The 55,419-nt window shown below is 71.4% G+C and carries 55 protein-coding genes and 1 pseudogene (2 of these 56 running past the window's edge); 20 read left to right on the top strand and 36 right to left on the bottom strand.

From position 1 onward, the window contains the following. On the bottom strand, positions 1-2,712 hold the 5' portion of the coding sequence (locus tag AB0M46_RS14450) for an SUMF1/EgtB/PvdO family nonheme iron enzyme (RefSeq protein WP_363335957.1). 315 nt of this gene lie to the left of the window's left edge; 2,712 of the gene's 3,027 nt are visible here — the first part of the coding sequence; the start codon lies at positions 2,710-2,712; its stop codon lies off the left edge, out of view. 743 nt (positions 2,713-3,455) lie between these two features. On the opposite strand from AB0M46_RS14450, the gene AB0M46_RS14445 reads away from it, so the two are divergent. The 6 genes from AB0M46_RS14445 (at position 3,456) to AB0M46_RS14420 (ending at position 9,521) form a co-directional block, all read left to right on the top strand. Continuing rightward, positions 3,456-4,505: a LacI family DNA-binding transcriptional regulator gene (locus tag AB0M46_RS14445; protein WP_363335955.1), complete on the top strand. Its 1,050-nt coding sequence runs from the start codon at positions 3,456-3,458 to the stop codon at positions 4,503-4,505. Then, complete coding sequence (locus AB0M46_RS14440; RefSeq protein ID WP_363335953.1) at positions 4,498-5,481, top strand: ribokinase; 984 nt, start codon at positions 4,498-4,500, stop codon at positions 5,479-5,481. The genes AB0M46_RS14445 and AB0M46_RS14440 overlap by 8 nt, the downstream gene beginning before the upstream one ends. Further along, positions 5,474-5,863 (top strand): D-ribose pyranase, encoded by a 390-nt coding sequence (gene rbsD / locus AB0M46_RS14435; RefSeq protein WP_363335951.1) that lies wholly within the window; start codon positions 5,474-5,476, stop codon positions 5,861-5,863. The genes AB0M46_RS14440 and rbsD overlap by 8 nt, the downstream gene beginning before the upstream one ends. An 83-nt stretch (positions 5,864-5,946) precedes the next feature. Next, positions 5,947-6,906, top strand: a complete 960-nt coding sequence (locus AB0M46_RS14430) for a sugar ABC transporter substrate-binding protein (protein ID WP_363335950.1) — start codon at positions 5,947-5,949, stop codon at positions 6,904-6,906. Positions 6,907-7,002: 96 nt separating this feature from the next. Continuing rightward, entirely contained in the window at positions 7,003-8,526 is a 1,524-nt protein-coding gene (locus AB0M46_RS14425) for a sugar ABC transporter ATP-binding protein (protein WP_363335948.1), read from the top strand. Further along, complete coding sequence (locus AB0M46_RS14420) at positions 8,523-9,521, top strand: ABC transporter permease (RefSeq protein WP_363335946.1); 999 nt, start codon at positions 8,523-8,525, stop codon at positions 9,519-9,521. The genes AB0M46_RS14425 and AB0M46_RS14420 overlap by 4 nt, the downstream gene beginning before the upstream one ends. Positions 9,522-9,598: 77 nt before the next feature. Here AB0M46_RS14420 and AB0M46_RS14415 read toward each other — a convergent pair whose 3' ends face one another. From AB0M46_RS14415 to AB0M46_RS14405, 3 genes are all read right to left on the bottom strand, one after another. Beyond that, the gene (locus tag AB0M46_RS14415) at positions 9,599-10,774 is read right to left on the bottom strand and encodes a chitosanase (protein WP_363335944.1); all 1,176 of its coding nucleotides are present in this window, start codon (positions 10,772-10,774) and stop codon (positions 9,599-9,601) included. Between the two features lie 294 nt (positions 10,775-11,068). Next, positions 11,069-11,749, bottom strand: a complete 681-nt coding sequence (locus AB0M46_RS14410) for a hypothetical protein (RefSeq protein WP_363335942.1) — start codon at positions 11,747-11,749, stop codon at positions 11,069-11,071. A 35-nt stretch (positions 11,750-11,784) separates the two neighbouring features. Then, the gene (locus AB0M46_RS14405) at positions 11,785-12,150 is read right to left on the bottom strand and encodes a hypothetical protein (protein WP_363335940.1); all 366 of its coding nucleotides are present in this window, start codon (positions 12,148-12,150) and stop codon (positions 11,785-11,787) included. A 110-nt stretch (positions 12,151-12,260) separates the two neighbouring features. Here AB0M46_RS14405 and AB0M46_RS14400 point away from each other — a divergent pair, with 110 nt between their 5' ends. Together AB0M46_RS14400 and AB0M46_RS14395 are read left to right on the top strand one after the other, a co-directional pair. Then, positions 12,261-14,252 carry a histidine kinase gene (locus AB0M46_RS14400; protein WP_363335938.1) on the top strand — a complete coding sequence of 664 codons (1,992 nt, stop codon included), beginning with the start codon at positions 12,261-12,263 and terminating at the stop codon, positions 14,250-14,252. After that, positions 14,249-14,902 (top strand): response regulator transcription factor, encoded by a 654-nt coding sequence (locus AB0M46_RS14395; protein WP_363335936.1) that lies wholly within the window; start codon positions 14,249-14,251, stop codon positions 14,900-14,902. The genes AB0M46_RS14400 and AB0M46_RS14395 overlap by 4 nt, the downstream gene beginning before the upstream one ends. On the opposite strand, the gene AB0M46_RS14390 is transcribed toward AB0M46_RS14395, so the two are convergent. The 6 genes from AB0M46_RS14390 to AB0M46_RS14365 form a co-directional block, all read right to left on the bottom strand. After that, positions 14,868-15,503, bottom strand: coding sequence for a hypothetical protein (locus AB0M46_RS14390; RefSeq protein WP_363335934.1), 636 nt, complete (start codon positions 15,501-15,503; stop codon positions 14,868-14,870). The two genes, AB0M46_RS14395 and AB0M46_RS14390, sit on opposite strands and share 35 nt — an antisense overlap. Beyond that, positions 15,500-16,819, bottom strand: coding sequence for a hypothetical protein (locus AB0M46_RS14385; RefSeq protein WP_363335932.1), 1,320 nt, complete (start codon positions 16,817-16,819; stop codon positions 15,500-15,502). The genes AB0M46_RS14390 and AB0M46_RS14385 overlap by 4 nt, the downstream gene beginning before the upstream one ends. Then, on the bottom strand, positions 16,816-17,616 hold the full coding sequence (locus tag AB0M46_RS14380) for an ABC transporter ATP-binding protein (protein WP_363335930.1): 801 nt from the start codon (positions 17,614-17,616) through the stop codon (positions 16,816-16,818). Before AB0M46_RS14380 ends, AB0M46_RS14385 begins: the two co-directional genes overlap by 4 nt. A 34-nt stretch (positions 17,617-17,650) precedes the next feature. Then, positions 17,651-18,454 (bottom strand): hypothetical protein, encoded by an 804-nt coding sequence (locus AB0M46_RS14375; RefSeq protein WP_363335928.1) that lies wholly within the window; start codon positions 18,452-18,454, stop codon positions 17,651-17,653. Next, on the bottom strand, positions 18,451-19,020 hold the full coding sequence (locus AB0M46_RS14370; protein WP_363335926.1) for a sigma-70 family RNA polymerase sigma factor: 570 nt from the start codon (positions 19,018-19,020) through the stop codon (positions 18,451-18,453). Before AB0M46_RS14370 ends, AB0M46_RS14375 begins: the two co-directional genes overlap by 4 nt. Before the next feature lie 74 nt (positions 19,021-19,094). Then, complete coding sequence (locus AB0M46_RS14365) at positions 19,095-19,439, bottom strand: helix-turn-helix domain-containing protein (protein ID WP_363335924.1); 345 nt, start codon at positions 19,437-19,439, stop codon at positions 19,095-19,097. Positions 19,440-19,564: 125 nt separating this feature from the next. On the opposite strand from AB0M46_RS14365, the gene AB0M46_RS14360 reads away from it, so the two are divergent. After that, positions 19,565-20,152, top strand: a complete 588-nt coding sequence (locus tag AB0M46_RS14360; protein WP_363335922.1) for an NAD(P)-binding domain-containing protein — start codon at positions 19,565-19,567, stop codon at positions 20,150-20,152. A gap of 78 nt (positions 20,153-20,230) precedes the next feature. Here AB0M46_RS14360 and AB0M46_RS14355 read toward each other — a convergent pair whose 3' ends face one another. The 4 genes from AB0M46_RS14355 to AB0M46_RS14340 are packed head-to-tail and all read right to left on the bottom strand — an operon-like array spanning position 20,231 to position 23,698. Then, positions 20,231-21,418: an ABC transporter permease gene (locus tag AB0M46_RS14355; RefSeq protein WP_363335920.1), complete on the bottom strand. Its 1,188-nt coding sequence runs from the start codon at positions 21,416-21,418 to the stop codon at positions 20,231-20,233. Next, a complete protein-coding gene (locus tag AB0M46_RS14350) occupies positions 21,415-22,119 on the bottom strand; it encodes an ABC transporter ATP-binding protein (RefSeq protein WP_363335919.1) in 705 nt (234 codons plus the stop codon). The genes AB0M46_RS14355 and AB0M46_RS14350 overlap by 4 nt, the downstream gene beginning before the upstream one ends. Then, positions 22,116-23,207, bottom strand: a complete 1,092-nt coding sequence (locus AB0M46_RS14345) for a peptidoglycan-binding protein (protein WP_363335917.1) — start codon at positions 23,205-23,207, stop codon at positions 22,116-22,118. The genes AB0M46_RS14350 and AB0M46_RS14345 overlap by 4 nt, the downstream gene beginning before the upstream one ends. Beyond that, entirely contained in the window at positions 23,204-23,698 is a 495-nt protein-coding gene (locus AB0M46_RS14340) for a hypothetical protein (protein WP_363335915.1), read from the bottom strand. The genes AB0M46_RS14345 and AB0M46_RS14340 overlap by 4 nt, the downstream gene beginning before the upstream one ends. 182 nt (positions 23,699-23,880) lie before the next feature. Here AB0M46_RS14340 and AB0M46_RS14335 point away from each other — a divergent pair, with 182 nt between their 5' ends. Both AB0M46_RS14335 and AB0M46_RS14330 read left to right on the top strand, forming a co-directional pair. Continuing rightward, positions 23,881-24,540 carry a response regulator transcription factor gene (locus tag AB0M46_RS14335; protein WP_363335913.1) on the top strand — a complete coding sequence of 220 codons (660 nt, stop codon included), beginning with the start codon at positions 23,881-23,883 and terminating at the stop codon, positions 24,538-24,540. Then, on the top strand, positions 24,537-25,727 hold the full coding sequence (locus tag AB0M46_RS14330) for a HAMP domain-containing sensor histidine kinase (protein ID WP_363335911.1): 1,191 nt from the start codon (positions 24,537-24,539) through the stop codon (positions 25,725-25,727). The genes AB0M46_RS14335 and AB0M46_RS14330 overlap by 4 nt, the downstream gene beginning before the upstream one ends. A 30-nt stretch (positions 25,728-25,757) precedes the next feature. On the opposite strand, the gene AB0M46_RS14325 is transcribed toward AB0M46_RS14330, so the two are convergent. The 8 genes and pseudogenes from AB0M46_RS14325 to AB0M46_RS14290 all read right to left on the bottom strand — a co-directional run bounded on the left by AB0M46_RS14325 (position 25,758) and on the right by AB0M46_RS14290 (position 31,516). Then, positions 25,758-25,925, bottom strand: coding sequence for a helix-turn-helix transcriptional regulator (locus AB0M46_RS14325; protein WP_363335996.1), 168 nt, complete (start codon positions 25,923-25,925; stop codon positions 25,758-25,760). A gap of 69 nt (positions 25,926-25,994) precedes the next feature. Beyond that, entirely contained in the window at positions 25,995-26,810 is an 816-nt protein-coding gene (locus AB0M46_RS14320; RefSeq protein WP_363335909.1) for a hypothetical protein, read from the bottom strand. A 50-nt stretch (positions 26,811-26,860) separates the two neighbouring features. Then, positions 26,861-27,274, bottom strand: coding sequence for a twin-arginine translocase TatA/TatE family subunit (locus tag AB0M46_RS14315; protein ID WP_363335907.1), 414 nt, complete (start codon positions 27,272-27,274; stop codon positions 26,861-26,863). A 332-nt stretch (positions 27,275-27,606) separates the two neighbouring features. After that, positions 27,607-28,446 carry an alpha/beta hydrolase gene (locus AB0M46_RS14310; protein ID WP_363335994.1) on the bottom strand — a complete coding sequence of 280 codons (840 nt, stop codon included), beginning with the start codon at positions 28,444-28,446 and terminating at the stop codon, positions 27,607-27,609. A gap of 210 nt (positions 28,447-28,656) precedes the next feature. Further along, positions 28,657-28,821, bottom strand: a pseudogene (locus AB0M46_RS14305) (IS5/IS1182 family transposase); the annotation flags it as partial. A gap of 164 nt (positions 28,822-28,985) precedes the next feature. Further along, the gene (locus tag AB0M46_RS14300) at positions 28,986-29,462 is read right to left on the bottom strand and encodes a MarR family transcriptional regulator (protein ID WP_363335905.1); all 477 of its coding nucleotides are present in this window, start codon (positions 29,460-29,462) and stop codon (positions 28,986-28,988) included. An 11-nt stretch (positions 29,463-29,473) separates the two neighbouring features. Next, positions 29,474-30,433 (bottom strand): hypothetical protein, encoded by a 960-nt coding sequence (locus AB0M46_RS14295; RefSeq protein ID WP_363335903.1) that lies wholly within the window; start codon positions 30,431-30,433, stop codon positions 29,474-29,476. A gap of 195 nt (positions 30,434-30,628) precedes the next feature. Then, entirely contained in the window at positions 30,629-31,516 is an 888-nt protein-coding gene (locus AB0M46_RS14290; RefSeq protein ID WP_363335901.1) for a lysylphosphatidylglycerol synthase domain-containing protein, read from the bottom strand. Positions 31,517-31,898: 382 nt separating this feature from the next. Between AB0M46_RS14290 and AB0M46_RS14285 the strand changes: the two genes are divergently transcribed. Genes AB0M46_RS14285 through AB0M46_RS14275 form a run of 3 tightly spaced genes read left to right on the top strand, consistent with a single transcriptional unit; the run spans position 31,899 to position 35,994 of the window. Continuing rightward, on the top strand, positions 31,899-33,980 hold the full coding sequence (locus AB0M46_RS14285) for a hypothetical protein (protein WP_363335899.1): 2,082 nt from the start codon (positions 31,899-31,901) through the stop codon (positions 33,978-33,980). After that, a complete protein-coding gene (locus tag AB0M46_RS14280) occupies positions 33,977-35,203 on the top strand; it encodes a glycosyltransferase (protein ID WP_363335897.1) in 1,227 nt (408 codons plus the stop codon). The genes AB0M46_RS14285 and AB0M46_RS14280 overlap by 4 nt, the downstream gene beginning before the upstream one ends. Then, positions 35,203-35,994 (top strand): class I SAM-dependent methyltransferase, encoded by a 792-nt coding sequence (locus tag AB0M46_RS14275; protein ID WP_363335992.1) that lies wholly within the window; start codon positions 35,203-35,205, stop codon positions 35,992-35,994. Before AB0M46_RS14280 ends, AB0M46_RS14275 begins: the two co-directional genes overlap by 1 nt. On the opposite strand, the gene AB0M46_RS14270 is transcribed toward AB0M46_RS14275, so the two are convergent. The 8 genes from AB0M46_RS14270 to AB0M46_RS14235 form a co-directional block, all read right to left on the bottom strand. Further along, the gene (locus AB0M46_RS14270; protein WP_363335895.1) at positions 35,966-36,844 is read right to left on the bottom strand and encodes a glycosyltransferase family 2 protein; all 879 of its coding nucleotides are present in this window, start codon (positions 36,842-36,844) and stop codon (positions 35,966-35,968) included. The genes AB0M46_RS14275 and AB0M46_RS14270 overlap by 29 nt on opposite strands. Positions 36,845-37,338: 494 nt before the next feature. Beyond that, positions 37,339-37,944, bottom strand: a complete 606-nt coding sequence (locus AB0M46_RS14265) for an ATP/GTP-binding protein (protein WP_363335893.1) — start codon at positions 37,942-37,944, stop codon at positions 37,339-37,341. Beyond that, positions 37,925-38,314, bottom strand: coding sequence for a DUF742 domain-containing protein (locus AB0M46_RS14260; RefSeq protein WP_363335891.1), 390 nt, complete (start codon positions 38,312-38,314; stop codon positions 37,925-37,927). Before AB0M46_RS14260 ends, AB0M46_RS14265 begins: the two co-directional genes overlap by 20 nt. 9 nt (positions 38,315-38,323) lie before the next feature. Further along, positions 38,324-38,704, bottom strand: a complete 381-nt coding sequence (locus AB0M46_RS14255; RefSeq protein WP_363335990.1) for a roadblock/LC7 domain-containing protein — start codon at positions 38,702-38,704, stop codon at positions 38,324-38,326. A gap of 77 nt (positions 38,705-38,781) precedes the next feature. Beyond that, the gene (locus AB0M46_RS14250) at positions 38,782-41,037 is read right to left on the bottom strand and encodes a nitrate- and nitrite sensing domain-containing protein (RefSeq protein ID WP_363335889.1); all 2,256 of its coding nucleotides are present in this window, start codon (positions 41,035-41,037) and stop codon (positions 38,782-38,784) included. 237 nt (positions 41,038-41,274) lie between these two features. Beyond that, on the bottom strand, positions 41,275-42,909 hold the full coding sequence (locus tag AB0M46_RS14245) for a prenyltransferase/squalene oxidase repeat-containing protein (RefSeq protein ID WP_363335887.1): 1,635 nt from the start codon (positions 42,907-42,909) through the stop codon (positions 41,275-41,277). Then, positions 42,906-43,802 carry a terpene synthase family protein gene (locus AB0M46_RS14240; RefSeq protein ID WP_363335886.1) on the bottom strand — a complete coding sequence of 299 codons (897 nt, stop codon included), beginning with the start codon at positions 43,800-43,802 and terminating at the stop codon, positions 42,906-42,908. Before AB0M46_RS14240 ends, AB0M46_RS14245 begins: the two co-directional genes overlap by 4 nt. Positions 43,803-43,811: 9 nt before the next feature. Beyond that, a complete protein-coding gene (locus AB0M46_RS14235; RefSeq protein WP_363335884.1) occupies positions 43,812-45,137 on the bottom strand; it encodes a cytochrome P450 in 1,326 nt (441 codons plus the stop codon). A 396-nt stretch (positions 45,138-45,533) separates the two neighbouring features. On the opposite strand from AB0M46_RS14235, the gene AB0M46_RS14230 reads away from it, so the two are divergent. After that, positions 45,534-45,767 (top strand): DUF4259 domain-containing protein, encoded by a 234-nt coding sequence (locus tag AB0M46_RS14230; RefSeq protein ID WP_363335882.1) that lies wholly within the window; start codon positions 45,534-45,536, stop codon positions 45,765-45,767. Positions 45,768-45,887: 120 nt separating this feature from the next. On the opposite strand, the gene AB0M46_RS14225 is transcribed toward AB0M46_RS14230, so the two are convergent. Further along, on the bottom strand, positions 45,888-46,943 hold the full coding sequence (locus AB0M46_RS14225; RefSeq protein ID WP_363335880.1) for a hypothetical protein: 1,056 nt from the start codon (positions 46,941-46,943) through the stop codon (positions 45,888-45,890). After that, positions 46,940-47,440 carry a SigE family RNA polymerase sigma factor gene (locus AB0M46_RS14220; RefSeq protein WP_363335879.1) on the bottom strand — a complete coding sequence of 167 codons (501 nt, stop codon included), beginning with the start codon at positions 47,438-47,440 and terminating at the stop codon, positions 46,940-46,942. Before AB0M46_RS14220 ends, AB0M46_RS14225 begins: the two co-directional genes overlap by 4 nt. Positions 47,441-47,800: 360 nt before the next feature. Here AB0M46_RS14220 and AB0M46_RS14215 point away from each other — a divergent pair, with 360 nt between their 5' ends. Further along, entirely contained in the window at positions 47,801-48,838 is a 1,038-nt protein-coding gene (locus AB0M46_RS14215) for a hypothetical protein (protein ID WP_363335877.1), read from the top strand. A gap of 212 nt (positions 48,839-49,050) precedes the next feature. Here the strand turns inward: AB0M46_RS14215 and AB0M46_RS14210 are convergent, their stop codons facing one another. After that, complete coding sequence (locus AB0M46_RS14210) at positions 49,051-49,608, bottom strand: methyltransferase domain-containing protein (RefSeq protein WP_363335875.1); 558 nt, start codon at positions 49,606-49,608, stop codon at positions 49,051-49,053. A gap of 187 nt (positions 49,609-49,795) precedes the next feature. After that, positions 49,796-50,290, bottom strand: coding sequence for a hypothetical protein (locus AB0M46_RS14205; protein WP_363335874.1), 495 nt, complete (start codon positions 50,288-50,290; stop codon positions 49,796-49,798). A 186-nt stretch (positions 50,291-50,476) separates the two neighbouring features. Here AB0M46_RS14205 and AB0M46_RS14200 point away from each other — a divergent pair, with 186 nt between their 5' ends. Next, entirely contained in the window at positions 50,477-51,760 is a 1,284-nt protein-coding gene (locus AB0M46_RS14200; protein ID WP_363335872.1) for a histidine kinase, read from the top strand. Next, a complete protein-coding gene (locus AB0M46_RS14195; protein ID WP_214408707.1) occupies positions 51,748-52,404 on the top strand; it encodes a response regulator transcription factor in 657 nt (218 codons plus the stop codon). The genes AB0M46_RS14200 and AB0M46_RS14195 overlap by 13 nt, the downstream gene beginning before the upstream one ends. A 220-nt stretch (positions 52,405-52,624) precedes the next feature. Here AB0M46_RS14195 and AB0M46_RS14190 read toward each other — a convergent pair whose 3' ends face one another. Continuing rightward, entirely contained in the window at positions 52,625-53,374 is a 750-nt protein-coding gene (locus AB0M46_RS14190; protein ID WP_363335870.1) for an SDR family NAD(P)-dependent oxidoreductase, read from the bottom strand. Then, complete coding sequence (locus AB0M46_RS14185) at positions 53,371-54,324, bottom strand: helix-turn-helix transcriptional regulator (RefSeq protein ID WP_363335868.1); 954 nt, start codon at positions 54,322-54,324, stop codon at positions 53,371-53,373. The genes AB0M46_RS14190 and AB0M46_RS14185 overlap by 4 nt, the downstream gene beginning before the upstream one ends. Positions 54,325-54,379: 55 nt before the next feature. Here AB0M46_RS14185 and AB0M46_RS14180 point away from each other — a divergent pair, with 55 nt between their 5' ends. Next, positions 54,380-55,006 carry a hypothetical protein gene (locus tag AB0M46_RS14180; protein ID WP_363335866.1) on the top strand — a complete coding sequence of 209 codons (627 nt, stop codon included), beginning with the start codon at positions 54,380-54,382 and terminating at the stop codon, positions 55,004-55,006. Positions 55,007-55,097: 91 nt separating this feature from the next. Beyond that, positions 55,098-55,419: the 5' end (the start) of an AMP-binding protein gene (locus AB0M46_RS14175; RefSeq protein WP_363335865.1), read on the top strand. The gene runs 2,330 nt beyond the window's last position; only the first 322 of its 2,652 coding nucleotides appear in the window; the start codon lies at positions 55,098-55,100; the stop codon falls past the right edge of the window.

Here is a 55,419-nt window from a genome sequence, read left to right as displayed (position 1 = left end):
CGGCTGCGTGTCGTGCGAGGTGTAGACGCGCAGGTAGTCGACCCGGTTCACCGCGGCGGCCGGGCTGGACGCGTCGGCTTCGATCCGCAGCGTGTGCGTGCCGTCGGCGAGACCGCCGGCGCGGACGAGCAGCTCGTTGTAGATGGCCGTGGCACGCGACAGCGAGATCGGGCCGCCCTGCACGACGCCGTCGACGAGCACGCGCAGCACGCCGCCGTTCGGCCCGCGCCAGCCGTACACGTCGACGCCGGTACCGGTGAACGTGTACTCGGCCCAGTTGCCCGTGCCGGCACCGCCGTGGTAAGCACCGTTGTAGTTGTCGACGTCGTTGGCGGCGTTCCAGCCGTTGAACCGCCAGCCGGGCGCGTTGTCGTCGACGATGGTGCCGTTGTCGACGGCCGTCGGGGCCGGCTGCGCGGCGTCGACCACGGTGCGGAAGCCGATGGTCGCGGCGCGGTCGCGTCCGGGAGCCATCAGCAGGTACTTGCTCTGGTGGTCGAGCCGGTAGGCGGTCTCGTTCGAGGGGAAGTACCACGTCGAGCCCAGCGCGCGGTAGTAGCTGCCGCCGCGCAGGACGGCGGTGCGGGTGTGCTCGTCGGTGAACTCGTCCGTCCACTGCCACACGTTGCCGACCAGGTCCAGCACGCCGAACGGGCTCGCGCCGCTCGGGTGCGCGTCGACGTCGTCCGGCGGGCGCAGCTCGTCGCGACCGCTGAACGTCGCCGGCACGCGGGTGGCGTCGAACGTGCGGCCCCAGGGGTAGCTGCGGTTGTCGAGGCCCTGAGCGGCGTACTGCCACTCATAGCTGTGCGGCAGCCGGGCCTTGGCCCATTTCGCGTAGGCACGCGCATCCTCGATCGACACGAACGTCACGGGCTTCTTGGCCCAGCCCGCCTTGTACTTCGGACGCTGGTTCGCGCTCCAGTCCCAGTGCGCGAGGAAGTTGTGGCTGTCCTCGGGACGGTAATTGGTGGCGTCCATGAAGCGCTGGAACTGCTCGTTCGTCACCGGCGTCTTGTCGATGTAGAACGGCGCGATGTTGATCGTCAGCGCGTGGTAGCGGCTGGGCTGCGCCTCACCCGGGAACTGGACGCCGACCCCGGGCAGGATGCCACCCTCGATCTCGACACCGCGCACGGCGAAGCGGTAGTTGGCGGCGGGGATGTACACCATGCCGGCCGGCGCCTGCTGCGCCTTCCCGGTAGTGTTGATCTTCGTCATGGTCTGGGGCAGGACGAAGTTCGCCGCGGAGTAGCTGGACAGCGGACGCTTGGCGTACTTGTTCATCGTCCGCTGGAACTCGTCGAAGTCCCGCGGGAGGTCGGCGGTGGTGCTCGCGAGCACCGCACCGAAGCCCTTGCCCTCGATCGTGAACGACAGCACGGCGCGGTTGCCCGTCACCTCGGGCTTGAGCTCGACGCCGCTCCAGACGTCGTAGTAGCGGATACCGGAGCTGTAGTCGACCTCGAGCTGCGCACCGGTGCGCGGGTTCGCGTCGCGGTTGACGATCGTCCACAGCGTCTGGCTGCCCGTCTCGGACGGCCACTTGCTCGCGTACACGCCGGCCTGCCGCGTCGGGGTGTGCGGCTCCCACTTCGAGCTGACCAGCAGCTTGGGGAACTTGCGCTCGATCTCGGCGACGCGGCGGGTCGCCTCGCCGTCGCGCTCCGTCATCCCGTTCCAGATGCCCCAGATGTTCTCCCAGGTCGACAGGCCCGTGCCGTTGAAGAACGCGGAGTGCAGCAGGTCGATCTTGCTCTTCGACCAGCGGTCGTTGACGTGCACGGTGTGGCGCGGCTCGAGCCACTTGTTGGCGCTGACCATGGGCACCGCGGCGTCGTTCGTCCAGTAGCCCCACGACATCGTGTTCCAGCCGACGGCCGCACGGCCGGCGGCGGCGGTGGAGGTGCCGAAGTTGCCGAGGCCGAGCTCGGGCTCCAGCACGAGGGGGCGGCCTGCGGCCAGCGAGTTGTCGAAGTAGTCCTTCGTGACAATGCTCAGCACGTCGCCGTTGAGCCCGTCGGCCCCGATCTGCGCCATGACCCGGGGCAGGACGTCCGCCCAGGTCGACGCGCCAGGGTCATGCGAGCCGTAGTCCCAGGACATGATTGGGAACAGCACGCGCACGCCGCGGGCCTGGAACTCGGCAACCATCTTGCGCACGCCGTCGAAGCCGCCCGGCATGTCGCGGATCATCTCGACGGTGTTGCGGTTGTCCACCCCGATGTTCGGGTAGGTGGGCCAGAGCAGGATCGAGTCGATGCCACCGAAGCGGCGCGTCACGTCGTCGAGGTACCGGTCGACGGTGTAGCGCTGCTTGGCGGGGTCGTAGAGGTAGCGGTCCTCGATCATCGTCTGCGGCTGCATCGGGTTGCTCTGCGCCCACTGCAGCTCCGGGCGCGCGTAGTTGCTCGGGTCGTAGCCGAAACGCGCGTGCTCGGATTGCCGCCAGGCCTTCATCGCCTCCAGCCAGTTCGCGGTGTCCGCCGGCGTGGCCGGTCCGAGGATCTGCTGCGAACGCGAGCCTCCGATGACCACCTGGTAGGCCGGCGTCTCCGCCGAGGCGGCCTGCGGGAACAGCTCGCCGATGGCGAACAGTCCGGCAACCCCGCCGATGCCGCCGAGGAGGCGGCGGCGGTTCAGTCCGGTCGAGCCGAGGGCCTGCGTCATCGCGTCGCGCTGGGGCGCGTGCGCTTGCTCGTCGGGCGTCATGGTTCCCTCTCCTGTTTGGGAGTCGGTTGGGTAGCAACACGAGTTGATGCGGTTCGATGCGGTGGTTCGACGCATGTACCGCGTCTGGCCGGGTGGGGCAGGGGGTCCGAGCGCTGCGGCGGCGGGCGCTCCGATGGAGGCACCCGTCAGCGGAGGTGACGCTGCCGAGGATGCCGCGCGGGCATCACGGGGCCGTCGATGCCCGCGCGGGTGTGCCGCTGCGCGCATCGGCCGGCAAGGCCGCCGCTTCGGTGTCGTGCATGTCTGGGCTGGATCGGTTGGGGCGCATCAGGGCAGTGCGAAGCGTCGCGACGCGATCGATGCCGATCGCGTCCGCATCGGGGACGGGGTTCGGGGCCTGGCCGGCCAGGTCAGGCTGGACCTCAGGGCAACAGCGGTGCTGGCCCTAGGGACGGTTCGTCGGCTTGCACGGACATCCTCCCGTGGTTCATGGGTTGAGGCCGCGGATGGTGACAGTGGTATCAACACGCGTTGAGGACCCCAAGGCAAGCGGACCGGACACCGTGCAGCAAGAGCCGGACCATGGTTGTTACCGGTTCGTGACACGCGTGTCGCGTTCACGTTTTACGCACGGCAAACGCCGCCGCCCGGGGCGGTTGAGCCCCGGATGCGGCGACCGGCGCATTACCGAACCGTTACGTCGGCAACCCCTTGCACATCGATGCCGGGGCGGCAATACTCCTCCATCAACACGAGTTGTCAACACGAATTGAAGGGTTGCGATGGTGGTAACTCGCCGCGACGTAGCGCGCTTGGCAGGCACCTCGGAGGCCGTCGTCAGCTACGTGCTCAACGACGGACCTCGCAACGTCGCACCCGCGACGCGCCAGCGGATCGTCGAGGCCATCAAGGAACTCGGTTACCGCCCCAACGCCGTGGCCCGGTCGCTGAAGACTTCTCGCACGATGACCATCGGGCTCGTCGTGCCCGACAACTCCAACCCGTTCTTCGCCGAGCTGGCGCGTGCGATCGAGGACGTCGGCTTCGCCTCCGGCTACACGATGCTGCTGGGCAACGCCATGGGCGACGACGTCCGCGAGGCGAAGTACATCCGGACCCTGATCGACCGGCAGGTTGACGGGCTGATCGTGGTGCCGGCACACGGCCCGCGGGGCTGGATCACCGAACTCTCCGACACGCCTGTGCCCCGGCTGGTGCTCGACCGAGAGCTCGAGCTCCCGGGCGCCACCCACGTCCTGGTCGACAACGAGGGTGGCAGCTATCAGGCCACCACGCACCTGGTGCAGCACGGCCGGCAGCGCATCGGCTGCCTTGCCGGTCTCGCCGGTCTCCACCCGACGGTCGACCGGGTCGCCGGCTGGCGCCGGGCGCTCACGCAGGCCGGCCGGGACTCGGCGGATGTGCCCCTGATGCACGTGCCGTTCGGGCGAGCGGACGGCTATCGCGCCGGCCTGCGCCTGCTGTCGGGCGCGCAACGTCCCGACGCGCTGTTCGTCGCCAGCGACGAGCAGGCCCTCGGCGTGCTGCGGGCCGCTGCGGAACTCGGCTTGCGGGTCCCGGACGACGTGGCCATCTGCGCGTTCGACGGCATCGACGGCGCCGCCTACACGGTGCCGGCGCTGACCACGATGCGTCAGCCCGTCGACCAGCTCGGTCGCTCGGCGGTCGAGTGGCTGCTCGGCAAAATCGCCAACCCGGAACTCTCGACGCGGCGAATCATCCACGAAACCAAGCTCGTTGCCCGCGGCTCCTGCGGATGCCCGGATCCCGCGGGCGGCGACTCAACGATAGGTGAGCACCACAATGTCTGAGCCCGGTGTTGTCGTAGTGGGCAGTCTGAACATGGACCTGCGGGTACGGGTGCCGCGCCTGCCGCGACCGGGAGAGACGGTGCCGGGCGGCGACCTCGAGCGCGGGGCCGGCGGCAAGGGGGGCAACCAGGCGGTCGCCGCCCGCCGGTTGGGCGTGTCCACCACGATGATCGGCCGCGTCGGCGACGACGAGTTCGCCGACCAGCTCAGCACCACCCTCGCCGAGGCCGGCGTCGACATCGGCGGGGTGACCCCGGTCCCCGGGCCGACCGGCACGGCACTGATTCTGGTGGACCCGACGGGCGAAAACATGATCACGATCTCGCCCGGCGCCAACGGGCGGCTTCGGCCGGACGGACTCGGCGCGCTCAACCAACAGCTGCGCACCGCCGGCGTGCTGCTGCTCCAGCTGGAAATCCCGATCGAGACCTGTCTCGCGGCGGCACGGCTGGCCCGCGCGGCCGGGGTGCCCGTCGTGCTCAACGCCGCGCCGCTACCGCCCACTGTGGACGGTGCGCTGCTCGAGCTCATCGTCCTGGCCGACCTGCTGGTCGTGAACGAGACCGAAGCGGCCGGACTGATCAGCGACGCGACGAGCTCAGCCGCCGGGGCCGACCCGCACGCCTACGCGCTGGCGTTGCGCCGCCTCGGCCCGCCCGAGGTGGTGGTCACCCTGGGTGCCGACGGCGCCGTGCTGGCCGGACTCGACGGGCACAGCCAGCACGTCCCGGCATTCCCGATCGAGGTGCTCGACGCGGTCGGCGCCGGCGACGCGTTCTGCGCCGAGCTGGCCGTGGCCCGCGCCACCGGAGAACGCGACCTGCACGTCGCGGTCCGCCGCGCGTGCGCGGCGGGTGCGTTGGCCGCGACCCGCCTGGGCGCGCAGAGCGCCCTGCCCAGCCGCCCGGAGGTCGACGCGCTGCTGTCGGCTGCGGAAACGCCGATCCCCGTCAGCGGAAAGGCGCACCATGCGTAGCGACGGCCTCTGGCATCCTCGCCTCATCGAGGTCTTGACCGGCCTCGGCCACACCGACATGATCGTCGTGGCCGACGCCGGCCTGCCGGTCCCGGCCGGTGTGGAGCGCATCGACCTGCTGTGGCGCCGCGGCGAACCCGGCTTTCTCCCCGTGCTGCGGACCGTCCTCGCCGAAGGCGTTTTCGAGCACGCCACGATCGCCACCGAACTCACCGATCAGGCCACCGTCGAAGGCCTCGCCGCCTCCCTCGGCCACATCGGCCGGTCGGCCGTTCCGCACGAACAACTCAAGGAACTCACCGCGGGCGCCCGCGCGGTCATCCGGACCGGCGAGGCCACCCCGTACGCCAATGTCGTCCTGCACGCAGGCGTCGCGTTCTGACGTTCGCCCCCGCGCCGCACCCGTCCGACACCTGCGGCAGGAACAGCACCACCCCCCGACACAAAACACGAAGGAGAACCCCCATGAACCGAAGGGTTGCGCTCGCCGCCATCGCTGCCGTGGCAACCGCTTTCCCGCTGGCCGCCTGCGGTCAGGAGGGCAGCGGTGAGGCCGCGGCGCCCAAGCCGACCGGCAAACCCACCGTCTGCCTGGTCATGAAGTCACTCGCCAACGAGTACTTCCAGCAGATGCAGAAGGGCGCCGTCGACCACGTCGCCAAGCTCGGCAACGTCACCCTCGACTCGAGCGGAACGCAGAACGAGACCGACGTCGACGGTCAGGTCGCGCTGGTCGAGAAGTGCATCACCAAGCAGGTCCACGCCATCGTCCTGGCCCCGGCCGACTCCAAGGCGCTGGTGCAGTCGGTGGCGAAGGCCACGAAGGCCGGCATCAAGGTGGTCAACATCGACGTCAAGCTCGACGACGACGCGCTCAAGCAGGCCGGCGTCGACGTGCCCTTCGTCGGCCCCGACAACCGCGAGGGCGCCAAGCAGTCCGGCCTCGAGCTGGCCAAGGTGCTGGGCAAGGGCGCGAAGGTGGTCATCCTGGAAGGTAACCCCGGCGCCGACAACGCGCTGCAGCGCAAGAACGGGTTCAACGACGCGGTGACCGAGGGCGGACTGGAGCTGCTGGACTCGAAGACCGCGCACTGGGAGACCGACGAGGCGCACACCGTGTTCGGCAACATGCTCACCGCGCACCCCGACATTCAGGGGGTGCTGGCCTCCAACGACTCGATGGCGCTGGGCGTGGCCAAGGTCATCGAGGAGCGGAAGGCCAACGTCAAGGTCGCGTCGTTCGACAACATCTCCGCGGTCAAGCCGTACCTGCAGAACGGCGTGCTGGTCTCGACCCTCGACCAGTACGGCTCGGACCAGGCGGCCAACGGCATCGACTACGCCATCAAGATGATCAATGGCGAGCAGGTGACCGGATGGCAGAAGACGCCGATCAAGGTCATCACCAAGGACAACGTCGGCTGACACCGCCCGACCGACTGGGGTGGGGTCGCCGGAATCGACCCCACCCCAGCTTTCCTCACCATATGGGACCGCAGCCCCCGAAGGAGTCGGGTCACCATGCCGACCGTCAGCAACACCCCCCTGCTCGAGATCACCGGTTTGACGAAGCGATACGCCGGCGTGACGGCCCTCGAGGACGTCGACCTCAGCGTCGATGCCGGGGAGATCCACGTCCTCATCGGCGAGAACGGCGCAGGCAAGTCCACGCTCGTCAAGTGTCTCGCCGGTATCGAACGCCCCGACGCCGGTACGATGGCCCTCGCCGGGGTGCCGCACCGGCCCCTCACCGCCGCCGACGCGCTGCGAGCCGGCATCCAGGTCGTCCATCAGGAGCTGGCGCTGCTGCCGGCCCTGACCGTGGCGGAGAACCTGTTCCTGCAGCGGATGCCCGGGCGGCTCGGGCTCGTGGACCGCAAGGCGATGCGGCGGCGCGCCGGCGTACTGCTCGACCAGGTCGGGCTCGACGTCTCCCCGGACACGCCGGTGGAACGCCTGGGCATCGCGCAGATGCAGCTCATCGAGATCGCCAAGGCGCTGTCCGCGGAGTGCCGGCTGCTGGTGATGGACGAACCCACCGCCACGCTCACCCCGCGCGAGACGGCCACGCTGTTCGCGCAGCTGCACCGGCTCACCGACAACGGCGTGGCGGTCATCTACATCTCGCACCACCTGGAGGAGATCTTCGAGATCGGGGACCGCCTCACCGTCCTGCGTAACGGCCGGAACGTCCACACCGGGCCGGTCGCGGCGCTCACTCCGGCGGACCTGGTACGGAAGATGGTCGGCCGCGATCTCAACGCCGAGTACCCGCCAGTCACCGCCAGGCCGACCGGCGACGAGCTGTTGCGGGTCACCGACCTGCGGGTGACCGACGACGCGCCACCGGTATCGCTGTCCGTGCGCGCCGGCGAGGTGGTCGGCGTCGCCGGGCTCGTCGGCTCCGGACGCACCGAGACGATGCGGGCGATCTTCGGCGCCGACCGGGCCACCGGTGGCACCGTCGAGATTCGCGGCCGCACCGTGCGCATCGCGCATCCCCGCGACGCGGTGCGCCACGGCATCAGCTTTCTCACCGAGGACCGCAAGGCGCAGGGACTCGTCCTGGACCTGCCGATCGCCGCGAACATCAGCCTGGCCAGCGTCGATCGGGTCAGCCGGCTGGGCCTGCTGCGCCGCGCCGCCGAGAACGCATCCGCCCGCGAGCTCTCCGACCGCCTCCACGTCCGCTCGACCGGCCCGCAGCAGACGGTACGGGCACTGTCCGGCGGCAACCAGCAGAAGGTCGTGCTCGCGCGCTGGCTGGCGGCCGACACCGACCTGCTCATCGTCGACGAGCCAACCCGCGGCATCGACGTCGGCGCCCGGTACGAGATTCATCAGCTGCTGATCAACCTCGCCGAATCCGGGAAGGGTGTGCTCGTGGTCTCCTCCGACCTGCCCGAACTGCTCGGCATCTGCGACCGCATCGTCGTGTTCTCCAAGGGTCAGATCGCCGGCGAGGTCGACCGACCTGACTTCGACGCCGAGCAGCTGCTCAATCTCGCTTACTCCGGCTACCTCAAGAACGGAATTTCGGCATGACCTCGCTCAGTCAGGCCCGCGCCAACCCGCGCACCAACCGCATCGCCAGCCAGGTCCTCGGTGAGGCCGGCATCGGCATCGCGCTGGTGGTGCTGGCGCTGTTCTTCCTGGCGTTCGCACCACACTTCGGCACGGCGCAGAACATGCGCGACATCCTGACCCAGATCACGCTCAACACGATCCTCGCCGTCGGCATGACCTTCATCATTCTCGTCGGCGGCATCGACCTGTCGGTCGGCTCGGTCATCGCCCTGTGCGCCGTGGTGGCCGGCACCGCGATGAAGGGCGCAGGCGCCGGATCCATCCCCGTCGCCATCCTGCTCAGCCTCCTGATCGGTGCCGCGACCGGTTTCATCAACGGGTTCGTGACCGAACACTGGCGGGTGCCGTCGTTCATCGTCACGCTCGGCATGCTCTACATCGCCCGCGGCGCCGCCGAGCAGTACACCGGCGCGGCGACCATCTACAACCTGCCCACGGCGCTGACCAAGTTCGGCACCGCGACCGTCGCCGGCCTGCCCGCGGTCTTCGTCGTCGCGCTGCTCATGGCGGCCATCGCCTGGTTCGTGCTGTCCCGGACGGTCTTCGGGCGGCTGGTCTACGCCACCGGCAACAACGAAGAGGCAGTGCGCCTGTCCGGGCACCGCACCGGCGTCATCAAGGTAATCTGCTTCGTCATCGGCGGGGCCTGCGTGGGCATCGCGGCGATCATCTACATGGCACGGCTGGGCGTGGCCAGCCCGATTCTCGGGCAGGGATATGAGCTCAACGCGATCGCCGCGGTCGTGATCGGCGGCGCGAGCCTCTCCGGCGGGCGGGGTTCGGTGATCGGCACGCTGCTCGGGGCATGCCTGCTCGGCGTGCTGACGAACGGACTGCTGCTCATGGGCGTCTCGGACTTCCAGCGCATCATCGTGACCGGCGCCGTCATCATCGTGGCCGTGGTGCTCGACGCGTACCGCAAGCGGCTGTCGACCCGCCTGTCCGTCGTATAGCACCTCCGTTCCTGCACGCCAGCCGACCGGTGCACGCGCCGGTCGGCTGGCCTTGTCGATCAGGTTCCCGGGCGGGTTCAGGCGGTGATGGTGTACGAGTCGCCGTACACCTTCCAGGACAGCGGCACCCGCAGGTCGAGGTTGCCCGCGGCGAGGAACACGCGCTGGGCGGTGTCGACGCGGCTCGTGTCGCTGTGCGCCGCCTCGGTGCGCATCGCGGCGACCCGGGCGTCGAGGAACGCGTTGAGGTACGCGGTCTCGTCACCGCCCTGGGCCGGGCTCTTCGCCTTGGCGAGGGCCGCCTTGCGGATGCCGCCGAAGCTGGTGGCGTCGTTGCCGGGGCCGTGCATGACGAGCGCGTCGAAGTAGGCGAACTGGCCCAGGGCCCGCAGGCCGTCGGCCTTGGCCTGGGCGATCGCGGGGTTGAAGTACACCCGATCCCGCTCGTCGTCCTGGGCCTTACGCCATGCCGGGTCGGCCGCGGCGCGCTTCCAGTCGGCGACGAACGCCGCGCCGAGGCCCGTGTGCGAGGCGGTACCGTTCACGCTGCGCAGCGCCGGCAGATACTTCGCCAGGACGTTGCCGGGCACGGCCGCGGTGTAGGCCTCGACGACCTCGAGCATGTCGCCGGTGCCGGAGCAGAAGCCGATGATGCCACCGGTGTACCCGCGGCCGTCCCCGATGTCCTCGATGTACTGGTACTGGGCCCGCCAGTCGAGGCTGGAGTTCTCCGCTGAGGAGACGAGTTGCATGGCGATATCGGTACTGAGGTCCGCCCGCGGTGCCGGCGCCGGCACCGGTACCGGCGCCGATTCGATCCGGTGGCCGAAGACCTCCAGCTCGCCGAGCGCGAGGCCCTTCGTGCCGCGCGGGGTCGCCGTCAGCCGCACGAAACGCGCGCTGCCCTGAAGCCCGGCGATGTCGTCGGTATTGCCGTCGCCGGCGCCGGTGGCGTACAACGGCGCCCAGGTGTTGCCGTCGGCCGAGGTCTCCACGCGGTACACCTTGGCGAAGGCGGGACCCCAGGACAGCCGGACGCGGCTGACGGCGCTCACGGCCCCGAGGTCGACCCGCAGCCACTGCGTGCCGCGCCCGCTCGTCGTCCACCGCGTCGAGGTCTTCCCGTCCACGGCGCGCGCCGCGTTCCCCGCCGATGCGGCCACCGCCCGCCCCTTGGACACGACGGCGTCCGCCGCGTACGCGCTCGGCGCGCCGAGCGTCACCCCCGCGACCACCGCCGCGATCCCTGCCACCGTCCACCTTGCCGCCATGCCGAACCCACCCGTCCGTCGGAAACCCGGTCGGCGGAACCATCGGCACACCCGGACGCGCTCATGATCCCGGCAACCACCCCGCTCCCACCTCGCGACCGACCGTGGATGAGGCCGTCGCGGCCGGGCTGGGCACCGGACCCGCCCGGCCGCCGCCGGGGACCTCTTCGGGCCGCGGGTCGTGCGCGCCGGTCCAGCCGGTCAGGATGCGGCGGGCCCGGGCCTGCACGGCGCGGACTGTCCTGACGGGCCGGGCCCAGCCGGGTCCGGTGCGGGTCAGCGTTGCGCCGGGGCGTTCAGCAGCGCACGCCCCACCGCGGCCAGGGCGACGGCCTGGCTGACGGCCCCCGCGACCTCGAACCACTCGGTGCCGGCGACCAGGCCGGCGATGTGCAGCGGCGCCCAGGCGCCCAGCGCGAGGGCGACCCAGGTGGCCACGGTACGGCTGCGCAACAGCGCCACGGCCAGCAGCACCGTGCCCACGAGATTGCCGAGGACGAAGAGCAGGAACACCCACAACGCCGACGGGTCGGACTGGGCCTCGTCGAGCACCTCGGCGAAGCCGGCCGTCGCGCCGCCGTGGCGGGCCATAGCGAGCGTGACGAAGGTGTTCATGGCGATGCCGAAGTAGCAGATGTAGCCGCCCGCGGTGAGCGCCGCCGCGATGCCGGCGAGCCTGCGGCTGCGCTCGCCGACGAGCCGCTTGACGCCGAGGACGGCGGGCACGATGAGCAGGCTGCCGACCATCGCCGCCAGGCCGGAGAGCCGGGTCAGCCCGGGATGCGCGGCGGCGAGCGCCAGGGCACCGGCCCCGTCGCTGTCGCCGCCGCCGTCGCGGGTGGACCAGGCGTACGCGGCGTTGGCGACGACGAATCCCCAGGGCGCGGTGAACAGGGCCGCCGCGAGCGCGGTCGCGCGGCGGTGCGTGGTGGTTGTTTCGGTTGCACTGTCCAGCATGACGGTTCCAATCCGTGTGACGCCGGCTCGGCCGGCTAGGAGGACACCCCGGCGGGGCGCGCGCGGAGGGCGGGAGCCACCAGGGCGACGCAGAGCAGGGTGAGCACGATGCCGACCGCGGCGCCGACCTTGGCCGGGGCAGGGGCACCGGCCACGAAGAACGCGGGCACGGCGCTCAGCGCGGACAGCAGCAGGGTCACGATGACCGTGACGGCGCCGGCCCGAGATCGGTTCGGCCACGCCAGCACGACACCGACGATGGTGCCGAGACCGAGCACGGCGTCGATCACGAGCACCGCCATGGGCGGCCCGTCGGTACCGAACGGCAGCGAGACGACGTCGAGGAGACCGAGCAGGCCGGCCAGGACCAGGCCGGCGGTGAGGGAGATTGACCGCTTCATGGGCACAGCGTCCGGTTCGCCGGCCACCGATCGCATCCGTGCCAGCTCCCGGAAGATCTTCCGTACTGGCACGCATGCGCGCCGCCGCCGGGCGCCGCTACGGTGGGGCGATGTACGGGAAGCGGCTGGTCGCGTACCTCGCCGGGGCGGCGGTGCTCGCGTTGGCCGGGTTCGGGATCTACCTGGCGGTGATCGCCCGGGACGGGTCCGCCACGGTGGAGCTGGCGGTCGGCGAAGTGCTGGGACTCTCCTCCGTCCTCCTCGGCCTGACGGTCGCCACCCGACGCCCCCGCAACGTGGTCGGCCTGCTGCTCGTCTGCACCGGCGCCGCCTTCGTCGGGGTCGCCGTCAGCGACCTGTACCCGGCCGCCCTGGCCGTCGACCCGCGCCTGCCGCTGGCGGCCGTCTACGTCGACCTCGTTCGTGGCGCCTGGATGCTGCTGTACGTGCCGCCGGCCCTGTTGTTCCTGCTCGTGCCCGAGGGCCGGGTGCCCGGACCGCGTTGGCGCTGGGTGGTCGCGGGGCTGCTGGTGGTGCCGGTGCTGTTCATCCTGGCGGCGGCCTTCGACCCGACGCCGGCGGCGCGGTATCCGGGCGTGTCCAAGGCGTTCCGTGCGCCCCCCGAGGTCCAGGGCGCCATCGAGCCGTTCGCGTTCGTGTTGCTGCCGGTCTTCCTCGGCCTGCTCGTCGCGTCGCTCGCGTCGATCGTCGTGCGGTACCGCCGCACCGGCGGCGCCGTCGAGCGCGCCCAGCTCAAGTGGTTCGTGCTGGGGGCGAGCTTCCTGCCAATCACCCTCCTGCTGTGCTGGGCCGGCTATCTGGTGTTCGACCGGCCCGAGCTCGGCCTCGCCGGACTGATCGCGACCTACCTCGCGATCCCGGCGTCGACCACGATCGCCCTGCTCAAGCACGACCTGTACGACGTCGATCGGGCGCTGAGCACGACGGCGACCTATGCCCTCGCGACGGCGATGCTGCTGGCCTTCTACACGGCGGCGTCGTTCGTGGTCGGTCTCGGCGCGGGCCGCGGCTCGCCGGTGGCCGCCGCGGCCGCGACCGCGGTCTGCGCCGCCGCGCTCGCGCCGATGCGCAACCGTCTGCAGCGCTTCGTCGACCACCGGCTCTACCCGGCCCGGGAGGCGGCCATCGCCGCGATCGAGGACCTGCGCCAGCGGACCGACGCGGGCAGCGCCCGGCCCGAGCAGCTGGAGAGCGTCCTGCGCACGGCCCTGCGCGACCCGAGCCTGAGGGTCGGCTACCGGCTGCCCGGATCGGCCGCGATGCTCGACACGGCGGGACGCCCGGTGGAGCCGGACCTGGCCCCGTCCGGGCGGTCGGCCCCGGTACGGCTGGGCGGCAACGAGATCGGCGTCGTCGCGGCGGGCGGCGGGGCGAGCCGGGAACTGCTGCGCGAGGTGGCCTCGGCCAGCTCGCTGCTGGTCGAGGTCGTCCGGTTGCGGGCGGAGCTGGCCTCGGCGCTGGGGGCGGTGGAGGCCAGCCGGGCCCGGCTGCTGACCGCAGGGTATGAGGAGCGGCGCCGGCTCGAGCGGGACCTCCACGACGGCGCCCAGCAGCGGCTCGTCGCGCTCGGCATGAGGCTTCGGCTGGCCCAGCGCCACCTCGACGACGGCACGGTCGACGTCGACGGCCTCCTCGACCAGTCGGTGGCCGAGCTCGGCGACGCCGTCACGGAGCTGCGGCAGATCGCGCACGGGCTGCGGCCGAGCAGTCTCGACGACGGGCTGGACCGCGCGCTCGACGCGATGGTGGGCCAGATGCCGATCCCGGTGACGTTGGACCTGCGCACGGCCGACCCGATCCCCGACGACCTGGCGACGACGGCCTACTACGTGGTCACCGAGGCGGCGACGAACGCCGTCAAGCACGCGCAGCCCACCGCGATCGGCGTCACGGTGTGCCGGGACGCGGGACGGCTGACGGTCCGGGTGCGTGACAACGGCTGCGGTGGCGCGGTCGTCCGCCCCGGATCCGGCCTGGGTGGTCTCGCCGACCGGGTCGCCGCGGCCGGCGGCCGGTTGCGGGTCGTGAGCCCCGTTGCCGGAGGTACCACGGTGGAGGCGGTGCTGCCGTGCGAATCGTGATCGGTGAGGATTCCGCGCTCTTTCGCGAGGGACTGGCGCGCCTGCTGGCCGACGCGGGGCACGACGTGGTGGAGAAGGCCCACGATGCCCCATCCCTGCTGCAGGCGGTCGAGCGGACCGATCCCGAGCTCGCGATCATCGACATCCGGATGCCCCCCGACCGCACCGACGACGGCGCCCGCGCGGCCCGGCAGATCCGCACGACCCGGCCTCGCTGCGGGATCATGCTGCTCTCCCAGCACATCGAGACCCGGCATTCCGTCGAACTCGTCGCGCACGGCGGGTTCGGCTATCTCCTCAAGGACCGGGTCCTCGACGTCGACGAGTTCCTCGACGCGGTACGCAGGATCGGTGCCGGCGGCTCCGCCCTCGATCCCGAGGTGGTGCGCCGGCTCGTCGGCGGGCAGCGCAGCGACCGGCTGCTCGCCCCGCTCACCGAACGCGAACGCGACGTGCTGGCCCTCATGGCCGAGGGCCTGACCAACATCGGCATCGCTCGCCGGCTCTGGCTCACCGACCGCACGGTCGAGGCGCACGTCAGCTCGATCATGCACAAGCTGGGGCTGCCCACGTCGCAGGAGGGTCACCGGCGGGTGCTGGCGGTGCTCGCGTACCTCAACCAGCCTGGCCCCGCCACGCTCGCGCCATGACGACGGTCGCCGCGTCGGAGCGTTCGTGCCTGGCCGGGCCGGCCACCGCGTATGCGATCAGGCCGCCGCACGCCAGCGTCGCGGCCGTCACCGCGGCCGGCACGTTGCCCGGCGCCTGGGTCTGCCAGGTCAGCATCTGCCCGAGCACCTGCCCGGCCGCTGGATAGATCGTCGCGGCAAGCGTCCAGCCCAGCGGCGCGAACCAGGCCCGGCCCGCGCCGAGCAGCGGCGCGCTCAGCGCGGTCAGGCCGAGCAGGCCGGCAGCGTCCCTGATCACCAGTCCGGCCGGCCCGAAGCCGGTTGGGGTGAGCTGGGTCAGCAACGGCAGGCCGGCCACCACGGTCACGGCGGCGAGCAGGTGAGCGATCCGGCGCGGCGCCCAGGGCAGCGCGGCGGTTCGGTCCAGCTCCTCGTCGGGGCCGCCCAGGGTGGCGGTGAGCACCCCGGTCAGCAGCAGGACGGTGAGCACGACCATCGTGCGGCCCGGGGCGCTGTCGCTGGTGGCAGCGCCGAGCACCCACATCACCGCAATGCCCGCGGCGGCCCCGGCCAGCGCCGCCGGAACCCGGCGCGACCGAAGGTACAGCGTCAGCCACCTCATGCGTCGCTCAGCATCCCCTCGAGGTCGGCGCATCGCAGGGCGCCCTCGCGCACCGCCGTGACCCGGGCCAGCGCCCGCGCCTCGGGCAGCTTCCGCAGGCCCTGCCACAGCTGGCGGACGTGGTCGTTCCACCGGTCGTCGTCGACGCCGGGTTCGTCCGGTGGTTCGGTGCCGACCAGCCAGTACGTGGCCGCCCGCAGGATCGACGAGTCCAGCCCGCCGGGGCACCGGCCCACGTTGGCCAGCACCCGGCCGACGGTCCGCGGCACGAGGTCGTCCGGGAAGGCCAGGTGGCCGCGGGCGTCGACCGCGAAGGTCATCAGCGCCACCCCGGCCGGATCGGGTCCCGGCTCGGGCACACCGCTCCCCCAGGTGGCGGTGTCCTCGTGCGCCTCGGCCGGCGGCTGCGGCAACCTCGCGAGCAAGGCGAGCGCCTGCCGCGCCTGGGGCGTGACCTCGGGCAGCAGGGCGGAGTGGACCCGGGCAACGCAGACCTTCGGGGCGTCGGTCGTGCAGACGAGCTCCTGCGCGACCGGGTCGATCGCATGTTCGACGGAGCGGTCGTGCGGCAGCACCGTGATCGCCACGGCCACGCCGAGCACCAGCGGCAGCAACGCCGCCATCCGCGCCCGGCGCCGCTCGGCCCCGTGCAGGACGTACACGGTGACAACAAGCGCCACCAGCCACACCGCCTGGGCGGCGGTGAGCCGGCCGGACACCGTCTCGTAGTCGCTGAACTGGCTCATCCCGTACATCGGGGAGAACAGCATGCCCAGCCACTGCTGACCGCGGGCCGCCGCCGGGAAGCCCATCAGCCAGCCGATGCCCGCGCACGCGAGCACCGGACCGGCGGCGATCGACGGCCACAGGCGACCGACCGCGATGCCCAGCCAGGCCGCCGCGGCCACGGTGAGGGCCCCGACGGTCACCACGGCGAATGCCGCCGCGGGCAGATACCGGGCGGTGCCGGCGATCCACGGCGCGGTCACCGCCAGGACCGCCAGGTAACCGCCGATCACGGCGAGGCCGAGCGCGCCGAGGACCGGCAGGACCCGCTGCAGGCGTGGCCGGGGTGTGCTCTCGACGAGTTCGGACAGGCCGGCCCGGGACTCCCGGCGGCCCTGCCAGGCCCCGGCCGACAGCGCCAGCGGGGCCATCGCCATGAGGTACTCGCGCTCGATCATGGCCAGCGCCATCCAGCCGGACGACCAGCGCTGCGGGGCGACGTAACACATGACCACACCGGCAACCAGCAGGATCAGGCCGGCCCAGAGGGCGGCGGAGCGGCGCAGTTCGATGCGCAGTATGCGGCTCATCGGCCCGCCTCCGCCCGGTGGCGGCGCAGCAGGGCAGAGTAGCCCCGCTCGGCCGGGCTGTCCCCGGCGTCGCTGGAACCGCCCTCGGCGATCAGCGAGGCGGTGGTACCGCTGTGCACCAGCCGGCCCTCATTGAGCAGGACGACGTCGGTGCATGCGGCCACGACGTCCTCGACCAGGTGGGTGGAGACCAGGACGCAGCTGTCGACGCCGAGGTCGCGCAGCAGTTCGCGGAAGTCCAGGCGCTGCTCGGGGTCGAGGCCGACGGTGGGCTCGTCGAGCAGCAGCAGTTCCGGGTCGTTCACGATCGCCTGGGCGATGCCGGCCCGGCGCAGCATGCCGCCGGACAGCGTCTTCATCCGCGCATCGGCCTTGGCGGCAAGCCCGACCCGGTCGATCGCCCGCTGCACCGCCGCCGGCACCTCGGGCTTGGGCATCTCCTTGAGCCAGGCCACGTACTCCACGAACTCGCGCACGGTGAACCGCGGGTAGAAGCCGAAATGCTGCGGCAGATAACCCAGGGCGCGGCGCACCCGCCGCAGCTCGGCGCGGCCGTGCACGGGCGCGCCGAGCACGGTCAACGTGCCGCCGACCGGTTTCACCACGGTGGCCAGGGCGCGCATCAGCGTGGTCTTGCCCGCGCCGTTGGGCCCGAGCAGGGCGTGCACGCCGGTGCCGAGCGCCAGGTCGAGTCCGTCGACGGCCAGGTGGGTGCCGGCCTTCACCCGCAGGCCGTCGGCCTGCACGATCCAGGGATAGGCGGTGGGGGCCGTATCGGCCGCGCGCACCATACGCATGGTGATGCCTTTCGTAGCAGAACCAGGGGAACGCTCAGGAGTGGCTGGTCAGCCGGCGGAAGTCGGCGGCGCGGCGGACCACGGCGCCGGCCAGCACCGCGGTGGCCAGCGCCCAGACGGCGGCGCTGCCGGGCCGCAGCACGACCGGCAGGTCCTCGGTGATCAAGGTCGGCGCGACCACGGCCAGCGCCCACAGCGCGCCGAGGCCGGCGGCGGCGCGGGGCACGCCGACCAGCGCGCCGACCGCGAGGGTGCCGGCGGTGAACGCCAAGCACGGCAGCAGCATCAGCGCCAGCGACGTCCCGGTACCGGCACCGATCAGGGCCAGCACCGGAACGATCACGGCGAGCACTCCCAGCGTGCGCCGCAGCAACATGGTCAGGCCGGCCACGGGGGTACTGGATATCAGTTCCCCGGCCGGGTCGAGGCGACGGCTCCAGGCGGCCGCCACCGCGGGCAGCGGAGCGACCGGGGCGAGCAGCAGCACGAGTGACGGCAGGCCGGGCAGCAGCCGGTTCAGCACCGACGCGCAGAGCAGCACCGCGACGGTCATGGTGGCCCACGGCGCCAGCGCGACGACCAGCCAGCGGCGCCGCGGCCCCGACCAGCGGCGGGCCCGCCGGACTGGGGCGGGCCCGGCGGCGATCTCCCGGTCGAGTCCGGCGGCAACCCGGTCGAGCAGGGCGAGGGTGTCCCCGGCCGCCCGGCCGGCCAGCCGGGCGCGGCAGTCCGCGCACTCCTCCAGGTGGATCTCGACCGACCAGACAGCGGCCTCGTCCAGGCCTCGGCCGCCGGCGGCGTACTGCGCGATCGCGGCGGAACTCGGGTGCATGGTCATGACAGCGCCTCCCGCAGGGCGATCCGGGCCCGCCGCGCGCGGGACCTCACCGTGTTCTCCGGCACGCCGAGCAGCACGGCCGTCTCGCGGGCGCTGAGCCCGTCGAGCGCCATGGCGCGCAACACCTCGCGCATCTCGGGCGGCAGCGCCAGCAGCGCCCGCTCGAGGTCCTGGCCGATCCGACCGGCCAGCACCTCGTCCTCGGCTGCCGGAACAACCGTCTCGGCGGGCGGCACGGCCGACACCTGCGGCTGCCGGGCGCGCCTGCGGAACGCGTCGACCAGCCGGTTGGCGGCGATCGTCCAGAGCCAGCCGACCGCGCTGCCGGAGGTGGCAGCGCCGGCGAAACTCCCGGCCGCCCGCCAGACCGCGAGATAGGTCTCCTGCATCACGTCGGCGACCACGTCGTCGTCGGCGCAGCGCCGGCGCAGCCGCACGGCGAGCCACGGCGACGTACGCCGGTACAACTCGTCGAAGGCCCGCCGGTCGCCCGCCGCCGTGCGGCGCACGAGTTCCGCCTCGTCGAGCGCGTCCAAACTTCGTCCCACATCAGGCAAGACGACCATCCCACCCGATCTGGTGCATCGCCGAGAGTGTCCCGCGTCACAGGCGGCGGCGCCGATTCAGCGCGTATGCGCGATCAGCGTGATGCGGTCGAGTCGTATGCCGTCCGGGCGGCGTCGATGTCGCCGATGTGCCGCTCGGCCCATGCGGTCACCGCCGCCATTGCCGGGAGCAGGCTCTCGCCGAGCGGCGTGAGCCGGTACTCCACGCGAGGTGGCACCGAACCGGTTACCGACCGCGTCACCAGGCCGTCGCGTTCCAGCCCGCGCAGCGTCTGCGTGAGCATCTTCTGGGTGGCTCCCGCGACCATGCGGGACAGTTCGCCGTGCCGGCGTGGCCCGTCTGCGAGTTCCTTCAGGATCAGGCTGACCCAGCGCTCCCCCAACCGGTCCAGCACGCGGTGTGTCGGGCATGCGGCCATCGACATCAGGTACGCCGAACGCGCACCAGCCCGGCGTTCGGCAGTTCCACCGGTTGCCATCGCATCCTCCAGGCACCTCAAAGTGCGTACTGCCGACGAGACAGCCTCAACCCTATCGTCGGGACATGAGCATGATCGGAATCCTCGGCGCCGGCAACGTGGCTCGCGCACTGGCCCCGGCGCTGGCCGCGGCCGGACACGACGTCGTCGTCGGTACCCGCGACCGCCTGGAGTCCACGGCCGCTTCGGCGGACATCGTCGTCAACGCGCTGCCTGGCGCGGTGTCCGTCGAGGTACTCCGGCGGTTGCGCCCGGCGCTGACCGACAAGGTGCTCGTCGATGTCGCCAACGCGGTGGAGCAGGGGCCGGACGGCTTCGCGTCTCGCCTGCTCTACCCCAACCTCGCGGAAGCGCTGCAACGCGCCCTCCCCGACACTCACGTGGTCAAGGCGCTGAACACGGTGGGACCGGCAGCGCTGATGGTCGACCCGGCCAGCGTGGCGGTACCGCCGTCGACCTTCCTCTGCGGTGACGACGCCGACGCCAAAACGGCGGTGGCCGGGCTGCTCACCGACCTCGGCTGGGCGCCGCAGTGGGTCATCGACCTCGGTGGCGTCGCGAATGCCTGGTGGCCGGAGTCCTTCGTACTCATGGTCCGGCCGCTGATCGCCGCCGTGGGACCGGTCCCATTTGCGCTGGCGATCGCGCGTTGAGCCTTCTCCCGGGACTGAGGCAATCGTCGGCGGCGCTGCGAACGGGCCGGGGCCGCTCGCAGCGCCGCCGAGCCGGCCTCAGCTGTTCAAGGCCGTCGTCGGCGGGATTCGGGCCGCGCGCGCGGCCGGGTAGAGCCCGGCCGCGGCCCCAATCATGAGCGTGGAGGCCAGTCCCACCACCACGGCCAGGGGAGGCACGACGATCGGCCAGTCGTTGAGCAGGGCGATCACCGTGGTGACCGTCGCGCCGAGGAGCGCGCCGATGACGCCGCCGAACGCGGACAGGACGAGTGCCTCGGCGAGGAACTGGATGCGGATGTGTGCCCGGGTCGCACCGAGGGCGCGCCGCAAACCGACCTCCCGGTGGCGTTCGATGACGGAGATGATCATGGTGTTGGCGACGCCGATCCCGCCGACGAGGAGTGCGATACCGCCGAGGCCGACGAGCAGGCCGGTGAAGGCCTGATCGATCGCGGCCTTCGCGGCGAGCGCGTCGGAGGGCCGTGAGACGCTGACGTCACCCGGGAACTGCGGCTGGACCGTGCCGGGCAGCAGGGAACGGACCCGGTCGAAGGCGGCCTCCACCGAGCGTACGTAGACGGTCGACGGGTTGCCCTCCCATCCGAACAGCTCGGCCGCGGCCGGGCCGCCGATCAGGGCGGCGGTGTCCAACTCGGGCGCCAGCGGCGACGCGGCCAGGATGCCGATCACCGTGAAGGACCGGCCGCCCAGCCACACCTGCACGCCCGGTGCCACCACGCCCAGCCGCTCGGCGGCGGTGGCGCCCAGGACGACGGAGGGGAAGGTCGCCGTGGCGGAGTTCAGCCATGCGCCGGCGCTCAGCTTGCTCCGGGTGACATCGAGCAGGCCCAGGTCAGCCGCGATCACCCGGAGGCCGGCGGTCGCCGACGGGTCGATCAGCTCGCTGCGGTACACGTGGACCGCCTGGAGCATCGCGACGCCGCTTGCCGCCTCGACACCGTCGACGAGCCGGACCTTGCCGATGGTCTCGGGGGGCAGCTTGGTCTGCTCCCCGAAGAGGTTCTTGGCCGGTTCGGCGCGCAGGAGATTGGTGCCCAGGCTGCTGAGCTGCTCTTGCACTCGCTGCTGGCTCGATGCCGAGATGCCGACCACCGCGAGCATCGCCGCGATGCCGATGGCGATGCCGAGTGCCGAGAGCACGGCGCGCAGCGGACGGGCGCGCACTCCGGCAACCGCGAGGCGCGCGACGTCGGCCGGCAGCAGGGAGGATCGCGGGGTACTCATGCGGCATCCTCCTCGCTCCAGGCGGTCCCGCGCTCGTCGGAGACGACCCGCCCGTCGCGCACCGCGATGCGCCGGGGGAAGACCGCGGCGAGCTCCGCGTCGTGGGTGATGACGACGACCGTCGTGCCGGAACTGTTCAACTCGCGCAGCAGTGCGACCACCGCGGCGCCCGATTCCGAGTCCAGATTGCCGGTCGGTTCGTCCGCGAGCAGCAGCACCGGGTCGCCGACGACGGCGCGGGCGATCGCGACCCGCTGGCGTTCACCACCGGAGAGCTGGTTCGGCTTGTGACCGGTGCGATGACCGAGGCCGACACGCTCCAGGGCGATCCGGGCACGGCGGCGGCGCTCGGCTCGCGGGACGCCGGAGTAGAGCATCCCGTCCGCCACGATGTCGAGCGCCGCAACGCCCTCTGCCAGATGGAACTGCTGGAACACGAACCCGATGCGATGGGCCCGCAGCGCCGACAGTTCCGCATCGGACATGCGCTGCACGTCCACCCCGGCGATCGTCGCCGAGCCGGCGGTCGGCCGGTCGAGGGTGCCGATCAGGTTCAGCAGCGTGGACTTGCCCGACCCGCTCGGGCCGACGACGGCCACCAGCTCGCCCTGATCGATCGACAGGCTGACGCCCGCGCACGCGAGTACCGACGGCTGGCCGTAGCTGCGCTCGACACCGTCGAGCCGGATGATCTCGTTCATATCTTCGGGATCACCACGTTCTGTCCTGCCTCCAGCCCGTCGCCGGAGATCTCGACGCGACCACCGGCGAACAGCCCGGTCGTGACCGGGACACGAGCGACCATGCCGTCCGGGCGCACCACGTCGACGCCGAAGTGCTTGTCGTCGAGGGCGATCAGTGCGGCGACCGGAATCGAGAGCACGTGCTCGCGGGTCTCGGCCGGGAAGCTGACCGTCACGCCGGCCTGCTGCAGATCGCCGCCGGCCGCCGGGTCGTCGAGCGTCACCACGACCGGGATGACGACGTTGTCCCGGTCGCCCTCCTGCTGGGGCGTGCCGACCGAGACGACCTTCCCCTTCGTCCGCGTGCCGTCCGGCAGCATGATGTCCACCGCGCCGTCGACCTTCGCCAGCTGCTGATTCGCCAGCTGAAGCTTCACGGACACCCGCTTCTGCAGCTCGGTGACCGACAGCACCGCGGCGCCGCCGCCCACGGACCCGCCCCGCTGCGCCTTGACCGACTGGACGCGCACATCCCCCTGGTCGAACACGATGCGGCCGAGGTCGACGCGGCCGGTCCGCGGCTGACCGGTTGCCTTCTGCCAGGCGAGGATGGCCGAGGTCGTCTTCGACGTGAACTTCCGGCCCGGCTTGCCGGCGAGGAAGCCGAGCGTCTTCAGGTTCTCCTCGAGCTGCTGGACGTCGGGCCCGTCGCTCATCCCGGACTCGAACGACCGCCAGGCCGGCAGCGATCCCCGCAAGAGGTACACCCCGACGTTGTCCACCGAGAAGAGCGGCTGGCCTACGCCCACGGTCGTGCCCGGCCGCGGCGCCGCCGTGAGCACGCCGGACAGCGTCGAGCCGACGTCGTGCGGGTCGGCGTACGCCAGCGTGCCGGAGGCCTTCACCGAGCCGGACAGCGTTCCACGCTCGATCGGGGCCTGCCCGGCGGCGAGGTGCTGGCTCGGGGCGGAAGGTTCGGTCAGCGCGGTGGCGGCGAAGACTGCCCCGCCGCCCACCACCACGAGGGCGGCGACCGCGGCGACGGTCCAGCCGGTCCTCTTCCGCCGGCGGTGCGCCTGCGACGCGTGGTCCGGGGACGTCATCATTGCCCTGCCGGCGTGAGCGTGCCCAGGCTGCTACCGCATTTGTCGAGCACGTTCTTGGGCGTTCCGCTCGGGACGTTCAGCCCTTCGCCGGGAATGGGATCCGGCACATTCACGCCGTTGTCGCGGTAGCAATTCGCCATCTTGAGCAACGCCTTTTGCTGCTCCTGCTCGATCTTCGCCGTCTCTTCCTTGCTCAGTGGCGGCGGGTTTCCCACCTTCTCCGTGCACTTGTCCAAGACCGCCGCCGGCGCCTCCGGGACGTTATTGAGCACGCTGCCGTCCGGGCCGGGTACCGGGTCCTGCACATCGACACCGTTGTCGCGCAGACACTGCGTGTACTTGAGCGTCCAGACCTGGCGGGAGTCGGCGGCCGGTGCGGAGGCCGAGCCGCTCGCGGCGCCGCTGTCCGTACATCCGGTGAGCGCAAACAGCAGGGCGGGAACGGCCAGGATCGCCGCGAGCCGGCCGGGAGACCGGGTGCTGAGGTTCATGAAGGTGCCCTTCCGTTGCGAGAGGCTCGGTGCGAGCGCTGAGCCCAGTCAACGGCGGGTTGCGTTTCGGCAGTGTTCAAGGATTCCTTTATGTTCCTGTGACACCGCGTATGATGAAATGCCCGTAAAGCGGCATGTGGCGAAATTCCCGCAGGCACACGATCGATTCATGAGGGGGCGCCATGCGCGTGCTGATCGTGGAGGACGAGGTCTACCTCGGCGAGGCGATCCAGACCGGACTGCGGCGGGAGACGATCGCGGCCGATCTCGTGCACGACGGTGAGCGCGGGGTCGAGGAGCTGAGCGCGAACGACTACGACGTGGTGGTGCTCGACCGTGACCTCCCCGGCCTGCACGGTGACGACGTCTGCGCCTGGGTGGTGTCGAACCGCCCGGCCTGCCGGGTGCTCATGCTGACGGCCGCCGGCGGTCTCGGCGACAAGGTGCGCGGTTTCGAGCTCGGCGCCGACGACTACCTGGCGAAACCGTTCGACTTCCCCGAGCTGGTGGCGCGGCTGCGGGCACTCGAGCGCCGCTCGGCGCCGGGCCGGCCCCCGGTCATCGACATCGCCGGGGTGCGGCTCGATCCGTTCCGGCGGGAGGTGTACCGAGACGGCCGGCTCGTCCGGCTGACGCGCAAGGAGTTCGCGGTGCTGCATGTGCTGATGCACGCGGACGGCGGGGTGATGAGCGCCGAAACCCTGCTGGAGAAGGCGTGGGACGCCAACGCGGACCCCTTCACCAACACGATCAGGGTGACGATCTCGAACCTGCGCAAGCGGCTCGGATCCCCTTCGGTGATCGAGACGGTGCCCGGCAGCGGATACCGGTTCGGCGCATGAGCCGGGGCAAACGCCGGTTCACCCTCCGGGCCAGGCTCGCCGTCACCTACGCCGCGCTGCTCACGGCCACCGGCGCCCTCATGCTCGGCGTGGTGTATGCGTTCATGCGCTACGTGCCCGACTACTCACTCACGCCGGCGGCGAGCGTCGGGCCCCTCAACGATTTGCCAACCGCCGCCCCGGGAGCGTCCCCGCCGGCCTCGGCCACCCCGACCAATCTCAATTCCGTGTTCCCGCTCCCCGAGGTCAACAACGCGAGCGACGTCTTCACGTTGCTCCTGACGGTCTCCATCGGCGCCTTCGTCGTGCTCGCGCTGATCGGCGCGCTGGTCGGCTGGATCGTCGCGGGCAGGATGCTGCGCCCCCTGCAGGCCATCAACCGCGTGGCCAAGCGCGCGGCGGCGGGCGATCTCACGCAGCGCGTCGGCGGCGACGGGCCGCACGACGAACTGCGCGACCTCTCAGCGACACTCGACGACATGCTCGCGTGGCTGGAGCGATCCGTCGGCGAGCATCAGCGTTTCGCCGCCAACGCCTCCCACGAGCTGCGCACCCCGATCGCGACCACGCAGACCCTGCTGGATGTCGCGCTCGCCGACCCGGACGTCGATCTGCCCACGCTGCGCCGCACGGCGGAGCGGATCCGCGAGATCAACCAGCGCAACCGAGAGACGATCGAGTCGCTCCTGACCCTGGCCGACGCCGACGGCGGCCAGCTGCGTCACGAGCGCGTGCGGCTCGACGCGCTCGTGCACGACGCCCTGCGCGTCGAGGCGCCCGCGGCGGACGCACTCGGCCTCACCGTCGGGGCCGAGCTGGTGCCGGCCACGATCGCCGGCGATCCGGCGCTCCTGCGCCACGCGGTGGCCAACCTCGTGCAGAACGCCGTACGCCACAACGTGCGGGACGGCCGCGTCCGGATCACGGTCGACCACACGTCGACGGACGTGCGCCTCGTCGTCGAGAACACCGGCGCGGCGCTGTCCGAGGCACTCGTCGCCACGCTGACCGAGCCGTTCGTCCGCGGCCACGGCCGGGTGGCCGGTCCGGGCCGAGGGCACGGTCTCGGGCTGGCGCTCGCGCGCAGCGTGAGCGAGGCGCACCACGCCCGGCTCGTCCTGCACCCCCGCGACGAGGGCGGCCTCATCGCCGAGGTCCGCTTCCCGGTGGCGGGCGACGACGGCTGAACGGTCGCCTTGCGCAGGCCGCCAGCGCGGTCATGCGGCGCCGAGGTCGGGCAGGTCCCGCAGCTGACGGCGGGAGTTGATGCCGAGCTTGCGGAAGATGTTGCGCAGATGCGCGTCGACGGTGCGGGGGCTGAGGAACAGGCGAGCCACGACCTCGTTGGACGTCGCGCCGCTCGCGACCAGCTGCGAGATGTCCAGCTGGCGCCGATCGCGGCGGACGTCTCCGGCAGCCGTCCAGGACGCCCGTCAGCCGGCCCGGCGAGAGGATCAGCAGACCGTGGTCCGGCGCACCGTCACCGCGGTGCCGTCATCGGAGGCATCCGCCACCACGCTCACCGGTCCGTCACGGTAGGCGACCCGGTTCGACGCCGCCACCGCGAACGCCCGGGCCTGCGGGGGCACCGGCACCCGGTCTGCCAACCTCCCGCTGTCGGTGCTCACGCTGACCCCGGCCACCGTCACGATCTGGCCGCCCGCCTTCGCGCCCTGGCACGGCAGCGATGCCGTGTTGAACCCGGCCGGGGTCGTGCCGAGTGCCGTCAGCACATCCCGAATCGCCGACGCCGCCGGATCCCCGGGCGCCGGGCTGGCCTCGACCGGATCGCTGGGCCCGGCCACACAGCCGGTCTGCGCCTGCGCCACCAACCACCCCGGGCCCAGCTGCCGTACCGACAGCTCCACGCCGGCACCGGCCTCCGCGACCAGCGGCCGGGTCGAACCCGACAGCGCCGTCTCCCGCCGCGGCTGGTACGACGCCGGCAGCCGCTGCTCGATCCCGGACAGGACCGACTCCTCGTCCCCGCCCGGGACATACAGATCCGCGGCGCGGGTGTACCGGCCACCACCGCGCAGCACGCCCAGCGGGCAGGTCGCCGCCCGGACCATGCCACTGACCGCCACCGCCGCGTCATCACCCGCGGCGACCAACACGTCCGCCACTCCCCGGTCCATCACCGCCACGCTGTCACGCACCTGCGGATCCCGCGACGCATCCCACCGCCACAACCCGGCCAACCCCGCGGCCACCACGAGCACCGCGGCGGCACCCGATCCTGCCACCACCCAGCCACGCCGCATCGACATGCCCTGAATTCTCCACCACCAGCATGCGCGGCCGGCGCGGTCGTCTGGGATCAGGTGACGTCGTCCCACGACGGCCGCGCCGCCGGTGGAGCCGCCGGGCCGGGCGCCTCCCGGGCGACGGTGCCGGCGGTGGTCACGGCGGCCTGCGCGTCGCGATGCGCGCCCTGGGCCGTTTCGCGTACGTCGTCGTAAAGGTCCTGCAGCGGCTTGCGCAGGGCTGCCTCGTCGGCCTCGCTGAGGAGGTGCTTGCGCAAGAACGTCTTCGGATGCAGGTCTTCCAGCTGCAGGTCGGTGCCGAGCTCCCGGCCCAGGTCACCGGTGGCATTGCGGGCCATCTGCCGCACGGTGCGCAGCATGCGCATCCCGTCGCTGATCGCCTTCGGCAGCCGGTCGGGTCCGAAGACGAACAGCCCAACCAGGATGATCACCACCAGGTGCCAGCCGCCAAGGTTCTCCAAACCCATCGTGCCGCCTCCTTCTCGCGCCCTCGGTGGCAACCCTACCCACGCACCGGGCGGGTCCCGGACTGCCCGCGCTGCCGATCACCACAGGCCACCGAGGACGATAGCCTCGCCCCGGTCTGCCGGCTAGAGACGGGCGGCGGCCGGGTGCCGGCAACGCTACGGCGTATCACCCGCCCCGCGACCTGACCACGACCCGGAAGTCCCGGCAACGCCAGCCGCGGCCTGCCGCGCCCGGGCGGTGCTGCGGACGGAGATCTATCGGCGGAAACGGCCGCCGGCCCGGGATGGCGCCCCGGCACCCGAGCGCCGACGCCGCCACCCGTCGAAGCCGGTCACGTGAGGAATCGTCGGATCGCCTCGGCGATGTCACCGGCGTGAGTCTCGAGCGCGAAGTGGCCGGTGTCGAGGAAGCGGACGTCGGCCTCGGGCAGGTCGCGCCGGAAGGCCTCGGCCCCGGCCGGGAGGAAGAACGGGTCGTTGCGCCCCCAGATCGCGAGCAGGGGCGGCCGGTTGGTGCGGAAGTACTCGTGGAACGCCGGGTAACACGCCACGTTGCTCGCGTAGTCGAGGAGCAGGTCGAGCTGGACCTCATCGACGCCGGGGCGGGCCAGGTAGGCGTTGTCGAGCCCGTAGCCGTCGGGGCTCACCCGGGACAGGTCGGCGACGCCCTCGGTGTACTGCCAGACCGTCGTCTGCGGCGCCAGCATGAACCGGACCGCCTCGCGGTTGGCCGGGGACGGGTCGCGCCAGTAGGAACGGATCGGATCCCAGCCGTCGCTGAGCCCCTCCTCGTAGGCGTTGCCGTTCTGCGAGATGATCGCGGTGATGCGCTCGGGGTGGCGCAGCGCGAGCCGGAACCCCACCGGCGCACCGTAGTCGAATACATACAGCGCGAAGCGGGCGAGCCCGAGCCGCCCGGTCAGACCCTCGATGACGTCGGTGAGGCGCTCGAAGGTGGCTCGCTCGGTCACGGCCGACAGTCCGAAGCCCGGAAGATCCGGGGCGATGAGGTGGAACCGGTCGGCGAGCAGCGAGATCAACTCGCGAAACATGTGGCTCGCGGACGGAAAGCCGTGCAGGAGCAGCAGCGTGGGCGCGCCGGGCGGCCCGGCCTCCCGGTAGAAGACCGGCAGGCCGTCGACCTCGGCCGTGCGGTACCGGACGTCAGTCATCGACCCGACCGTCCCCCGGACGGGGAGGAGCCGGCGCCACCCATCCCGGACGACGACCAGCCCGCCTTGCCGGTGCACGGCGCGCTGGGGCTGCTCGCCGCTCTGCTCTGCGGTACACCCGCGGCGGCGTACACCCCGACACCTGGGCCCGGCTCGGCGCCGCCGGCCAGCTCGGTGCGTTTGACGGTCAGACGCCGGGTGAGCCCGTTGGGGGCAGGTGACCGTGCCGGCTTCCGTGTCGATGGTGAAGTCGTCGATGGTGAACCCGTCGGGCACGGCCGGGCGCAGGGGCGCGGGTTTGATGATCGCGGTGTGGCCGGCTTCGCCGAGGGCGGCGCGGGCCTCGCCGGCGCCGTAGGCGGTGTCGCCCAGCACCTCGAACTCGCGCACGCCGCCGCCGGCGGTTGTGGTGTCCGGGCGGGTGTGGGTGCCGAGGTCCTGGTCGAGCAGGGCCAGTCCCGTCCGGGACCAGAACGACCCTACACCCACCGATTATCGACCAAACCCGATCAAACCGGGGTAACGGCGCGCCGGACTATTCAGCGGTCTCCCAGTGAGCGGGCCTGGTGGCGGGCCCCGTCGAGGCGGATGCGGACGGTGCGGAGCAGGTCGATGAGGGTGGCCAGCCGTTCGTCGTCGAGGTCGGCCAGGCCGAGCGTGGCCTCGGGGTGCATGGCCTGCATGGCCTGGCCGATGAGGGCGCCGCCGTCGGCGGTGAGCCGGATCGTGCGTCGGCGGGCGTCGGCTGGGTCGAGGTGGACGCTCACCGCGCCGCGGTCGGCCAGGGTCCTCACCGTCTTGGACACCGCCGGCTGGTTGACCTCCATCGCGTCGGCGATCTCGCCGATGGTGCAGCCGTCCGGGTGGCCGGTGAGGTGCAGCAGCAGGCTGGTGTGGGTCATGGTCAGGCCGAGGGGGCGCAGGGCCCGGTTGAGCCGGGTCGTCATCAACTGGTGGACGATGGCGAGTTCGCGCACCATCGCCCCCTGCTGCTGCGGTCGTTGCGGCCGGGCCATGCGGCGTCCTCCTACTTGATGTTGAAGATCCCCACCACGTGCGGGGTGTCGACCAGGGTGTGCGGCGCGACGGCGTGGTAGGCCCACACGTGGACCCAGGCGTTGCCGGTGCGCAGCGTCAGCACGCTCTTCACCATGCCAGGTCCGGTGTACTGCAACAGCACCAACCCGATCGACACCGCCGCGCCGGCCGGGGTCCGCAGCACGGTCCACGCCTCGAAGAAGTGCAGCAGCGCGTACGTCAGCCCGCCGAGCACGACGGTGGCGGGCACGGAGCGGGTCAGCGCGCGGTAGCGGGGCAGCAGGATCGAGTACACCAGGACCATGGTGGGCAGCACGGAGCCGAGGAAGTACAGGCCGAACGCGGCGGGCACGCCCTTGACCAGCTGGGCGGGGCTGAGGTGCAGCACGGCGGCGGAGAGCCCGCCGAGCTCGTTGAGCGACTCCAGGATCATGACGACGAGGATGACCAGCAGGTCGTTGCGGCGGTTGGACGAGCGCAGGCTCAGCTGTTCGGCGGTGTAGCGCTGGCGGAAGTACAGCCAGGGCAGCAGGGCATAGACGACGAAGTTGTACCCCGCCCAGACATAGGCCTCGTAGGGCGTCACGTGCTGGTGGCCGTAGAGGGTGCCGGCCAGGTGGAAGCTGATGGGGTGCTCGCCAAGCAGCCACCCCAGCGCCACCCCGACGATTTGCCCGGCGGCGGCGTACGCGAGCACTCCGGCGACCTCCCGCGCGGCAACGCGCCGCTCGGGCGCCCGCGCCGCGAGATCGACCGTGGCCCGCTTGCAGGTCAGCAGGTAGATGACGCCGACGAGCAGCGCGACGGCGACGAGGTTGGCGTCGGCTCCGGCGGCCATCTTGGCAGCATCGGCCACCCCGGCCTTGGCGGCGAGCCCAAACACGACAAGGTTCGCCACGACCACCGCACCGATGGTGATCCACAGCGTCCTGGACTTGAACAACGACATGAGGGGTCCTTCGGGGCTTCGAGGCGAAGAAGCATTCCGTGGAATACGTTAGGTCCGGACCCATCGCCGCGTCAAATATTCCGTGGAATCGAATCGACCGAACATGTCGGCGATCCCGGCGCGCGAGAGGGCCTTCCGCCTTCCCCGTCACCCCTGATCCCCATCTCCCCGAAAACGGGATGGTTCAGTGGTCTCCTAGGCGGCGTCCCGGCTGGGCGAAGGTTGGGCTCGGCGGGCCGGCAATGCGCCTGCGCCGGCTAAGAGCAGGTCGGCGGCGGTCATGACCGCACGCGACAGCAGGGCCACGGCGGTGGCCTCGGCGGAGCCGGCCTGGGTCGTCAGCAGCGCGATGAGCGCCACGTCCCGGGCGCCCACTCCGGCCGGCGCGATGACGAGCAGAAAGCCTGCGCACCAGGCCAGTGCGAACCCTCCGACCGAGATGGTGAGGGCCTTGCCCGGCTGGTACGCCAGGGGTGCGAGCAGCAGCCAGATGTGGATGCCGAACAACAGCCACGACCCGACCGACCAGCCGGCGGCGGCGAGCACCGCGCGGGCCGGGAACCGTCGGGCGGGCGGCGGGCGATGGGTGATCCGCAGTGCGGCCGTGAGGGCGGCGTTGAGCAGCCGCGGGTGCAGGGCAGCGGCGATGACCGGCACGGCGGCGAGCAGCCACCAGTACCGGACATCCTGGCCGGCCAACGCCGCGGGCACGGTCGCCGCCGCGGTCAGCAGTCCGGCGGCGAGGGAGAGGAGCATGGTCAGCAGGGCGGCGGTGCTGCTGCGATGGCGGGGTATCTCGTAGGCGCGGGCAAGCTCCGCCTGGGCGAGGATCGGCCAGACCGAGCCGGGTATGTACTTGCCGAGCTGGCCGACGAAGAACACCTTCGCGGCCTTAGCTGCGGGCAGGTCGCTGCCGAGTCCGGCCAGAACCGTCCGCCATGCCTGCAGCGTGGCCGCCAAGCCGGCCACGGCCGCGGCCGAACTGGCCAGCACCGCGCCCGCGCCGATCTGTCGTGCCGATTCGGCGATCGCGTGCCGGTGCGGGGCGAGCGCGCCCGCGCCGGCGAAGACGGCGATGGCCACGAATCCCCACCGAACCCAGCGGCTGGCTGCCACGGTCCGGCCCAGCCGCAGCGCGATGCCGGCCGGCCGGGCCAGTGCGCGGCCCCATCTTCCACGGTGCGGTACGGCGTCAGTTCCGGCCGGAGGCGGCGGGGATGATCTCCGGCGGAGCATCGCCCGAGCTTATCTTCCCGCTCAGCGGCGCTGGGGCCGGCACGGTCCTGACCTTGCCCTCTCTCGACCAGAGACGGACCGGCAATGGCCAGGCACGGACGCACGGCGGCATCCGAACATGATCAGCAGCGCCGAGCGCTGGTGGACGCGGGCCCAGGGAAACTGGACTGTTGCGGCATTGTCATACGGTGTCGTGATTTTCGCCGTAATTGTCATGAACAATGGCGCGGTGATCAGGACGGCGTCACGGCGGCATCAGTCGGGCGTATTCCAGCGGACGCCGGCCAAGGTCGCCGCTCCGTGGCGGCGGGCGCTGCTCGCGCCCAGTGCCCGGGCCGGTTCGCTCCTGCTGCTCGCGCCCGCCCTGCCGGTCCTCGTCGTGACCGGCTGGCTGCTCGTTGCGGTGCCCTTGGCGGCTCTCGGCGGCTTTCACCCGTGGACGGTGCTGCCCGCGGCCGCGGTCGTGGTGACCCTCCTGCTGCGCTGGGCGTGGCCGCGGCTGCGCGCCGAGCGGGCGCGGCCGGTCCCATGGTGGGTGCTTGCCGCGACGCTGCTCGTGGCGGCGGGGTTCCTCGCCCTCACCGTGACGACGCACAGCCAGCAGGCGGTCCTGCATCGCGACGCCGGCACGTATGCCCAGATCGGCTTGTGGCTCAGCGGACATCCGGGTCTCACGACGCCGGTGCCGGCAGAGGCGTACGGCTCGGCGGCGGACGTGGTCAATTTCGCGCACCCGGGGTTCTACGTCCAGGACGGCCAGATCGTGCCGCAGTTCATGACCGGCTGGCCGACGATGCTTGCGGCCGGCTATTGGGCGGGCGGCTGGACCGGAATCTTCGTGCTGCCGGGGATCATTGGCGCCTGCGCCGTGCTGGCGGTCGCCGGGCTGGCGGCGCGGCTGTGCGGGCCGCGGTGGGCGCCGTTCGCCGCGGTGCTGCTGGCCGCGGCGTGGCCGATGCTGCGGGTCAGCCAGACAACCTATTCGGAGCCGTTGGCGTGCCTGATGCTCGCCGGTGGCCTGCATCTCCTCGCCGCCGGCTGGTCGACCAGCGCTTCGGCGCGGGGACGCGCGTCGGCCGTCGTGCTGCTGGGCCTGGCCGGGCTGGTGCTGTCCGCCGGTGAGCTCGTCCGGCTGGACATGGGCGTGGACTTCGCGCTGGTGCTGCCCGCGATCGGTTGGTGGTGGCTGCGGCGTCGGCCCGGCGCGCTGGCGTTCGCGGCCGGGGCGTTGCTCGGCGGAGGCCTCGGCTACCTCGACTGCCGGTATGTGACCTTGCCGTACATCGAGGTGAACTGGTCGTCGGTCCGGCTCATGCTCGCACTGCTGGCGGCGGCGGTGTTCGGCACCCTCGTCGGAGTCGTTTTCCTGCGCCGCCGACCACTGCGGCTGGCGCCGGCCCGGCGCCGCACGCTCGCCCGGGCTACGGCGGTCGCGGTGGTGATCGGCGGGGTACTGCTGGCGGCCCGGCCCCTGCTGTACGTCGACCATTCCATCACCGCCCCGGGCACGATGGAGTATGTCGCCTCGCACCAGGACGCGTTCGGCCTGCCCGTCGACGGCAGCCGCGGCTACGCCGAGCAGAGCCTGGACTGGGTGGCCTGGTACGTCGGCTGGCCGGCGGTGGCACTCGCGGGCGCCGGGCTCGCGGCCGCGGCCGCCGGCGCCGTCCGGGGCCGTGGCTGGCGGCTGATGCCGGTACTGCTGGTCTACGGCGGTTCGGGACTCGCCTCACTGCTGCGCCCCGCGATCACTCCTGACCATCCGTGGGCGGACCGGCGCCTGGTGGTCGAGGTGCTGCCCGCGGTGGTGATCTTTGCGACCTTCGCGTTGGCCCGGTTCGTGCCCGTGCTGCGATCCGCGTCGTGGCCGGGGTCGTCCACGGTGGCGCCGGTGATGCTCGTGCTCGCCGGTGTGGCGCCGGCCATCGCGATCTCCGTGCCGTTGGCGCCGCAGCGCACCGAACTCGGCGAGCCGGCGGCGGCCGCGGCCGTGTGCCGGGCGCTACGCCCGGACGACGCCGTGATCATGATCGACACCCAGTGGGCGCCCACGGTACGCAACGAATGTGGTCTGCCGGTCGCGGCTCTTGCGGACCCGACGGTCGAGCGGCTGCAGGCGGTGGTCACGGCGGTGCGGCGGACCGGGCACGACCCGGTGCTGATGTCCTCGTCGACGCTGCCGCTACTGCCGTACGGCCAGCCGCTGGAACGGGTCGTGTACCAGGACGAGCGGGAGGACCAGCATCAGCTGGTGGTCCGCCCGACCGGGACCGACCCCCGCCGGTTGGAGTGCTGGCTGGTGCGGCCGTGAACACCCCGGCCGACCGCGGCTCCCGCCCGCTCGACGTCCACGCCGCCGATGACGTCCCCGGCAGGCAACGTCACGACGCGCCCGGCGAACCGTTCGTCGTCTTGTTCGGCACGTACGACACGGCCACGCACCCGCGGGTGCTCGTACTGGCGCAGGGACTGCGGGCGTTGGGTGCGACCGTCGTCGAGTGCAACGCGCCCCTCGGCATCGGCACCGCCGAGCGGGTCGCGGCGCTGCGCCAGCCGTGGCGCGCGATCCCGTTGTCCGTCCGGCTCGGCCGCCGCTGGTGGCGCCTGGCCCGGGCCGCCCGCGCGCTACGCCCCGGCCGCGGTGGCCCGGACGTTGACGCCGTGGTCGTCGGTTACCTCGGCCTGTTCGACATCCATCTGGCGCGGCTGTTGTTTCGCAGCGTTCCGCTCGTGCTGGACCACATGGCGCCGGCCGGGGACACCGCGGCCGACCGGCGGCTCGGCGGAGGCGGGCGGCGCCGGCTGCTGCGTGCCGTGGACCGGGCCGCAACGGCGCGCGCTGACGTGGTCGTCGCCGACACCAGCGAGCATCGCGATGCCCTGCCGGGCCCAGTCCGATCGCGTACCGTGATCTGTCCGGTCGGCGCGGCGGATGCCTGGTTCGCCGCGGGCGCCGCCGCGTCGCCGCCCGATGCCGATGGCCCGTTGCGGGTGGTTTTTTTCGGGCTGTACACGCCGCTGCAGGGTGCCCCGGTGATCGGCGCTGCCGCCGCGCTGCTGGCCGGCCGGCCGGTCCAGTTCACGATGATCGGGCATGGGCAGGACGAGGCGGCCACCCGGCGGGCCGCGGCAGGCGCGGACGTCCGGTGGTGCTCGTGGGCCGGCGCGGCCGAGCTGCCCGCCCTGGTCGCCGGGCACGACGTGTGCCTGGGCATTTTCGGCACCGGCGCGAAGGCGGCGCGGGTCGTGCCGAACAAGATCTTTCAGGGCGCGGCCGCCGGTTGCGCCATCGTCACGTCGGGCTCCGCCCCGCAGCGGCGGGCCTTCGGTACCGCTGCGGTGTTTGTGCCTCCCGGCGACCCGGCCGCGCTCGCCGCGGCGCTGGACCGCCTCGCCAGCGACCGGGTCGAGCTGGCCCGGATGCGCGCGGCCGGTCGCGACCTCGCGCAGCGTGACTTCACCCCCGCCCGTGCCGCGGCCCCGCTGTGGCCCTGGATCACTGGAGCAACGACGATCACTGGAGCAGCGACGTGATGGAGCTGGACCGCACCGCGCCGCTGTCGCTCAACGCGTGGCTGCGCCTCGACGTCGTGGCCCGGCTGCTGCCGCCGCAGGCCACCGACGTGCTCGAGATCGGTTGCGGGCAGGGTGGCTTCGCGGTGCGGCTGGCTCAGCGCTACCGGTACACCGGGATCGAGCCCGACCCGGCGTCGTTCGCGGTCGCCGAGCACCGACTCGCGGGCGCCGGCACGGTGGCGAACATCCGCCTCGAGGAACTCCCGCCGGCCCGCTTCGACGTGGTGTGCGCGTTTGAAGTCCTCGAGCACCTCGACGACGACACCGCGGCGGTTGCCGCCTGGGCCGGGCGGCTGCGCGCCGGCGGCCTGCTCATGGTGTCCGTACCCGCCTACCAGCAGCGCTTCGGTCCCGCCGATCAGCTCGTCGGGCACGTGCGCCGCTACGACCCGGCGCACCTGCGAGCGCTGCTCACCGGGGCGGGACTGGAAAACGTGGAGCTCCTGCACTACGGGATGCCGCTGGGGTACGTCCTCGAAGCCGGCCGCAACATCATCGCCCGTCGACGCCTGCACCACGCCGGCGACGTTCCGACGGCGCAGCGCACAGCCGCCTCGGGCCGGCTGCTGCAGCCGGCCCGGCCGCTGCGAGGCCTGGCGCACCGCTGGGCCACGGCACCGTTCCGCCTGCTGCAGCGCGCGACGCCGGGCCGGGGCCCCGGACTCATTGCTGTGGCTACCGCACCGACGCCCGCCGCCGGAGGGGGATCGACGGCGGGCGTCAGGCGTCCGGGCGGGACCGGACGATGAGATCGGCCAGCAGTGCCAGCGAGCCGATGATGAGCCCACCCAGGAACACCATCACGGTGTTGTTGGCCAGCCGTACCGGGTGGACGATCACGTCGAGCACACTCTTCACCGCGCCGATGCCCAGCAACAGCAGGGCAACCGGCATCAGCGCCTTGAGCGGGTTGAAGTACATGACCATCCGCAGCACCTGCAGCAGGTACCGGTAGGCGTCACGGACGAACCGGAACTTGGAGCGCCCGGCGCGCTTGGCGTAGTCGATCGGCACGTACGCGATCGGGTGCTGATTGGACAGGAAGGCAAGCGTGATCGTGGTGACGCAGGAGAACCCGGGCGGCAACAGCCGCAGGTACGGTGCGGCCACGCTGCGGCGAAACGCCCGCAACCCGGAGTTGAGGTCCGGGATCGGCTGCCCCACCAGCCACTCGGCGATCTTTCGTATCGTCCACTTCGCCGGGACCCGCAGGAGCCGATGACTGCCCTGCTCCGACGTACGGGCGCCGACAACCTGGTCGACGGAGCGGTCGTCGAGCAGGCGGCGTACCAGCTCCGGAATCCGCTCGTTCGGGTACGACAGGTCCGCGTCGGTCCACACCACGATCTCGCCATGGGCCAGCCGCGATCCGAGCCGCCGGACGGTGCCGGCCCCGCCGTTGCGCGGCATCGCGATCACCTGCACGTGCGGCAGCGCCGCCTGCGCCAGATGTAACACGTCGAGGGTTTCATCGGTCGAGCCGTCGTCGATGGCAAGCAGCTCGTAGGTCAGGCCGTCGTGGTCCATCGCGGCGCAAATCCGGTCCAGCTCAGCCCGCACGTGCGCGGCCTCGTTGAAGCACGGCAGGACGATACTCACGACAGGCGGCGCCGACGCGTTGCCCGTCTCGAGTCCGGCGGGGGCAGGGTCGTGCAGTAACTGCTGCCCCCTTGCGGTCCCGAACTCGTGCCGAAGACCTGTGCGGGGCAACCCCGTCCGCTCAACCTCCACCGACCAGCAACTCCTCTACACACCTGACCCACCAGGTGCTGTCCGACTTACCGCCCGCGTTAGGCTCTCCCCCAGACTTGGCGAACGCATCGCAACGACATGACAGTTCCATGACTCTTCGTACGGCGTCGCGCCGGACGGATCGGGCCAACATCGCCATCGACAGGCGTCGATGCTACGAACCGGTCGCCTGCCGGTCGACACGGCGCGGCTGGGGCTGGCCGACCCCAACCGGGCACCCGCTCTCGGCTGCTCGGCACTGACCCCGCAGGGCCGGCGATGCTGCGCCGGCCCCCATGCCGTCGACCGGCCCGGTGCCGGTGCTCCAGCCGCACTTCTGTGCTGAATATTGGCGAGGAGAACTACGCCGGCGACGGGGTCCGCTGCCGCTGGGCGCGTCGCTGGGCGTGCCTGAGCGACTCGATCAGCACCGACTTCACCGATTCCCGGTCGCGGGCGTCGCACAGGATGACCGGCACGTCCGGCTCGAGGTCGAGCGCGATGCGGACCTCATCGGGCTGGTAGCGCCGGGCACCGTCGAAGCAGTTCACGCCGACGACGAACGGCATGCCGCGCTGCTCGAAGTAGTCGATCGACGGGAAGCTGTCGTCGAGCCTGCGGGTGTCGGCCAGCACGACCGCGCCGATCGCGCCTGTCGACAGCTCGTCCCACACGAACAGGAACCGGTCCTGGCCCGGGGTGCCGAAGAGGTACAGCACCAGATGGCTGCTGATGGTGATCCGGCCGAAGTCCATGGCGACGGTGGTGGTGGTCTTCTTGGCCACGCCGTCGAGGTTGTCGATGCCGATGCTGGCCTCGGTGAGGGTCTCCTCGGTCCGCAGCGGCTTGATCTCGCTGATGGCGCCGACCAGCGTCGTCTTGCCCACGCCGAAGCCGCCGGCAATGAGCAGCTTCGTGGCCTTGGGCACGGACAGGCCGTTGGACACGTCAGAGTCGCCGGATGCCATTGATCACCGCTTCGAAAAGGTCGTCGCCGGGAGGGTTGGTCACCGGATCCGGGTTGCTGGCCACGATGAGGACCCGGCTGAGCAGGTCGCCGAGCAGGACCCGGACCGTGCCCACCGGGAGGTTGAGGTTGGCGGACAGCTCCGCCACGGAGGTCGGCTGCTGGCACAGCTGGACGATCGCCTCGTGCTCGGGGCCGAGGCCGACGTCGACCGGGGACATGGCGCGGACCGTCATGACGATGGTGATGAGGTCGAAGTTGCCGCTGGTGGGCTGGGTCCGGCCGCGAGTCATGGCGTAGGGACGCACGACCGGGCCGGCGTCCGCGTCGACCCACACCTCGTCGGGCTCGTCGGAGTGGTTGGGTTCCATCGTCGCGCGCTACCCCCCGCTGATCGGGCTGGCGTAGTTGCGTGGCCGGGTCGCCAGGTGCTCGGAGACCCGCTTGACCAGCATCCCCATCTCGTAGGCGACCAGACCCAGGTCGGTGTCCGGCCCGCTGATCACCGCGAGGCAGGTGCCATGCCCGGCCCCGGTCACGAAGACGTACCCGTCCTCGAACTCGAGTACCGTCTGGCGCAGGTCGCCGATCTCGAAGTGCGTGCCGACGCCGCGGGCCAGGCTCTGCAGTCCGGAGGCGACGGCGGAGAGGCGCTCGGCGTCGTCGCGCTGCATGACTTTCGACGCCGCTATGGCCAGACCGTCAGCCGAGAGCACGACAGCATGCCGCAGATCCGTCACCCGGTCGACCAGGTCTTGCATCAACCAGGTCAGATCGACGGTAGTGCTCGATTCCTGCCCCACTATGGTCCCTTTCTCGACTTCGAGTCGCTGATCGTTCATGACTGCTCAGTCGGCGGCCCGGCCGGTCCGCCACCCGCCTGCCGGGCCTGTTGGGAGCCCTGTTGGAAGGCGGACATCCGCGCGCGGGCCCGCTCAGGGGACACCGGCGGTGCGGCGGCGGGCGGCGCGGCCGGTGGTTCGGGCAGGGGCTGCACTGGCTTGCGGGATCTGCGGGGCAGGCCGGTCACCTGCCTCGGCTGCGAAGGCTCCACGGCCGGCTCCGGTGTGTCGAGAGGTACTGCCGCGGCGGCCCCCGGCTCGGCCCGCCCCACGACGCTGTTGTCGGTGGGCTCGCCCTCCCCTGGCCGCGACATCACGGCGACGGCGGCATGCCGCGGCTCCCGGACGTAGCTCGGCGGCGGTTCGATGCCCTGGGCCGCCTGCTGGGCGGGCACCATCGGCGCGGCGGCACTGCCGTTGACCGGTGCCTCGTCGGCGGGAACGGTGGCCCCGTCGGATTGGCTGACGATCAGCGCGGAGGGGATCAGCACGATCGCGGTCGTGCCGCCGTATGGGGACCGGCGCAGATGGACGCGAATGTCGTGCCGCTCGGCCAGCCGGCCGACCACGAAGAGCCCCAGCCGGATGTTGCCGGACAGCTGGAACTCCGGTGGGTTGCGCACCTGCTCGTTGGCGGCCGCCAGCGCGGCGTCGCCCATGCCGAGGCCCCGGTCCTCGATCTCGACCACGTAGCCGTTGCTCACGACCTGCCCGCCGATCTGCACCACGGTGTGCGGCGGCGAGAACGAGGTGGCGTTCTCAACGAGCTCGGCCAGCAGGTGGATGACGTCACCCACCGCCCGGCCGATGACGCCGGCCGACGGTACCGACGCGACGTTGACCCGGGCGTAGTCCTCGATCTCGGCCGTTGCCGCACGGATGACGTCGATCATCGGGACCGGCCGGCGCCAGGCGCGGCCCGGCGTGCCGCCGGACAGCACGATGAGGTTCTCGGCGTGGCGGCGCATGCGGGTGGCCAGGTGGTCGACCCGGAACAGCGCGTCGAGGTCGGCGGCGTCGGTCTCCTCGCGCTCCATCGCGTCGAGCATCTTCAGCTGCCGGTGGATGAGGCCCTGCGAGCGCCGCGCGATGCTGACGAAGACGTCACGCACGCTGTTGCGCAGCTCGGCCTGCTCGACGGCGGCGCGGATGGCGTTCTCCTGCACGGCGTTGAACGCCTGACCCACCTGGCCGATCTCGTCGGAGCCGAACTCCAGCGGCGGCGCCTCGGCCCGCACGTCGACCCGCTCGCCGCGACGGAGCTTGTCCATCACCGCCGGCAGTCGCACGTTGGCCAGGTCGTTCGCGGCGTCGCGCAGCCGGACCAGCTGGGCGAGCAGCTTCCGCGCGGTGGTGATCGAGATGACGATCGACGCGACAACCGCGCCGAGCCCGAGACCGGCCGCGAGCAGCAGGCGGACGAAGACCCAGATCGCGACCGGCGTGGATCGATCGACGATGTCTTTACCGCCGACGACCACGACGTTGTGCAGGTCGACGAGGGCGGGGTCGACCGTGGCCCGCCATTCGTCCTTGGTGGTCGGCGGTTTCGCGCCCGGACGCGTGTCACGAATGACGTGATCCTCGACGGCCCGGAGGCTCGTGAAGGACTTGCCGCTGCTCATCTCGTTGTACCGGACCTGGTCGGCGCTCGACAGCCGAACCGCCGTATCGCCGGCGAGGAACCGTTGCGCGCCGACGATCTGCACGAACCGCGCGTGATCGTCGGCCGTCAAGCTGCCGGCCGCGAGGGCCCCCGTCAACAGGGCGTCCTCCTGGCTGATCAGCTCCCAGGTCTGGTTGAGCCGGATCAGCGAGGCCGCGTCGGCGGAGATCCCCTTGTCATCCAGGCCGCCCAGCGAGTCGTACACCTCGAAGAACGACGCGACCAGCCCGGTGAACGAGTTCGCCGCGTCGGCACGGTCGATGGTGCGGGCGTCGATCGAGGCCCGGGTGGCGGCCAGTCCGTCCAGGCCGGCGACGATCTTGTCGACGCGCCGCCGCAGCTCCACATCCCCCGAGGGGTCGGCCTGCCAGCCCTGCACCGACTGCTTGAACGCCGCGCTGGCCTGATCAGTGCTCTGCCGTGCGGCGCTCAGGTCCTGCCGCTGCCGATCGCTGGGATCACCGAGGTAGGCCGTCGAGAGCCGCCGCTCGGTCTGCAGGTCTCTGAGCAACGGCTCGCTCGGCTGGTAGATGTTGCTGTTATGGGATTGAACCCAGAACAGGTTCAATCCCTCCCGCAGCGTCACCCACGCAGCGAACGCCCACAGACAGGCCAATGAAACCAGGAGTGCGGCAATTTTCGCACGGAGATTCGTGCTGCGAGAACCCATTACACTATCCACCGCGGGGCTTGGGGGCAGAATGTCATCGGCTATTCGGTGAGAGTCAATCGCGTTTGCAAGCTCTCAGCCTCGTAGACAACGGGCACCGTATCAGCGTTCGACCACTCCCTCAAAGTTATGCAGGTCAGCGCATGTTTACTCCTACCGGGGCGCAGCATTGTTGCCAAACGCCGCCGATGCTGATCTTGTCTGGGCCAGGTGCTCCGCGGCGATCGTTGCGGCGCGAACGATCGCTTCGGGCAGATAGAGTTCTTTGCCGTACCACAGCGGGGGGTCGGTCCGTCGACCGGAGGCCTGTCGCAGGAATGCAGAACCCTGCCGCGTGGCCTCGTCGATCGCGCGACGGGCGGGATTGCCCGTGACGATCAGTACCTGGATGGCGTAGGCCGTCTCCTCCGCGGTACCGGACCATCGGCCCCACGACCCGTCGGGGCGCTGCGTCGCCAGGACCCAGTCCACGGCCGCGCTGACCGCATCGAGCGCCGCCGGCCCGCGGCCGTACTGGTGCAGCGCGAGCGCGCAGCACGCCGTCGCGTAGTACGGCGAGGCGTGCCATCGATCGCGCCACGATCCGTCCGCCTCCTGGTGGCCGGACAGCGTCACCGACAGTTTGTCCAGCACCGCGGGATATCGCGGTGACGCGTCGGCACCTGTGGCCATGTGGTGCCCGAAAGCATCCAATACATGGGCATTGGTGGAGACCGAGAAACCGTCCTCACCGGGCCAGGTGCAAAAGCCGGCTTCCGTCTCGAAATGCCACAGGCTGTCGGGAGCGATGGGCCGGCCGAGCTTGGCCAGCGCGTACAACGTCACGGAGGTGGTGTCCGCGTCGGCGGGAAGTCCGGCACCTGAGGCAGCGCCGGCCGGCTCCACGGCGGCCGACAGCTCGTCGAGCAGCGCCGGCGGCACGGTGAGCGGCACGCCGGCGCGCGTCAGCGAGCTGAGCACCCAGGCCCGCTCGAACACGGTGATCGGGAGTGGACACGGCACCGGCCCGTCCTGCTGGCCGACGACGTGTTCCAGGAACTGCGTCGCGGGCCCGGCCGGCCCGCCGAGCCACGCTGCGGTGGCCGCGGGCGAGGCGCCGACCACACCGGGCGGAACCGGGGCCATGCCGGGCGCGCCTGCCGCCCCGCTGCCCAGCACCTCCACGAAATGCAGCAGCTTCGGCGGCAGCTGGGTCCCGGCCGCGAGCCGCTGGCGGACCGCGGCGAGGCGCGTCCCGCTCATGCCCGGGGGCAAGCCGAGGCGGCGGTCGTCCCACCGCGCATCAAGTTTCCTGATCGACGCGTCGCGGAACCCGTCCAGCCGCTCGTTGATCGAGGCCACCAGCGCCGGCACGATGAGGTCGATCGCCGGCGTGTCCGGAATCGACAGCGTGCCCGCCGGCAGCCAGCCGAACAGCGCCTGCAGCCCTCGATCGACCGCGCGGGCCAGGTCCGCCTCGCGGCTGCGGCCCGGCGGCTGCGCATCAGGCCGGCCGAGCGTGCCGAGCAGGGCGTCGACCGCGCTCAATGTCGGCACGAGGGCGTAACCCTCCGGAGGCCCCCAGCCACCGTCGGGCCGCTGGTTGTCCAGCAGGTACTGCACCCGCCGGTCGTGTCCGGTCAGCCACGGGGCCACGGCCACGAGTCGCCCCGTCTCATAGACCGACGGGCCGACCCGTCCCCAGGGATCGAGCGCCACCTGGGCGACCAGGTCATGCGCCGATGCGGCAAGGCCGGCGTCCGCCACGGTGCCAGGCGTTGCGACCTTGTCGATGTCCTCGATCGTCATGCATCACCCCAGAAGTCCGTGACCCGATAGAACCCGCTCGTGAAGCCGATCTGCCGCGCCAGATAGACGACCTGCTGGGGGCAGCTCGCCTCCAACGGGTGCAGCAGGTCCTGGCAGCGGTCGACCAGCGCGGCGATGCGCCCCGACACGTCACCGCGGTCGGCCCACATGAGGGCGTTGAGGTCACCCGAAGCCTCGTCGCGCTGGTGCGTGGCGAGGTCGTTGACGAGGCGCAGTACACGTTGTGCCTCGCGACCGGCCTCGATCAGCTCGTCGAGCCGGTCCAGGCAGGCCCGGTCACCGGTGAACAGCCAGTGCGTGACGTTGACGAACGACAGTCCCGTGTTGTCGGCGTTGTCGAGGTACTCGTCGAACGTCGGCCCGGGCGCCCCGCCGGCGAGGGCCGGCCGCCACTGCCGCTCCCGGGCCATGGCCGACAACATCCGTTCGACCTCGTCGCGCCAGAGCAGGCGTCCGGCCGGGAACGAGGGCGCCGTCGCCAGCCGATCCCGGATCTCGGCCAGGAAACGCCCGAGCGGGCTGGCGGCCGTAGCCGCAACGCCATCCGCGACGGCGAGGCAGTCGGCGACGATGGCCGCCACCTCCTCGGCCGAGGTCTCCGCCCAGTCCATCCGCCAGTCCGCCGCGAAGACCCACAGCGAAGCCCAGTTCGCCAGCTGCAGCTGCTCGACCGTGCACCACGGCGCACCGAACGCGGTGGCGTGGGCAACGGCGCTGAAGAGCGCCGGGTCGAACGTCTTGGCCGCGAACAGTTCGTGGTGCGCGGCGGCGCGCCCTTGGAGATCACGCTGGCCGGCGGCGGCCAAGGCACAGATCCGGCCGTGCTCCGACCCCACCAGGATCTCGTCACGGCCGGTGAGCTGCGTGCGCATCCGCGCCCCTCAGCGCGTGCGGGAGCGGTCGACGGGCGTCAGCTCCAACTGCGCGGTGTTGCGTGGCCGCAGCGAGGCGCCCATCCGCGGCGCGAGGTCGGCCTTGCCGCGCAACTGGATCCGGAACCGGCTCAGGAGCGTCGCAATGATCAGCGGCGCCTCCAGGAGGAACAGGTGCTGACCGAGACACTGGTGCGGGCCGCCGCCGAACGGAAAGTAGGAGTACCGGAACTGACGTCGCGGTGCGGTGGGAGCGAACCGCTCCGGGTCGAAGATGTCCGGGTCATCCCAGTACGCCGCCATCCGCTGGGTGACGTACGGACTGACGAGGATCGTCGCACCACTCGTGATCTGCGTGCCGCCGAGGGTCTCGCCTTCCACGGCCGTCCGCGGGATCATCCAGCCGGCCGGGTACAGGCGCAGCAGCTCGTCCAGGACCATCCGGGTGTACCGAAGCTCAGCCAGGTGCGATCGCTGGACGGGACCGTCGCCCACCACCTGGTCGACCTCGTCTTGCAGCCGCGCCGACACCTCGGGATACGTCTGGAGCACGGGCCACAACCAGGACAGCACCGCGATGGTGGTCTCCGTCGACGTCGAGAACATCGCCACGACGTCGTCCCGAATCTGCCGCTCGCTGATCTCCTGGCCGTCGACGACGCGCGACCGGCACAAGGTGGACACGATGTCCTGGTCGTCGCCCGGTCGTTCCCGGGCCTCGCGGATGATCGGGAGCACCACGTCGTCGATGGTCCGCACCGCGCCGCGGAACGCGCGATCGCCCGGCATGGGAATCGCGTAGGGCATGAACGGCACAAGAAGCCGGGGAACCATCGCCGTCGCGATCGTGCCCAGCGCAGAGACGACCCGCAGCGCGTCCGGAACCGCAATCTTGTCCCCGAACAGCACCCGCATCGTGGCTTGGCACACGATCCGGGCCAGTGCGTCGCTGGCGTCGACCGCCCGGCCCGCCCTGGCGGGCTCGTCCAGCACGTCGACCGCCTCGCCGATCGCGGCGGCCATCCCGTCGACCATCGTCTCGACCCGCTTCGCCGTGAACAGCGGCTGCAGGACGCCCCGGCTGGACTCCCACAACGGCCCCTCGACGACGAGGATCGCCTCCCCGACCGCCCGGCGTACCGGCCGCCAGAGCAGCCCCTTGCCGTCACGCACGTAGTTGGCGGCGTTGTCTTTCAGCACATGCTGCAAATGTTCGGGATGCGTCACCAGGTAGGGGCGGAAAGTGCCTAGATTAAGACGCACGACCCCTCCGCCGGCCTCATCGGCGAAGCCGACTAACGCCTCCAGCGGATCGCGGACGAACCGTGGCACCACGCGGTGCAACGGTACGGAGCCGGCCGTGCTGGTCGTGACCTCCTGTACGGAGGACATAATGCACCCCCAAAGCCAGGGCTCGCGGAACCCGGACCCACAGCAGTACGAGCGTCCTGCTTGCGCTCGATCCTCTCATCCGCGGGACGCCCGGGGTGGGAGTGATCTTATTCTATGTACATCTTTCGCTGTAGTTGTGTGTTCTTGCACGCCACATAACTGAGCGTGCTGGCGCGCTACCATCTCTCAACTGCCAGTTCGGCCGAACCCGCGCAGTGGCCGCCACAATCAGCAACCTGACCGCGCCGGGGAGACGACTCGAAACTCGTGTGATGCCTGACACGATGCGCACGGATGAGCCCTGGTCACGCAGGTTCCCGGTGCACCCGGCATGCGATCATGACTGCCGTACGCCCAATATCGCGAATCACCTCCTCCTACGCGCCGGACTTCCTGCTCGGGGGCGGCAGGATCGACGTCGCCGACGACGTCCCGGCCTTGGCAGTCCGGGCGCTGGACCGGATCGCCGGCGACGACTCGGAATGGCGTGAGCTCTGGGACGAGTCCGGGGAAGGCGCGGCGGCCCTTCAGCAGATCCGCACAACCATCGACGCCGCCCCGGGCAACCGGTAAGCGCCGGGATCGCTGATCGTCCACTATGGACGCAGCTTGGCCATGGGTCGCGCTTTCACCGCATCGGCCAGTAGTGCCCGGCTGGTGTCCAGGGCCGGTATCCGACCGCGACCTGTGCTCTCAGCCCGGCGTCGCCGGAAGCCAGTGCTCCGGCATCGAGATGTCCGGGGCGGACCGGACAACCTTGCCCACCGCCAGCACCTCGGCTTCGGTCGCGCCGCGGGACGTCGTCATGGCCAGGGTCAGCTCGCCGAACTCCGGCAGTTGCAGCTGCACTCCGTCCTCGACGGGCACCAACGCCGCCGGCCAGCCGGCCACCTTGCGGTCCGGCGCAGCGTCTTCGTCGTCCTTCGTGCGCGGCTCCCGTTTCACGACGATCATCATGATGCGGTGCGCCGTGCCGGTTTGGCTGTAGGTGATGGTCGCGCCGTCCAGGGACGCCCGCTGCTGTTCGGGCAGCAACCGCAGCGAGACGTCGCAGTCCTCCACGGCGTAGCCGGTCGGCAAGGCGACGGGCGCGGCCGGCACGGCGCAGTGCGTGCGACGGTCGAGGCGGACGTGCTCGGCCAACTCCATGGCGAGTGCATCGCTGCCGGCGGTCACGTGCATCCACACCCCGGCGCCGTCGGCGATCTCCCACACCACCCGGTGGAAGTCGCCGGAGCGGTACAGTGTCGCCGTGCGCTGCCCCACGGTGAGCGCCTGCGTCGATTCCGCGGGTTCGATCGGCGTCGGCTTGTCCAGCAACTGCAGCTGGGCGCTGGCCCCCCGATCGTCTTGGAGCCGCAGCTCCGGCTCCAGCCCGAACCGCGCGTCGTACAGGTCGTACGCGGCAGGGATCGCATCGAGTGCGAACGGCAGCTCGTCCGGGTCGCCGGCGGTCACCTCGGCGCGGCTCGGCAAGCGAGACGCGTCGGTCGTGGGCAGCCCGGGAACGCCGGGCACGACGACGAGCGGGGAAACACCGACCGGCAGCGACGGCTCGCCGCCGGTCTGGTACCGCGCGATACCGACGATCAGGGCACCGGTCACCACCACCGCGGTACACCCGGTCACGAATCGGCGCGTCACCATTCGGCGCCGGCCTCGCTTGACGGCCCGCTCCGCCAGAACGGTCAGGTCCGCCCGGCTTTCGGCCCGCTCACGGAGGGTCTCGGTCAGCAGTTCGTCGATCACGTCGCGCTCCTACAGGTCGAGGTGCTCGGTGCCGGGAAATGTCCCCGCAAGGTCGCCAGTCCGCGCATGGCATGGGTCCGGACGGTCACCGTGGAACAGGACAGGATCTCGGCGATCGCCGCGTCGCTGAGGTCCTCGTAGTACCGCAGAACCAGGACCGCGCGCTGTTTCGGCGGCAGCGTGCTCACGAGACGCCACATCGCGTCCCGGTCGGCCACGGCCTGCTCGTGGTCACCGCCGCCACCACGGTCGGGGACGGTATCGACCGCCACCTCCCGGTTGGTCAGCCGCCGCCACCACGAGATGTTCGCGTTGACGAGCATGCGGCGCACGTACACGTCGGGGCGTTCGGCAGTGCTGATCCGATGCCACTTCGCATATGCGCTGACCAACACCTCCTGCAGAAGGTCCTCAGCCCGGTGCGGGTCGCCGGTCAGCAGGCAGGCAAGCCGCATCAGCGCGGGCCCGCGGGCATACACGTACTCGTGGAAGTCCATCTTCCGAACAGACGCATCCAGTCGCCGAGTCCGTTGACCCATCACGCCCGCGTTTCGCGGGCCCGGGCGTGATCCCGGTGCACCCTCATGCTGGGCCTCGATCGCCCTCGATTCGCATCATGCCGGGGATGTCTGCTGCTGCGTGTCACTCGCCGGGGTGAAGTGCCGCGTTCGCGGCGTGCCGATGCTGAGCAGTTCCGTCGCGGAACAGCAGCGCCGATCGCCAGGCGCAGCGCGCGAGGCTACTACCGTCCTGCGGCCCGCGTATCGCGCCGAGGCCCGTAAGCCCACCGGGCCGGATCTCGGCGCTTGTATCCTCTGCTGGCTGGCCGGACTTGACGCATTGGAGGTACGGACAATATGGGCACCAGCTACCAAAACCTGATGGTGGTCGGGGATCTCGCTGACGTGGTAGGCGCCCTGGCCGACCTCGGAGCCGACGCGTGGGTACTGCCCGCCGCGTCGGGACGTGCGGCGGTGCTGCCGCGCGAGGGTCCGCACAACCACGCTGACGCCGACGGCCTGGCCAGGGCGATCAGCGCAACGCTGCATACGGCCGCCATGAGCAACGTGGTCTTCGACTCGGACGTGGTGCTCATCAACATCTACCGTAACGGCAACCGTGTCCACGAGTACGTGTCCGAGCGGGAAATGCTTGTCGACTGGTTCATCGACGAAAACGACGAGCCCAAGTTCCGGCTCGGGGGTGTCGAGTATCCAGCCGACGCGGAGTACCCCAAGGGTCCCGGGGGTGCCAACCCGCAGATCTTCGCGCCTTTGGGCGTGGGACCGATGGACCTGGATCGGCTCGGCGCCACGTTGCGCGGCGACTTCGGCACCGATGGGCAAGTCTTCGCCGAGTTCCAGCATCGGCTGATCATGAAAGCGTTGAACCTCGACCCGACTGGGCTCACGACGGCCTTCCGGTGGGCTCGGCCGGAAGACCTGCCAGGAGCGGTACGGGTCAAGCCCGCCGATCGCGCACCGCGGCTCCCCGCGGGCTGGACGTCGGTCAAGGTGGCGCTGGTCGCAGGGTTACCGCCAGACGCCGACCAGGTCGCGGTCGGGCAGTTCCTCGCCGACGCGGTGGCCAGCGCACCGCTTCCCATGCGGGCGATCGTCGGCTGCGCCGGTGTGCTGCACGGTCCGGCCGGTGGCGCCGAGATCTTCATGGCCCAAGCGCGCATACGGTCCCGCACGGCGGCGTACTACATCGAGCTTCAAAGTTCGGGCGCAGATCAGCGGCAGGTTCTGGACGCTGCTCGGCGGGTGTGGACGCAGGCCTTGAGTGATCGGTACGGGTCGGCCGCCCACCAGGCACTCGAGCTGATCAGCCTGACGGAGGAGCAATTCGACCTGGGCTTCGGGCGAGCTACCGACTACTGCTCCACCACCTGACACGTTGAGTGGTCCCGGACTGCATTGGTGTGCGCACATGCCGCGATCCACGCGCATGCAGCGTCACGCAACCAGATCGAGTTGACGCTCCGGCCGTGCTTGACCACGTCCCGATGGCCCACTGTCCGGTCGCGAATGAGACAGCCTGATCGACTCATGGCCCCTTTCTGACGTATTGAGTTTCCCACCTCTCATAGGGGCCGCTCCGAAGCTCAGACCGCCGCGGCCGCCGCGCCGCAGGGCCGGAACCGGGCCAGGTACGCCAGGCTCGGCCCGCACCGCTCGGCGAGGTGCAGCCCCTGCCCGTCGGCCAGCCGGTGCAGCCGCCCGAACGGGATCCAATGCCGGTCGAAGAACTCGCCGACCACCAGCCGCCCGCCCGGCTTCAGCGCCCGCGCCGCCGCGCTGAGCACCCGGGCCGGCTCCGGCATCTCCCCGAGCGCGGTCACCAGGTAGACGGCGTCGAACACGCCGTCGTCGAAGGGCAGCTCCCGCGCGTCCGAGCAGTGCGGCACAATCGCTGCCGCCGCGTTCCCGCCCGCCGCGTTCCTACCCGCTTGCACCTCCTCCTTCGCCCGGCGCATCACGTGGTCGAGCATCTCCTGCTGCACGTCCACGATGTCCAGGCGCCCGTCCGGACCGAGCTGCGGCGCAACGTGCAGCGCCTGCAGACCGGTGCCCGGACCGAGTTCCAGCATCCGTTCACCTGTCCGCGGACGGAGCACCGCGTCCAGATCGGTCAGCCCCAGGAAGGGCAGCTCCAGATCCAACAGGCGACGCTGTGAATACGGATACGGTGCGCGGTCGCTGAACCACCATGCACCCGCAGCGACAACGGCGGCTCCGGTGGTGGCGGCGAGGACGGTCTTGCGCGAGGGACGGCTGATGAGCGGCATCGGTCTTCTCTTCTCGGTGACGCGCGACAGGGCGCGGACGGAACGGATACGCGGCGGCCGGTCAGCCGCGCGGGAACGGGGTGCGCAGGACGCGCGCGGCGAGCACGGCGCAGACCAGCGCGATCGGGATCTCGGCGAAGACCGCCATGACGATCGCAGTGGCCAGGTCCGGGCCGGGCGCCGCCGAGGTGACGTCGAACCAGGCGTCCACGAGCAGCAGCACCGCGGTGCCGACCGCGGTCAGCACGCACCGGTTGTCCCGCCGCAGCAGGAACCGGCCGGTGGCGAACAGCGCCAGCGCCTCGCAGCCGTCCAGGCCGACCCAGGCGAGCGACCAGTGCGCGTCCCGCGCGCTGGCCGGCAGGGTGACCGAGAGGTAGAACACCCACGGGATCATCGCGAGCCCGGCCAGCACGAAGGCGGCACCGAGCGCGCTCGGCCGGCGTCCGCCGGGGCGGTCGGCGCGGGCGTCCGGACGCCCGGGCCCCGGCCGGGGCCCGGGCTCGGACCCGATCCGGCCGAGGACGCGGTCGAGGCGGTCCGTGACGGCGAGCATGGCGGTCGTCCCCTCTCGGCCCGGCGCCGGCGTCTGGTGGTGCGCCGGGCACGATCACCACTCTGGCCGCCGCGGCCCGGCGAATCAGTAGTGTGGCTTTCCGTTCCGGGGGTGGTGCCAGGTACAGGCCGAAGCGGGCGCCAGCGCCATGGAACGCCGGTCACCTGGTCGAATACCGTAGAGACCATGAACCGCGTCCTGGCGCCGATCGGCCGCTTCCTGCTGGCGCCCTGGCGCGGGCGGGCGTGGCGCGACCTGTGGTTCGTGATCCTCTCCTCGGCGCTGAGCCTGCTGCCGCTGGGTCTGATCGGGCTGCCGTGGGCGTTCTTCGCCCCCATCTACCTGCCGTCGATCCTCGCCTGCGCCTTCCTCCCGCTGCTGGCGGCGGTGCTGCTGGGCCCGCAGCTCACGACGCTGCGCCGGTCCGCGTACTACAAGATCCGGGGCGCCCAGATCCCCCGAGCCCCGCACACGGCCCGGGAGGCGGCGTCCGCGGACGCGCCGTTCCTCCCGCGGATGCGCGCGCGGCTGCGCCACCCGCGCACCTGGCGGCAGGCCTGCTACCACCTGATCGCGGGACCGGCGGCCAACCTGGTCGGCGTGATCGCGGGCACCGTGTGGGTCAGCGGGCTCATCTGCTTCGGCTGGTTGAGCGCGGCGATCGCCTTCGGCCCGAACTGGAAGTGGCTGTCCATGGCGACGTCCCTGGCGCTTTGGAGGGCGCTCGTGTGCCTGGTAGTGGTCTACCTCACGCCCTGGCTGGTCATGGCCTCGGTGCGCTGGGATCTGAAGTTCGCCACCGACCTGCTCGGCCCCAGCCGGGCGGAGCGGCTGGCCCGCCGGGTGACCGACCTGACCGAGAGCCGGGCCGCGGTGGTGGACGCCGCCGACGCCGAGCGCCGCCGGATCGAGCGCGACCTGCACGACGGCGCCCAGCAGCGGCTGGTGTCCCTGGCGATGAACCTGGGCCTGGCCCGGACGACCCTGAAGGACCTGCCCGAGGACGCCCGGACCGCACTGGCCGAGGCGCACGAGGAGGCCAAGGAGGCCCTGGGCGAGCTGCGCAACCTCGTCCGCGGCCTGCACCCGGTGGTCCTCGACGACCGCGGCCTGGACGCGGCGCTCTCCGGCATCGCGGCCCGCTCCCCGGTGCCGGTGCGGTTGGCGGTGGACGTGCCCCGGCGGGTCCCGCCGACGGTCGAGGCGGTGGCGTACTTCATGGTCTCGGAGGCCCTGGCCAACGTGGCCAAGCACGCCCAGGCGTCCGCAGCCCGGGTGGACGTGTGGCTGGACGGCGCCCTGCTGCGGCTGTCCGTCGCGGACGACGGGATCGGCGGCGCCGACGCCGCCCGCGGCTCCGGGCTGACCGGCCTGGCGCAGCGCGCGGCCTCGGTGGACGGCAGGTTCGAGATAGTCAGCCCGGTCGGCGGGCCGACCACGATAATGGTGGAGCTTCCGTGCGAACTGTGATCGCCGAGGACTCGGTGCTGCTGCGCGCCGGGCTGACCAAGCTGCTGGAGACGACCGGCTTCGAGGTGGCCGCCGCGGTGGACGACGCCGCCGGGCTGCTGGCCGCGGTGGAGCGGCACCGCCCGGAACTGGTGATCGCGGACGTGCGGATGCCGCCGACCTTCACCGACGAGGGGATCCGCGCCGCCCTGGTGGTGCGGCGGCAGTGGCCCGAGGTGGCGATCATGGTGCTGTCCCAGTACGTCGAGGAGCGCTACGCCGCCGACCTGCTCTCCACGAGCACCACCGGCGTCGGCTACCTGCTCAAGGACCGGGTCGCGGACGTGGACGTCTTCCTGGAGTCGCTGCGCCGGGTGGCCGCGGGCGGCACCGCGCTGGACCCCGAGGTGGTGGCGCAGCTGCTGGTGCGGCGGCAGAACACCCCGCTGGACCGGCTCACCGGGCGGGAGCGGGAGGTGCTCGGGCTGATGGCCGAGGGGCGGTCCAACGCCGGGATCGCGGAGAAGCTCGTGGTCAGTGAGAGCGCCGTGGCCAAGCACATCAACAGCATCTTCACCAAGCTCGACCTGCCCGCCTCGGAGGGCGATCACCGGCGGGTCCTGGCCGTGCTGCGATTCCTGGAGAGCGCGTCGCCGACCGTGTGAAGCGTGAGGCGCCCGGCCCCCGCGCCGCGGCGCGGGGGCCAGAACCGCAGGTGGATCCCCCACCTGCGGTTCTCTCGTTTCTCCGGCGCGCTGCGGGGATTCGCATGATGCCTCGCGGCGCCTCGTGGTGCCGTGCGGCATCAACTGGTGCGGATCACCCGATGTCGAGCCTGAGTAGCACTCGCGCTGCGCGGGTGGTCAGGCGGCCGCCGTGCTCGCGTTAGCTATTGCGCAGGATCCGGTATCCGAGTGCGGGCGAGAGCCGCATGACCGCCGGCAGAAGCTTGGCTTTGCCGACATAGATCTCGGTCGAGCCGCAACGGATGCCGGTGAGCACTGCGGCAGCAGCGTCGGCCGCGCTGATCTTGCCTCGGCCACGCCCTCGGGTCATGTCTGTGTCGACGATTGGCAGTACCACGTCGATCACCCGGACGTGCGGCGCAGCATCCTGGCACTGGTAGCGCAGTGCGCGGGTGAAGACACGCACTCCCGCCTTGGTGGCGCAGTACACCGGTGCGGAGCGCTTGGGGGTCACCGCCAATCCGGAGGTGATGTTCACGATCGCGGCGGCGGGCTGCCGGCGCAGGCGCGGCAACAGGCCGGTCGAGAGCGCTATGACAGCGTCGAGGTTAATGGCGACCTCGCGGCGAAGGGCGGCCCGCGTGGCCTGCGGACCGTCCCCGAGGAAGTCGGTGAGTGTCTGCACACCAGCATTGTTGATCACGATCGAGAGCTGGGGATGTCGATCAGTGAGCTCGCGCGTGAAGATGTCGACCGCGTCAGGGTCGGCAAGGTCGACGGCCCAGGGCGTGACGCGGCCGGGGTAATCGGAGGCGAGCGACTCGAGGCGGCCGTGCTCGCGTCCGGCTGCCACCACGTGCGCACCAGATTCGATGAACTGGCGGGTGAGTTCCCGCCCGATGCCGCGGGTTGCGCCCGTCACGAGGATAGTTTTGCCGACAAGGTTCATGCTTGTGCCGCTTTCAATAGTCGATCGGCGCCGTGGCCGAGGTGGGAATGCCGCTCAGCGGGCGAGCTGGCGAACGCCGATCGGTATGCCAACGGCGTCATGGCGGTCCGGCGTTTGAAGTCGCGGCTGAAATGCGGCTGGTCGGCGTAGCCGGATGCGAAGCCGACGATGCTGAGCGGGTGCTCGCTATTCATGAGAAGGTCTGCGGCCGCTTCGGCCCGCGTTGCGCTCAGTAGCGCGTTGAACCCGCCTTCGGCACGCAAGCGCCGCTGGAGGCTACGCGTGGAAGTGGCAAGCTCGGCCGCGAGGCCACCCAGCGTCCAGCGGCGGCCGAGATCGCTGGCGAGGATGCGACGTGCGTGCGAAGCCGCATCGGTGACGGCCGGATGCACCTTCGATGCGAGCGATGACCAGGTGAAATGCCAGAGTGCGGTACCGTGGCCGGGAGGTGGCGCCATGAAGACACCCTTGGCGAACACCACCGGAGCACTGTCAGTACCCAGCCTGACCGTGACTGCCTGGCCGCCAATCGCCGCGGTCAAGGCCGCCAACACGCCGAGGATCAGCGCATCCTCAGCAGGCTCAGGCGGTGCTGCGGGCGGTCCGACATGCTCGGCGATGAGGTACTTCGGGCCCGCCTCACGAATCACGACGCGGTGGCGCGAGTGGGTGAAGCGTTCCAGCCGGCTCCATCGGGCGAAGAGATCGTGGGGGGTGCCGGAAGCCAGGAGAGCTGAGATGGCCGGATCAGGCGGTAGCTCCGCCAGGAACAGGCCCACCCGCAACAGCGGCAGCAGGCCATGCTCCTCCGATACGCTCGCTAGGGTCCGCCGCTTGGCCTCCAACGGCAGCAGCGCGCCACTCAGCGCGGGCACGACAACCGGTATTCCATCCCCGGCAAGCGCCCGCTGCACTGCCGCCACCAGCACCGCGCTTGCGAATTCCTCCACAGCCCCTCCGTCCAACGCTGTCAGGGAACGCTACGTCCATTGCCACGGGGCCGTCTTGAACGAGGACGCCAGGAAGCAGCGGTGGGCAGCCGATGAGTGCGAATGTGATCATGCCGGGAACGGGGAACACGACGAGCGCGTCGGATCGAGCGTGAAGCGACTTCTTCTCGTGGTGCTGCTTGTCGGCGTCTGGTCCGGCACGAATGGGTGCGGCACGTCAGGCACCGGCGGCCAGCCGGCACCGGGCGCTGCTCCCCTGCGGGGTTTCGGTGTTGACGTGGACCAGGCGATCTCGGCCCGGGTGCCGCAGGTGCACCTGCAAACCTGCGGTACGTGGGGCTGCGCCGAGCAGGACGTGCCGCTGCTGATCGCCGGTCCGACGAGCACGGCGCCCTGCCCGGGGGCGTCGACGGGTCCCGACGCGGTGGCGTGCGGGCCGGTGCAGCTGCCAGGGCCGGGGCCAGGGTACGGCTACGCGCCAGTGCCGCAGTTGACCCTCGACCCTGTGACCGTGATCGTGACGACGCCGACAGGCGCGCCGATGCCGATCTCCGCGGAGGTACGGGTACAGCCGCGCCTGATCTGCCCGAACTCCGGCGCCGAGCAGAGCGCGTGCGCGGGCGGCACGCCCCAGGCGCGCCTGCGCATCGCCGCGGACGGCACGGTCAACCAAACGGCCTGATCGGATGCCACGCCGGCGAGGCGGGACAACGCGGTCAGTAACCCGGCGTGCGCCACCGTTATACCAACCGTAAATACCGCGATTTTGCTCGGTGTTTACGGTTGAACAGCCATGGTTCATTAGGTTAGCCTCACCTACCATGCCTCTGTTGGATTCCCGACGGGTGCGCGTCGCCGTCCCGGTGTCTGACACGGCCGAGGCGCACCACCCTGCCCTGATCGACTCCGCCGGCCGTCTCAGTTACGGGGAGCTCGCCGATCGGGTGGCTGCGCTCGCGGCCAGCCTGCCGCCGGCAGAGGCTGGCCGGCGGCTCGTGCACGTGCCGCTGGCCCCGCATCGCGGCCTGGTGCTCGGCTATCTGGCGGTGATGTCGGCCGGGCACGTGGCACTGATCACCCCGCCCGAGCATCGAT

It is taken from the genome of Dactylosporangium sp. NPDC051485, from assembly GCF_040682015.1.
GTDB lineage: Bacteria > Actinomycetota > Actinomycetes > Mycobacteriales > Micromonosporaceae > Dactylosporangium.
The sequence above is the reverse complement of the archived record's forward strand: the minus strand, read 5'-3'. Positions and strand labels throughout refer to the sequence as shown.

Bases quoted from the DNA above. Each gene is read 5' to 3' on its own strand.
- AB0M46_RS14255 (WP_363335990.1), bottom strand. From the start codon at position 38,704: ATGCAAGACCTGGTCGACCGGGTGACGGATCTGCGGCATGCTGTCGTG.
- AB0M46_RS14370 (WP_363335926.1), bottom strand. From the start codon at position 19,020: ATGGTCGTCTTGCCTGATGTGGGACGAAGTTTGGACGCGCTCGACGAG.
- AB0M46_RS14440 (WP_363335953.1), top strand. From the start codon at position 4,498: ATGTCTGAGCCCGGTGTTGTCGTAGTGGGCAGTCTGAACATGGACCTG.
- AB0M46_RS14340 (WP_363335915.1), bottom strand. From the start codon at position 23,698: ATGAACCTCAGCACCCGGTCTCCCGGCCGGCTCGCGGCGATCCTGGCC.
- AB0M46_RS14200 (WP_363335872.1), top strand. From the start codon at position 50,477: ATGAACCGCGTCCTGGCGCCGATCGGCCGCTTCCTGCTGGCGCCCTGG.
- AB0M46_RS14245 (WP_363335887.1), bottom strand. From the start codon at position 42,909: ATGACGATCGAGGACATCGACAAGGTCGCAACGCCTGGCACCGTGGCG.
- AB0M46_RS14240 (WP_363335886.1), bottom strand. From the start codon at position 43,802: ATGCGCACGCAGCTCACCGGCCGTGACGAGATCCTGGTGGGGTCGGAG.
- AB0M46_RS14205 (WP_363335874.1), bottom strand. From the start codon at position 50,290: ATGCTCGCCGTCACGGACCGCCTCGACCGCGTCCTCGGCCGGATCGGG.
- AB0M46_RS14260 (WP_363335891.1), bottom strand. From the start codon at position 38,314: ATGGAACCCAACCACTCCGACGAGCCCGACGAGGTGTGGGTCGACGCG.
- AB0M46_RS14335 (WP_363335913.1), top strand. From the start codon at position 23,881: ATGCGCGTGCTGATCGTGGAGGACGAGGTCTACCTCGGCGAGGCGATC.
- AB0M46_RS14430 (WP_363335950.1), top strand. From the start codon at position 5,947: ATGAACCGAAGGGTTGCGCTCGCCGCCATCGCTGCCGTGGCAACCGCT.
- AB0M46_RS14420 (WP_363335946.1), top strand. From the start codon at position 8,523: ATGACCTCGCTCAGTCAGGCCCGCGCCAACCCGCGCACCAACCGCATC.
- AB0M46_RS14265 (WP_363335893.1), bottom strand. From the start codon at position 37,944: ATGGCATCCGGCGACTCTGACGTGTCCAACGGCCTGTCCGTGCCCAAG.
- AB0M46_RS14350 (WP_363335919.1), bottom strand. From the start codon at position 22,119: ATGAACGAGATCATCCGGCTCGACGGTGTCGAGCGCAGCTACGGCCAG.
- AB0M46_RS14400 (WP_363335938.1), top strand. From the start codon at position 12,261: ATGTACGGGAAGCGGCTGGTCGCGTACCTCGCCGGGGCGGCGGTGCTC.
- AB0M46_RS14315 (WP_363335907.1), bottom strand. From the start codon at position 27,274: ATGGGTTTGGAGAACCTTGGCGGCTGGCACCTGGTGGTGATCATCCTG.
- AB0M46_RS14385 (WP_363335932.1), bottom strand. From the start codon at position 16,819: ATGAGCCGCATACTGCGCATCGAACTGCGCCGCTCCGCCGCCCTCTGG.
- AB0M46_RS14365 (WP_363335924.1), bottom strand. From the start codon at position 19,439: ATGGCCGCATGCCCGACACACCGCGTGCTGGACCGGTTGGGGGAGCGC.
- AB0M46_RS14215 (WP_363335877.1), top strand. From the start codon at position 47,801: ATGGGCACCAGCTACCAAAACCTGATGGTGGTCGGGGATCTCGCTGAC.
- AB0M46_RS14375 (WP_363335928.1), bottom strand. From the start codon at position 18,454: ATGACCATGCACCCGAGTTCCGCCGCGATCGCGCAGTACGCCGCCGGC.
- AB0M46_RS14330 (WP_363335911.1), top strand. From the start codon at position 24,537: ATGAGCCGGGGCAAACGCCGGTTCACCCTCCGGGCCAGGCTCGCCGTC.
- AB0M46_RS14300 (WP_363335905.1), bottom strand. From the start codon at position 29,462: ATGGCCCGGCCGCAACGACCGCAGCAGCAGGGGGCGATGGTGCGCGAA.
- AB0M46_RS14230 (WP_363335882.1), top strand. From the start codon at position 45,534: ATGACTGCCGTACGCCCAATATCGCGAATCACCTCCTCCTACGCGCCG.
- AB0M46_RS14360 (WP_363335922.1), top strand. From the start codon at position 19,565: ATGAGCATGATCGGAATCCTCGGCGCCGGCAACGTGGCTCGCGCACTG.
- AB0M46_RS14390 (WP_363335934.1), bottom strand. From the start codon at position 15,503: ATGAGGTGGCTGACGCTGTACCTTCGGTCGCGCCGGGTTCCGGCGGCG.
- AB0M46_RS14380 (WP_363335930.1), bottom strand. From the start codon at position 17,616: ATGCGTATGGTGCGCGCGGCCGATACGGCCCCCACCGCCTATCCCTGG.
- AB0M46_RS14445 (WP_363335955.1), top strand. From the start codon at position 3,456: ATGGTGGTAACTCGCCGCGACGTAGCGCGCTTGGCAGGCACCTCGGAG.
- AB0M46_RS14190 (WP_363335870.1), bottom strand. From the start codon at position 53,374: ATGAACCTTGTCGGCAAAACTATCCTCGTGACGGGCGCAACCCGCGGC.
- AB0M46_RS14310 (WP_363335994.1), bottom strand. From the start codon at position 28,446: ATGACTGACGTCCGGTACCGCACGGCCGAGGTCGACGGCCTGCCGGTC.
- AB0M46_RS14410 (WP_363335942.1), bottom strand. From the start codon at position 11,749: ATGCTGGACAGTGCAACCGAAACAACCACCACGCACCGCCGCGCGACC.
- AB0M46_RS14320 (WP_363335909.1), bottom strand. From the start codon at position 26,810: ATGTCGATGCGGCGTGGCTGGGTGGTGGCAGGATCGGGTGCCGCCGCG.
- AB0M46_RS14345 (WP_363335917.1), bottom strand. From the start codon at position 23,207: ATGATGACGTCCCCGGACCACGCGTCGCAGGCGCACCGCCGGCGGAAG.
- AB0M46_RS14275 (WP_363335992.1), top strand. From the start codon at position 35,203: ATGGAGCTGGACCGCACCGCGCCGCTGTCGCTCAACGCGTGGCTGCGC.
- AB0M46_RS14295 (WP_363335903.1), bottom strand. From the start codon at position 30,433: ATGTCGTTGTTCAAGTCCAGGACGCTGTGGATCACCATCGGTGCGGTG.
- AB0M46_RS14355 (WP_363335920.1), bottom strand. From the start codon at position 21,418: ATGAGTACCCCGCGATCCTCCCTGCTGCCGGCCGACGTCGCGCGCCTC.
- rbsD (WP_363335951.1), top strand. From the start codon at position 5,474: ATGCGTAGCGACGGCCTCTGGCATCCTCGCCTCATCGAGGTCTTGACC.
- AB0M46_RS14425 (WP_363335948.1), top strand. From the start codon at position 7,003: ATGCCGACCGTCAGCAACACCCCCCTGCTCGAGATCACCGGTTTGACG.
- AB0M46_RS14405 (WP_363335940.1), bottom strand. From the start codon at position 12,150: ATGAAGCGGTCAATCTCCCTCACCGCCGGCCTGGTCCTGGCCGGCCTG.
- AB0M46_RS14220 (WP_363335879.1), bottom strand. From the start codon at position 47,440: ATGGACTTCCACGAGTACGTGTATGCCCGCGGGCCCGCGCTGATGCGG.